The following is a 52,375-nucleotide window of genomic DNA, read 5'->3' as shown; positions in this document are numbered from 1 at the left end:
GCATTGACCCGGGCATTGGCGGACCGGGATTGCCCAGCGGCACGGGATGCGGTGGAGGGACTGGCCCGCCATGGTCAGGCCGGTGGGGTGACCGCCCAGGCCCGCCTGGAAACGGCATTCCTGTGCCTGGTGTCCGATGCGCCGGTTCCGGCCTTCGAGCAAAGTCATCGCTTCATTCAGGACTTTCCGTCCCACCCTGATCTGGACTACGGTTTTTACCTGCGAGCCATGGCGCGGTACGGTAGCTGGAAGGCGCTGCACGCGGAGGGTGCGCCGGCGCCGGATGCTCGGCAGGATACCGCGCTGGCGCGGGAGGCCTTCATCCTGTTCCGGGAACTGGTACAGCGTTTTCCCGATTCCCGTTACCGGGATGAAGTCGCCGGTTATCTGATGGATCTGCGTGAAGGCATGGCGGCGGCCGAGGTCCGGCAGGCCCGGCTGCAGCTGGCCCAGGGGAACGCCCGTCAGGCTCTGGCGCGGGCCGAGTATGTACATGAGCATTTTGCTACCACGCAGGCCCTGGCCGATGCCCTGTCCCTGATGGTGGAAGCCCATCGGATACTGGGTCACGACGATGCGGCAGACCGTGCCCGACGCCGGCTGGAGATCCGCTTTCCCGATCGGGCGATCCCTTAGCGGTGGCTCCGTTTCCCGGCAGATCGATTCTTCCTGTTCAACTCGAAGAGATGCCCATGACAACGTCTTCTCGCTTTCTGCCTCACGCCGAACGCCTGGTTTGGCTCGGTTTCATGCTGTTCCTGCTCATCACCACCATGATCTATATCTATCGGGGTTTTGGTCTGGAGCGGGATGTGTCGGCCGCCAACCAGGAGGTGCTGGCGCTGCAGATGCGGCTGGCCTCCCTGACTGCCGAGCAGGTGCTGGAACCTGCCCGCCTGGGGCTGACTCAGGGGCAGATCCGGCATCTGCAGCGGCTGGGGTTGAATGACCCCCGGGTACGGCTGGTGGAAGATCTGGCCGGTCAGCCCGAGTTGATCCGTCATGCGGCCGTCCACGGGGGGCGCATGCACTTCGTCCCGGATGAGACCCATGTACTCAGTGATCGCTGGGTGCTGGCCGTCTTTGAAGACGGCCACATTCGGGGGCGCATGCTGCTGGAGTACGAAGTGGCCTTCGGCAACATCACCTGGCAGGTGCTGGCTTCCAGCCTGGACTGAGGGAGTCAGTGCCCCGCGGCCTGCTCCGCTTGGCGGGCGTCGTGGCCGTTGACGCCTGCGATCTCCCGCAGGCCTTCCGCATCAAGGATGGTGATGAACTTGCGCTGCACCTGGATCAGCCCCTGTTCCTGGAAGCGGCTGAGCATGCGGCTGACGGTTTCCACCGCCAGGCCCAGGTAGTTGCCGATCTCGCAGCGGGACATGGTGAGGTTGAACTCGTGGCGGGAGAACCCCCGCATGCCGAAGCGCCGGGACAGGTTCAGCAGGAAGGCTGCCAGACGGGCATCGGAGGTACGGTGCCCCAGCAGGGTCACCAGATGCTCGTCGGTCTGGATTTCCCGGCTCATGATGCGCAACAGTTGATGCTGCAGGCCGGGGGTGCGTCCGGCCAGTTCTTCCAGCCGGTCGAAGGGGATTTCGCAGACGCTGGCCGTCTCCAGGGCCAGGGCGGTGCAGGGGTGAACCCCGTCGTTGATGGCATCCAGGCCCAGCAGTTCCCCGGGTAGATGGAAGCCGGTGACCTGCTCCTCGCCGTCGTTGGTCAGGACAAAGGTCTTGACCGAGCCGGTGCGCACGGCATAGAGACAGTTCAGTGGATCCCCGGCTTGATAGATCGTGTCTCGGCGCTGCACGGGACGCTTGCGACTGATGATCCCCTCCAGCATGGAGAGGTCCTCCACGGAGACACCCAGAGGTAGGCACAGGTCGCGCAGGCTGCAGGCCTTGCACGCCTGCTTGAGTTCCTTGATGTTCATCACGTTGGTCGAGGACATGGATTCACCTTCGGACGGCCGCGGGATCTACAGGGATGGCCCCTGCAGTATGGGAACACGGCCCTAACATACTTGAGCGTCGCTGTCAGGTACAAGCCTTCCTGACGCCGCCGCCGCGCCCGCCGGACCAGACCTTGCCCTGTAAGGTCTGCAAGGGTACGCAGGCCGCGGGGTGGCACATGATAGCCTGCCGAGCGGCTCCGGTCTTGCTTCGGAGGGTGAATTTTAAGATCAAATTCGGGAGTCGGGGCCGTTTTGGCCCCGTAATTTCGGGGCGGGGAGATTCAGGGTGTGCGGCGGCGGGCGGCTTCGGCGCTGAAGTGGGTCTGGGCGAAGGCGGCTCTTTCCGCCGCCGGGGCGGTGGGTGTGTTGGCGCCCCCGGTTCCGGCATCGATCATGGCAATGCGATGGCCCAGACCGATGCTGTTGGCCAGCTGCACCGCCAGCCCGGGCCGGGCGTTGAGTTCCAGCATCAGCGGGCCGCGATCCCGATCCAGGACCAAGTCCACGCCCAGATAGCCCAGCCCGGTCAGTTCGTAGCACCCGGCAGCCAGTGCCAGCAGCCGGTCCCAGCCGGGGATCTCCAGCCCGCTGATGGGGGCGCCGGTGTCCGGATGCAGATCAATGATCTGGTTATGCCAGACCCCGTGTTCGGTGCGCCCGCTACCCATGTCGATACCGGCGCCCACGGCGCCCTGATGCAGGTTGGCCTTGCCGTCCGAGTCCCGCGTGGGCAGGCGCACCATGGCCATCACCGGGTAGCCCTTGTACACCACGGTGCGGATGTCGGGCACGCCCTGAAAGCTCACTTCCTCGAACATCGGGTGAAAGTGTACCCGATACTCGATCATGGCCTTGTCAGGCTGTCCCCCCAGGCTGTGCATGCCGCTGAGGATGTTCGAGACATGATGGGCCATGCTGGCCTGATCCACGATCTGGCCGCTGGCCTTGCGGAAATGCCCGCGCATGCGGCCGACAATCACCATGATGCCGTTGCCGCCGGAGCCGTGGGCCGGTTTGATGACGAAATCATCATGCTTGCCGACGATTCTGGCCAGGTTGCGGATGTCGTGGTTGGTCTCGATCACCCCGTAGAGTTCGGGCACCGCGATACCCGCATCCAGTGCCAGCTTTTTGGTGATGAGCTTGTCATCCACCAGGGGGTAGTTGCGACGGGGGTTGAGCTCGGCAATGAACCAGGCGTTGCGCTGGTTCATGCCGACGACGCCCCGCCGTCGCAATTCCTTCGGGCTGATGAACCACTTCATGGGTTCCCCCGGCCGGACAGGGCCCGAAAGCGCAGCAGCTCGGAAAGCCGGTAACCGGTGTAGCGGCCCAGCAGCAGGGTCACGGCCAGCACGATCAGCAGCAGTTCCGGGAACACGAAGAACATGTGATCGATGTAGGGGTTGATCATCAGCAGGTAGCCGGCCACCGCCACTGCCAGGCTGCCGATACCCTGGCGGATGGCGTCCGAGGGGCCGTGCTCTTCCCAGACCAGAGACATGCGTTCGATGGTCATGGCGAGGATCACCATGGGGAACAGAGCGATGGACAGGCCATGCTCGATGCCCAGTTTATGGCTGAGGATGCTGAGGGTGAGCATGAGCATGATGACCACGATCACCACCGCCGCCAGCCGTGGTACCAGGAGCAGCTTGAGCCGCTCCAGGTAGAAGCGGATGGCCAGGCCCAGGGAGACGATGAGGGTGAACAGGATCACGCCCCCCAACAGCTGGGTCTCCCGGAAGGAGAGGGCGATGAGGATGGGCATGAAGGTGCCGAACGTCTGAACGCCGACGATGTTGCGTAGCAGGACGATGAGCATGGCGCCGACGGGGACCAGCAGCAGTACCCGGTACATGTTCTGGGTCTGAATGGGCAGGCCGAACAGGGAAAAGTCCACCGCCCGGGAGTCCATCAGCTGGGCCCGCTGCTGGGCGACGTCGACGGCATCCTGGAAGTTCTGCGTCACCGCAAAACTGATATGGGGGTTGCGGGCCCGCTGCAGGCGTACCGGGTCCTGATCCCCATACCACCAGACCAGGAAGTTGGAGGGATAGCCCACGGCTCCGGTATTGGGGTTGATGGCTATCCACTGTCGGGTGTTGTGAACCTCCAGCCAGACCTGGGGCTGGAGGTCGCGGGCGCGGTCGCTGAGGGGGATGCCGTGCACCATGCGGGCGGGAATGCGGGCGCCGGCCAGCAGTTGAATGGCGGTTCGGACCTTGTCCCGATCCGTATCGGTGCGGGAGACGAACAGGGTCATGTTTTCATCCGGGGTGTTGTTCATGTCCCGGATCAGCACCGTGGCAAAGCTGGTGATGTCGGCGGAACGCTCTCGCACCCGTTGGACCACGGCATCGGCAGCGGAGCGATAGGGCTCTTCGAGATTGGGCAGGCTGACCGGGCCGGGGTAGGGTGCCTCGGTACGGCGTTCCCGTTCCAGTTGGGATACCGTGGTGCGGTAGTAAAGGCTTTGGCGACCGCTGGGCTGGCGGGTGGTCCAGATGGCTTCCCGGTTCTCGCCGGAGAGATCCGTGGTGAGGCCGTAGCCCCGGGAGATGAAATTCTCGTCCAGCAGGGCGAAACGCCCGGGGTCGTTGGGGATGAAGACCCGCGCCGTCACGGCGCCGCCGGTGGGTTCGAAGCTCACGCGCGCTTCCACGATCCAGTTGTCGGTGGTCTGTGCCGGCAGCAGGGGGAAACCGAGGTTGTAGACCTTGTGGAAAAACATGCCCAGGCTGGCACTGCAGAGTACCAGTATCACCAGGGGGAGGTGGAAACGCTTCAACATGGGTGGTCCTTGTTGTGATCAGCGGTCTTCAGGGTCTTCTTCGTCCTGCTCGATGTCCAGGTCCGTGGTGTCCGTATCCGGTGGCGCATCTTCCGGCGGAAGACCCTGTGGGGTACAGGCCGGTGTCTGAGTGCGGGTCCTTGACGAGTCCACCAGGATCACCTCCTTCATGTGGTTGCGTCCCACCAGGGCCTGATAGGTAAGTTGGGTGCGATCAATCAGGCTCATTTCCGCTTCACGGTAGACCTCGCCCATGCACAGGCCGATGCGGACCACGGGGCGGCGTTGATGGTTGCCGTCGTGGCGGATGATGCGCACATAGCGGGCGATTTCACGTTCGATGCGTACGGTGTTTTGTTCGTCTTCCGGATCTATGATATCGAAGGCGATCCATTCCCGGCCGTCCCGCTCAAAGATCTTCTTGTTGAGGGCGTTGAGCGAGGACGTGGTGGCGCCCGTGTCCATCTTGGCCTTGAGCTGGATGCCTTCGGGGAGGATCTCCACGCGTTCCACCCAGCCCATGATCCGCTGTTGCTCCGGGGGCGCCTGTTCTGCGTCACCCAGAACCTGTATCGGAAACAGGAGCAGACACAGGGCAGCGACAAGCGTGGGGAGCCGAGGGTGATGCATGGGTATCTCCAGGAATCGGTAATAGTTCACAATTTTAAACGTCCTCTTCCCGTCGGGACGGTGATGAGGACCCCATTTTCGGACCGGCATGGGCGGCTTCCATCATGGTAATGAAACGTTTGGCCTGGGGTGAAAGATGCCGGCCTATGCGCTGCACGATCCCGTAGCTGCGGGCGGGGAAGAAACGATCCAGCGGCATGGCCGCCAGCTGTTCCTTGCCCGTGAGGCAGACATCGGTGACGATGGAAATGCCCAGTCCCAGTTCCACGTACTTCTTGATCACTTCCCAGCCGCCGGCCTCCAGGGAGACGTGGTAGTCCACATTATGCTGCCGGAACACCAGGTCCACGATGCGCCAGGTGGATAGATGGCGAGGGGGCAGGATGAGGCCATAGGGGCTGATATCCTCCAGCTCGATCCTGTCACCCAGTGCGGCCAGAGGATGGTTCTTCGGGGTGATGAGCTTGGGGTGGTAAGTCACGATGGGTTGATAGGTGATGTCCTCCGGGACCTCCAGCATGGAGCCCACGGCGAAGTCCACCTCATCCCGGTGCAGCATGGCCAGACCGTCGCGACCCGTCACATTATGCAGCTTGATGCGGATGTGCGGATAGACCTCCGCGAAGCGGCGCAGGGGTTCGGGCAGCACGTACAGGATGGTGGATTCCCCCGCCGCCACGTTCAGTTCCCCTGATTCCAGTCGGCCAAAGCTGGCGGCAAAGGTCTCTTGCAGCTTGTCGATACCTTCCACCAGGGGATCTGCGAGTTTGTAGAGGGTTTCTCCTTCCGGTGTGAGCTTGATCTGGGGACCTCGACGTTCGAAGAAGATGGTCTCGAACTCCCGCTCCAGGGCCTGAATCTGCAGGGAAACGGCGGGCTGGCTCAGAAACAGGGACTCCGCCGCCATGGAGATACTGCCCAGTCGGGCAGCCCGGCAGAAGGCTCGAAGCTGTTTGAGGCGATTCTGCTTGTAATAGAGATTCGGGACGGACCCCATGAATCTTCCCCGGTCGATTGTTTAGTATTAAAGGATAAAAGTCTTTTTTTGGGGCCAATAGCTTTGCTGAATACTCGTCTTGAGGCTATGGTCCCGGCTACAATTACCGTTTCACGTATGCACAGGGCAGGAGTATGGATAAGTACGTTATCTGGTTTCAGGACCTGGGAATGAACGATGTCCCCCGCGTGGGTGGCAAGAATGCCTCACTGGGCGAGATGATTCATGGCCTGTCCGAAGCCGGGGTTCGCGTCCCGGGTGGTTTCGCCACCACTGCCGCCGCCTTCCGCGAGTTTCTCCAGCACGAAGGCCTGGCGGACCGCATCAACGGCCTGTTGGGTGATCTGGACGTGGACAACATCAGCGCCTTGCGTGAAGCCGGTGCCCGGATCCGCCGCTGGGTGGTGGAAACCCCGTTCCCGCCGGCCCTGAACGAAGCCATCACCGAAGCCTGGAACAAGATGGTGGCCGAGACCGAGGGCGAGTTCACCGTGGCCGTGCGTTCCTCCGCCACCGCGGAAGACCTGCCCGATGCCTCCTTTGCGGGCCAGCAGGAAACCTTCCTCAACGTCAGTGGCCTGGACGGCGTCTTGAAGGCCATCCATGAGGTCTTTGCCTCCCTGTACAACGATCGCGCCATCTCCTATCGGGTACACCAGGGCTTTGACCACGCTGAAGTGGCCTTGTCGGCCGGTATCCAGCGCATGGTCCGTTCCGATATCGGCGCCAGCGGCGTGATGTTTACCCTGGATACTGAATCCGGTTTCCGTGATGTGGTCTTCGTCACCGCTTCCTGGGGGCTGGGCGAGACCGTGGTGCAGGGCTCCGTCAACCCCGATGAATTCCATCTCTACAAGCCGGCCCTGGACGGTGCTCGTCCCGCCGTGCTGCGCCGTCATCTGGGCAGTAAAGCCATCAAGATGGTCTTTGGCGAGAACGGCCAGTCCACCCGGACCGTACCGGTCGGCGAGGATGATCGCCTGCGCTTCTGCATCACCGACGAGCAGCTCGAAGAGCTGGGTCGTCAGGCCATGATCATCGAGAAGCACTACGGCCGTCCCATGGATATCGAATGGGCCCTGGACGGCGTGGATGGTCAGCTCTACATCGTGCAGGCACGTCCCGAGACTGTGGAGAGCCGGGCTGATGGCCAGGTGATCGAGCGCTATCGCATCCGTTCCCCCCGCACCGAAGTGCTGGTTCGTGGCCGTGCCATCGGCCAGAAGATCGGTGCGGGCAAGGTGCGCGTGGTCATGCACCTGGACGAGATGGATCGGGTACAGCCCGGCGACGTGCTGGTGACCGACATGACCGATCCGGACTGGGAGCCGGTGATGAAGCGCGCTGCCGCCATCGTCACCGACCGCGGTGGTCGCACCTGTCATGCGGCCATCATCGCCCGTGAGCTGGGCATCCCGGCGGTGGTGGGCTGTGGTGATGGTTCGGCCCGCCTGAAGGAAGGCGATGCCGTGACCGTGTGCTGTGCCGAAGGCGACGAAGGCCGTATCTACAAGGGCGAGCTGGAGTTCGAGGTGCTGCGTACCCGCACCGACTCCATGCCCGAGGTACCGGTGAAGGTGATGATGAACGTGGGTAATCCCGGTCGCGCCTTCCACTTCCGCAACATCCCCAATGCCGGGGTGGGTCTGGCCCGCCTGGAGTTCATCATCAACAGCATGATCGGCGTGCACCCCAAGGCGCTGCTCAACTTCGACACCCTGCCGCCGGACTTGAAGGACGAAGTGGCTCGGCGCTTTGCCGGCTACCCGGATCCGGTCAGCTTCTACGTGGACAAGCTGGCGGAGGGCATCGCCACCCTGGCGGCCGCCTTCCATCCCGAGCCGGTGATCGTGCGCCTGTCCGATTTCAAGTCCAACGAGTACGCCAACCTGCTGGCCGGTGAGCGCTACGAGCCGGACGAGGAGAACCCCATGATCGGCTACCGGGGCACCTCCCGTTACCTGTCCGAGGATTTCCGCGACTGCTTCGAGCTGGAGTGCCGCGCCGTGCGGCGGGTGCGCGACGAGATGGGCCTGACCAACGTGGTCGTCATGGTGCCGTTCGTGCGGACCCTGGGTGAGGCCGAGGGCGTGATCAACCTGCTGGCAGAGATGGGCCTGAAGCGGGGTGAGAATGGCCTGAAGATCTACATGATGTGCGAGATCCCCTCCAATGCGGTGATGGCCGACGAGTTCCTGCAGTTCTTCGACGGCTTTTCCATCGGTTCCAACGATCTGACCCAGCTGACCCTGGGTCTGGACCGGGATTCCGGTCTGGTGGCGGCCACCTTCGACGAGCGGGATCCGGCGGTGAAGAAGCTGCTGGCCCTGGCCATCCAGGCGGCCCGCAAGGCCGGCAAGTATGTGGGCATCTGCGGTCAGGGACCGTCCGACTACCCGGATCTGGCTGAGTGGTTGATGGCGCAGGGGATCGAGTCCATCTCCCTGAACCCGGACACCGTGGTGGAGACCTGGCTGCGTCTGGCCGGGGATGCCAAAGGTCGTCAGGACGCCTAGGGGCGTCCCTGCGGGAATCCGCCCCCGGGCAACCGGGGGCTGCTGGTCATTCCGGCGTCTCCCTTGGGCCACATTGCCGGAGGGAAACGCCGGTTTTTGTCCGTGTGGACATGATCCCGTCAAGAGGTCCCGTTTCGTTCCATGACCCGTTCCGTCTTCTACGTCTCCGATGGGACCGGCATTACCGCCGAGACCCTGGGACACACCCTGCTGACCCAGTTCGAGCAGGTTCATTTCAATACCATCAGCCTGCCTTTCATCAACTCGAAGGAGAAGATGGACGGGGCGGTGCAGCGCATCAACCGGGCCGCCCAGAGCGATGGTGAGCTGCCGCTGGTGTTCTCGACCCTGGTGGATGCCCGGCGCCGGGAAGAACTGGCCCACTGCCGGGGTCTGATCTTCGATTTCTTTGATGCCTTCACGCCGCGGCTGGAACAGGTGCTGGGGGTGGCTGCTCAGCATGTGGCGGGCCGCTCCCATGGCATGGGCAACATGCGCACCTATGCCGAGCGCATGGATGCCCTGCATTTCGCCATCCAGAACGACGATGGCGCGACAACCCGGGACTATCCCAACGCCGATGTGGTGGTGATGGGTGTCTCCCGTACCGGCAAGACCCCGACCTGCATGTATCTGGCGCTCAATTACGGCATCCGGGCGGCCAATTATCCCCTGGCGGACGATGATTTCGACCGGGGCACGCTACCGGCCTCCTTGGAGCCCTATCGCAAGAAGCTGTTCGGGCTGACTGTGGATGCGGAGCGGCTGCATCAGATCCGCACCGAGCGTCGTCCCAACAGCCAGTATGCCAGTGTGGAACAGTGCAACCGGGAACTGAAGGCGGTGGAGCGGATGCTCAAGCGGGAGGGGATTCCCTGCATGAACATCACCCAGATGTCCGTGGAGGAGATCGCCGCCCAGCTGATGCAGCAGGCGGCGCTGATGCGGCGCATCTGAGGCGCGGCTCCCACAGGAGCCTCCCGTTCATGCCGGTAGATACCCCTCCCAGCCCCGGGCCGGGTCGGCGATGACCAGGAATTCCGGATTCAGTATCCCGTCATGGGTGTTGTAGCGCAGCGGACTCAGACTGAGGTCCGTGACCACCCCGCCGGCCTCGCAGACCACGCACTGGGCCGCGGCGGTATCCCACTCGCTGGTGGGGCCCAGCCTTGGATAGAGATCGGCCTTGCCTTCCGCCACCAGGCAGAACTTGAGCGAACTGCCCATGCTGATGAGTTCATGCTCGCCCACCCGTTCCAGAAACTGCTGCATGCGCTCGGTGCCATGGGAGCGGCTGCCGGCGATGACCGGTTGCGTACGCCGATCCCGGTTCACCTGGATCCGCTCTCCCGCCGCGGCGGCCGGCTCATGGCGATGGGCACCCAGACCGCGGGCGGCGCTGTAGAGGCGGTCAAGGGCCGGGGCGGCCACCACGCCCAAGACCGGCTCATGGTCATGGATCAGGGCGATGTTCACCGTGAATTCGCCGTTGCGCTTGATGAACTCCCGGGTGCCATCCAGCGGATCCACCAGCCAGTAGGTCTGCCAGCGGCTGCGCTCACTGAAGGGGATCTGGTCCGACTCCTCCGACAGGATGGGCAGGCTGGGGCTCAGATCCCGCAGACCGGCGACGATGTGTCGATGGGCGGCCATGTCCGCTGCGGTCAGGGGGCTGCGGTCGGACTTGTGCTCCACCTGAAAGCCTTCCCCGTAGATCTCCATGATGCGGTCCCCCGCTTCACGGGCGATACGGCAGGCATTGTTGAGCAGGTACTCCAGATTCAGGTCGTCCAGGGACATGGCTTATCTCTTGAGTCGGTCGCGCACCAGATACAGGGCGGCGATGGAGCGGGCTTCGGTGCAGTCTTCCCGGCTGATGAGCCTGTCCAGCTCGCTCAGACGCCAGGGGACGACCTCGATATCCTCGGGTTCATCTCCCGGTCGGCGCTCCGGATAGAGGTCCTGGGCCAGGATGATGTGGGTGGTGTGGCTCAGGTAGCCGGGGGCCACGGTGAAGGCGGTCAGGCGAGTGAGGGTGTGGGCGCCGTAGCCCACTTCCTCCATGATCTCCCGGTTGGCGGCGTCGAGCAGGTCCTCTCCGGGCTCCACCCGTCCCTTGGGCAGGGCCAGTTCATAGCATTGGGTGCCGGCAGCATATTCCCGGATCATCAGTACCGTATCCGGATCCAGCATGGGCACGATCAGCACCGCCCCGTGACCGGAACCCACCAGGCGTTCAAAGCAGCGTCGGGCGCCATTGGCGAACAGCAATTCCATCTCTTCCACATGAAAGAGCCGGCTGCGGGCGATGGTACGGCGATTGAGGATGCTGGGCTTTTCAGGCATCGCGGCGCAACGGGCTGGGCGGACTCGAGGTCGAGACGAGTCGCGGCTGGCGGGGGTGGATCGGCATGCTGTCGCCCTCCGTCGGGAACGGGATATCCTGGGGATTGTACTATCTAAGTCCGGCTTGGGGAGAATCACCCAAGGTCAGGTTGTTTCAAGCACGATGGACATCGAGGCATCATGAGTACATTACCATCAGCCGCCCCCCTGGCGTGGGAGTCGGTGGACAGCGTTTTCCTGGACATGGACGGGACCCTGCTGGATCTTCATTTCGACAATCATTTCTGGCTGGAGTACCTGCCCAGGCGCTATGGAGACATCCGGGGCCTGGACCCCGCCCAGGCGCGGGCACAGATGATGAAACGCTATGCCGGTGTCCGCGGCACCCTTGACTGGTATTGTCTGGATTACTGGCAGCAGGAACTGGGCATGGACATCATCGCCCTGAAGCGGGAGATGGCTCACCTGATTGCCGTCCACGAGCATGTGCCGGATTTTCTGGCCGCCGTCCAGCGTCTGGGCCGCCGGCTGGTGCTGGTGACCAACGCCCATCGGCGCGGGCTGGATCTGAAGTTGACCCTGACCGCCCTCGGCGGGCATTTCCACCGGGTGATCTGTGCCCATGAACTGGGGCGCCCCAAGGAAGACCTCCGTTTCTGGGATTGTCTGCAGGGACGTGAGCCCTTCGATCCCCGTCGTACCCTGTTCGTGGACGACAACCTGGACGTGCTCCGATCCGCGGACCGTTACGGGATTGCCCACCTGCGGGCAGTCCGCCGCCCGGACTCACGGGCCGCTGACGTGGACACCGGAGAATTTGCCGCCATCCGGGATTTTCGCGACCTGATGCCGGATTAGGGCGTCATGGAACCGGGGACACTCATCGCCGCCTTCGTCATCGGCTTGCTGGGCGGGGTGCATTGCATCGGGATGTGCGGTGGCATCGTGGGCGCACTCACCCTGGGGATTCGTGGCCCGGGACCCGGGGCGCGGCTCCGGCCTGCGCCCTTTCTGCTGGCCTACAACCTGGGGCGGGTCATGAGTTACACCCTGGCCGGTGCCCTGGCCGGGGGCCTTGGGTGGTTTGCCGCTCACCTTGCGGATGTGAATCAGGCCCAGCAGGGACTGCAGATCCTGGCGGGGCTGTTCATGATCGCCCTGGGGTTGTATCTGGCCGGCTGGTGGCGCGGGCTGGTGTATCTGGAACGGGCCGGCGGCATGCTGTGGCGACGGCTCGAACCCTTGGGTCGGCGGGTGATGCCGGTACGCTCCCCGCCCCAGGCCCTCGCGCTGGGGCTGGTCTGGGGCTGGCTGCCCTGTGGCCTGGTCTACAGCGTGCTGTTCTGGTCTCTGACCGCCGGTGGTGCCGTCCAGGGAGCGGCGCTGATGCTGGCCTTTGGCTTGGGCACTCTGCCCAATCTGTTGCTCATGGGGGTGTTTGCGGCCCGTCTGGCGACGGTGGTGCGAAAGGCTTGGGTGCGGGGGCTGGCGGGGGCCGCCGTGGCCGGTTACGGGGTCTACATGTTGTTTGCTACCTGGTAGCCGGGGGCTTGCAGACATCCAATGGCGGCAGGAGGCGAGCGGGGGCAACCACGGCGACGGTCTTTTCCCGGTTCGTGGCCCCCGCCTCCAATGTAACCCGTGAACGGGCCACGCCGCACTGGCGGGCGACCATCTTCAGTAGCCGCTCATTGGCGGCCCCTTCCACCGGCGGCGCGGTCACGTAGGCCTTCAGTCGATCTCCCAGGGGGTCCCCCAGCTTTTCCCTGGAGGCCCGGGGCTGCAGTCTCAGCCGCAGCACCAGGGTGTTGTCCCGCCACTGCCACCAGCGGCCGTCGTCCTCATCCTCAGAGTGCATTGATGAAGATCAGCAGCACATTCAGGCCGAGGATGGCCACCAGGGGGGAAAGATCCACCATGCCGGTCTGCGGCATCACCTTGCGGATGGGATTGAGCAGGGGGCGGTTGAGGCTGTAGACAAGGCCGGCCACCGGGTTCTGGCTCGTACCGCCGGCCTGGAACCAGCTCATCACCGCCTGGATGATGATGCTGATGATGTAGATCCAGATGACCAGTCGCACGATGGCGAGGATGCCGGCGATGAGCAAGGTGAAGGGGGGGATCACGGCCCCGTAGAGGGCCGCGATGATGACCAGTTCCAGCATCTTCAGGACCAGGATCAGGACCAGGGCGGCGCTGTCCACCGGCCCGATGGGTGGGATGACCCGGCGCAGGATACGCAGCGGCGGGGTGGTGATCGTGACCAGGAACTGGGAGATGGGATTGTAGAAATCCGCCCGCGACAGTGCCAGCAGGGTGCGCAGCATCAGGGCCAGGATGTACAGGCTGAACAGGGTGCCGATCAGGAATGCGGCAGCGTTTTGAAAGGCGTGTGACATGGATGATCCTCAGTCCCGACCCAGCTGGTCGGCCAGTTCATGGGAGCGGTCCCGGGCGGCGGTGAGGGCGCGCTGCATGAGTTCACGAAATTCACCGGCCTCCAGCACCGCCAGGGCTTGTTCGGTGGTGCCCCCCCTGGAGGTCACCCGGGTACGCAGGGTGGCGGCATCCTCATCGGATTCCAGCGCCAGCTTGGCGGCCCCGAAAGCGGTCTGCAGGGCCAGCAGGCGGGCCGTCTCCCGAGGCAGGCCCAGTGCGGCGCCGGCGTCTTCCAGGGCTTCGATGAAGAGGAAGCAATAGGCCGGACCGCTGCCGGACAGCGCGGTGACGGCGTCCAACTGGGCTTCATCATCCAGCCACACGGTCATGCCCACGGCGCGCAGGAGGGATTCCGCCAGATCCCTCTGCCGGGCATCCACCCGGGGATTGGCCGCCAGCCCGGTGGCGCCGCTGCCCACCAGGGCCGGGGTGTTGGGCATGCAACGGACCACGGCCAGGTCGCCGCCCAGCCAGCGTTCGATGTCCTCGCTGCGCACCCCGGCGGCGATGGAGACCACCAGCGGCTTGCGGGCCTGCACCTGGGGGGCGATGGCCCGGGTCACCTCGGCCATGACCTGGGGCTTGACCGCCAGCACCAGCACCTCGCAGTGGGCGATGGCCTCGGCATTGGCGGCGGTGACGTGGACGTCGGACCAGCGCCGGCTGATGAGGGCGCGCTGATCCTCGCCGGGATCTGCGGCCCACAGGGCACTGGGCTTCCAGCCGTCCGCCACCAGTCCGCCGATCAGGCTGCGGGCCATGTTGCCGGCTCCGATAAAGGCGATGTTCTCGTTCATCTGTGTCCTTGGACTGCGGGATGGGTGTGGGGCAATGTTAACCCGAACGGCTGCCGAAGATCGCCGTTCCCACCCGCACCAGGGTGGCGCCTTCGGCAATGGCCGCTTCCAGATCGTCGCTCATCCCCATGGACAGGGTATCCAGTCCATGGCCGCGCCGGATCAGGTCTTCCCGGGCCTGTCGCAGACGGGCAAATGCCCGGCGCTGGGTGTCGAAGTCTTCGCTGGGGGCGGGGATGGCCATCAGGCCGCGCAGCTGCAGGTGGGGCAGGGTCGCCACCGTCTCCGCCAGGGCCGGGAGGGCCGCCGCGGTGATGCCGGACTTGCTGGCTTCGCCGCTGACGTTCACCTGAATGCAGACCTGCAGTGGCGGGAGTGCTTCGGGACGCTGATCGCTGAGGCGCCGGGCGATCCGCTCCCGATCCACGGCGTGGACCCAGTGGGCGATTTCCGCGACGGCCCGGGTCTTGTTGCCCTGGATCGGGCCGATGAAATGCCAGGTCACATCCCGGCCCTCAAGGGCATGCGCCTTTTCCGTCAGCTCCGAGGCATAGTTTTCCCCGAAGGCTTGCTGGCCGCAGGCCAGGGCCGCGGCGACGGTGGCGGCCGGGTGGGTCTTGCTCACCGCCAGCAGCCGGATGTCCTCGGGGCGCCGTCCGAACCGTTCGGCGGCTGTCTGGATACGGCCATGCATGGCCCGGATTCGTTCGCATATCTGGTTCATGGGGCTATGCTATATTCGCTTGAAACCTGCGTCACCTGTTGCGCTGTGCCCGTTTGTACTCCGCGGGTCCCTGTGGCCGGATCCCCGGGGCAAGGTGCAGGACAGGACGTCGAATTCAACATAGGGGGCTGGATGGATATCACCCAATTGCTGGCGTTCAGTGTCAAGAACGGTGCCTCCGACCTGCATCTGTCCGCGGGCCTGCCGCCCATGATCCGCGTGGATGGCGACGTTCGCCGGATCAATGTACCCGCCATGGAACACAAGGAAGTCCACGGCATGGTGTACGACATCATGAACGACAAGCAGCGCAAGGATTTCGAGGAGCATCTGGAAACCGACTTCTCCTTCGAGATCCCGGGGCTGGCCCGCTTTCGTGTCAACGCCTTCAATCATAACCGGGGTGCCGGCGCCGTCTTCCGTACCATTCCCACCAAGATCCTGACCCTGGAAGAGCTGGGCTGTCCCAAGATCTTCGAGAAGATCTCCGAATATCCCCGCGGCATCGTGCTGGTGACCGGACCCACCGGATCGGGCAAGTCGACCACCCTGGCGGCCATGGTCAATCACAAGAATGAGACCGAGTACGGCCATATCCTCACGGTGGAAGACCCCATCGAATTCGTCCACGAGTCCAAGAAATGCCTGTTGAACCAGCGCGAGGTGCACCGGGATACCCTGGGGTTCAACGAGGCGCTGCGTTCCGCCCTGCGCGAAGACCCGGACACCATTCTGGTGGGGGAAATGCGTGACCTGGAAACCATCCGCCTGGCACTGACCGCAGCCGAGACCGGCCATCTGGTCTTCGGCACCTTGCATACCAGCTCCGCCGCCAAGACCATCGACCGTATCGTCGACGTCTTTCCCGCCGCGGAAAAGGATATGGTGCGGGCCATGCTTTCGGAATCCTTGCGGGCGGTCATCTCGCAGACGTTGATGAAGAAGATTGGTGGCGGCCGCTGTGCCGCCCACGAGATCATGCTGGGCACCCCGGCGGTGCGCAATCTCATCCGCGAGAACAAGATCGCGCAGATGTATTCCGCCATCCAGACCAGCCAGGGCGTCGGCATGCAGACCCTGGACCAGAGCCTCAAGGAGCTCCTGCAGCGGGGTCTGATCAGCAAGGAAGAGGCTCGCCGAAAGGCCGCCAACCCGGACCATCTGTAGCCTGCGTCACTCGCCACCGACCGCACGAGGTGCTGTTCCATGGATCGCGACAAGGCCATACGTTTCATGCACGATCTGCTCAGGACTCTCCTGAGCAAGAAGGGGTCGGACTTGTTCATCACCGTGGGTGCGCCGCCGTCCATGAAGATTGATGGCAAGATGACGCCCATCACCAATCAGCCGCTGTCACCGGCCCATACCCAGGTGCTGGTGCGCTCCATCATGAATGATCGCCAGGCGGCGGAGTTCGAGCGCACCCAGGAGTGCAATTTCGCCATCAGCCTGCCCGGGATCTCCCGGTTCCGTGTGAATGCCTTCACCCAGCGGGGCTCTTCGGGCATGGTGCTGCGGGTGATCACCTCGGATATCCCCTCCCTGGATGATCTGGGTCTGCCCATACAGCTCAAGGATGTCTCCATGACCCGCCGCGGTCTGGTGATCTTCGTGGGGGGCACCGGCTCCGGCAAGTCCACCTCCCTGGCCGCCATGGTGGGTTATCGCAATCAGAACAGCTACGGGCATATCGTCACCATCGAGGATCCCATCGAGTTCGTTCACTCCCACGTTAACTGCCTGGTGACTCAGCGTGAGGTCGGGGTGGATACGGAAAACTACGAGATTGCCCTCAAGAACACCCTGCGCCAGGCCCCGGACGTGATCCTCATCGGCGAGATCCGCGACCGCGAGACCATGGACTATGCCATTGCCTTCGCCGAGACCGGTCATCTGTGCCTGACAACGCTGCATGCCAACAGCACCAACCAGGCCCTGGATCGCATCATCAACTTCTTTCCCGAGGAGCGCCGCCAGCAGTTGCTGATGGATCTGTCACTGAACCTCAAATCGGTGGTGTCCCAGCGCCTGATTCCCCTGGCCACCGGCAAGGGACGGGTGCCGGCGGTGGAGGTCATGATCAACACCCCGCTGATGTCGGACCTGATCTTCAAGGGCGAGATCCATGAGATGAAGTCGCTCATGGCCAAGTCCACCGAAGCGGGCATGCAGACCTTCGATCAGGCCCTGTTCCAGCTTTTCGAGATCGGCAGGATCACCTACGAGGACGCCCTGCGTAACGCCGACTCCGTCAATGACCTGCGTCTGCGCATCAAGCTGGACAGTAAGCGTGCCCGTGGACAGAACCTGCTGGATGACACGGGTGGACTGGAGGTGGAGGCCACCCCGGAGGAATCCGGGCTGCTCAAATAACCGGCGCCTGAACGACCATGCTCATTGAACCCTATCTCAAGTTGATGGCCCAGAAGAACGCCTCCGACCTGTTCTTCACGACAGGGGCTTCCGCCTGCGTCAAGATTGAGGGGGATATCCGTCCCATCAGTCGGCAGCCGTTGCAGCCGGGGGCCGTCAAGGAGATGGCCTATGACATCATGGATGAGCGTCAGATCAAGACCTTCGAGCAGGACAAGGAGATGAACCTGGGGATCTCGCTGGAGGGCTTGGGGCGTTTCCGGGTGAACATCTACGTGCAACGGGGCGAGGTCTCCATGGTGATCCGCTTCATCAAAAGCGAGATCCCCACCATCGAGCAGCTCAAACTGCCGCCGGTGCTCAAGGAACTGGTCATGCATGACAACGGCCTGATCCTGGTGGTGGGGGCCACCGGATCGGGTAAGTCCACCACCCTGGCCTCGATGATCGACCATCGCAACAGCACGACCACCGGCCATATCCTGACCATCGAAGACCCCATCGAGTACAGCTTTACTCACAAGAAGTCCATCATCGGTCAGAGAGAGGTGGGGCTGGACACCCTGTCCTATGACAATGCCCTGCGCGAAGCCATGCGTGAGGCGCCGGACATGATCATGATCGGCGAGGTGCGGGATCTCAATACCATGAAGGCCGCCATCGCCTATGCGGATACCGGCCATCTGGCCCTGTCCACCCTGCACGCGGTGAACGCCAATCAGGCCCTGGACCGCATCATCAACTTCTTTCCCCCCGAGTCCAAGCAGCAGATTCTCATGGACCTGTCGCTGAACCTGCGGGGCATCGTTTCCCAGCGCCTGTTGCTGGGTAAGGAGGGCAATCGGTTGCCGGCGGTGGAAGTGATGGTGAACACCCCCTATATCTCCGAACTGATCCGCAAGGGCGAGATCAATGCCATCAAGCAAGTCATGGAAAAGGGCGGGTCAGTGGGCATGCAGACCTTCGATCAGTCCCTGTTCGAACTCTACAAGGCCGGACTGGTGACCTTGCCGGAGGCCCTGGCCAAGGCCGACTCCCGAGGCGATCTGGAATGGCGCATCCACTTCGGTGGCGGAGTGAAGAGCCTCAAGAAGGACGATGACGACCTGGCCATGCCTGGAGACAGCGATCCTGCCATCCGCGGCAAGAACGACGGCCGCAAGGGCTTCGACGAAACCCTGCGGCCATTGTCCGAAACCAAAATCAAGGAATAGCGGAAAGCGGCTGTCTCTTGCTCAGCCGAACACCGACTTCGCCTCAAACACCGGCCCGTCCACGCAGACCCGCTTCATGCTGCTGCCTTGGTCCGTCTGCACCTTGACCACGCAGCCGGCACAGCCGCCCACGGCACAGGCCATGTATTCCTCCAGGGAAACCTGGCAGGGCAGGTGGTATTCCCGGGCCAGGGCGGCACAGGCCTCCAGCATGGCATGGGGCCCGCAGGCATAGACCTGGACTTGTCGACGCTGTTCCGGTGACAGGGCGTCCAGCCAGTGGCGGGCCAGATCCGTCACATAACCTTCATGGCAACCGGGGAAGCCTGCCAGGCTGGTGAGCCGGGAGGGCACACCCCAGTCTTCCAGCAGGGGCATGGCGGCAATCACCCCCTCCGGCATGCCCGGGACCAGGATGCGGGAGGGAGACGCCTTGAAAGGAAAGGGGACTTCGGAGCCCATGATCACGAACGGCTCGCTCACCGGGTCCTTGCGCATGGCGTCGGCCAGGAACACCATGGGCGGGATACCCACACCGCCGCCCAGCAACAGGGCGCGGGGGCGATCCCCATGGGGCAGGGTGAAGGGCTTGCCGATGGGTCCCATCAGGTTGATCTTCTCACCTACCTGACGTCGGGAAAGTAGCTGTGTCCCCTGGCCTACGGCCTTGTAGAGAAATTCCACCCAGCCCTCATGGGCATCCACCCGCATGATGGACAGCGGGCGGCGCATGGGTAACTGGGGATCGCACTGCAGATGGGCAAAGCAGCCGGCCCGCGCATGGGCGGCACACTGGGGCGCCTTTACCCGCAGGACGTGCTGATCACCCGCATGGGCGGTATGGGACAGGATCGGGGCATCTTCCACGAAGATGGTCCCGCGATGGGGTTTGTTCATCAGAGAGTCTCCACAAAAGGCCCCGCTTATACCTGTCGGGCCTGCAATTCAAAGATCACCCGTCCCGCCACCAGGGTGTGCGTTACCCGAGGCCGGAAGTCCCAGCCGAAGAAGGCGCTGTTGCGTCCGGCGCTGAGCCAGTTGTCCGGCCCCGGCGCATGGCCCCGCTCCGGGTCGACGATGGCGATGTCCGCCCGGGCGCCCACGCCCAGGGTGCCCACCTTCAGTCCCAGGATGCGGGCCGGCCCCGCCGTGATCCGCCTTATCGCTTCGGGTAGCGGCAGCACTCCCTCTTCCGCCAGCCGCAGTGCCAGAGGCAGCAGGGTCTCCAGGGTGGACATGCCCGGCAAGGTGGCCGGGAAGGGCGCCAGCTTGGCGTCCGCCTCCTGGGGCTGGTGGTCCGAACAGATGGCTGCGATGGCGCCCTCTGCCACGGCCTTGCGCAGGCCGTCCCGGTCCCGCAGGGTGCGCAGCGGCGGTATCACGTGACACAGGCTGTTGAAATCCGCCACATCCATCTCGGTCAGGAACAGCTGATGGGCGCAGACATCGGCGGTGACCGGCAGGCCGTCTTCGATGGCTCGGGCCACCATGGCGGCCCCGCGCGCTGTGGAGAGTCGGCAGACATGGATGCGCGCCTCGGTCTGGGCCGCCAGGGCCAGCAGCACGCCCAGGGCAGCGGTTTCCGCTGCTTCCGGGATGCCCGGCAGGCCCAGACGGGTGGCTACCGCCCCTTCATGGGCACAGCCCTGGCCCGCCAGGGACCAGTCGATGGGATGCAGGTACACGGTGATGTCATGGCTGGCGGCGTATTCCAGGGCTCGGCGCAGTAGCAGGTGACTGCCCATGGGCCGCAGGGCCTGGCTCATGCCCAGGGCACCGGCCCGTCTCAGGGCCGCCATGTCGGACAGCTGCTGCCCCTTGAGGCCCGCCGTCAGGGCACCCAGGGCATGGACCCGGACACCGCAGGCCTGGCGGGCACGGCGGTTGATCAGTTCGATCTGGGCCGGAGAATCCACCACCGGACTGGTGTCCGGCGGACACACCAGGGTCGTGATGCCCGCACTGGCCGCGGCGCGGGTTTCGGAGGCGATGGTGGCCTTTTGCTCATGTCCCGGTTCACCCAGTCGGGCGGACAGGTCCACCAGGCCGGGCAGTACCCAGCGGCCATGGGCATTGATGCGCCGGTCCGGGCTGTAATCCTCGGTCGGGGGGGCTCCCAGGGCAACGATCTCCTCTCCTTGGATGTATAGATCCGTGACCTGGTCCACACCGTTGTCCGGATCGATTACCCGGCCCTGTTCGATCAGCAGTTTCATGCCGAGCCCCCCTGATTCACGCTGCCGCCCATGATGGTGGACATCACCGCCATGCGCACGGCGATGCCGTTGCTGACCTGTTCCAGGATGACCGACTGAGGGCCATCCGCCACCCGGGAGTCGATCTCCACGCCGCGGTTGGCAGGTCCCGGATGCATGACGATGCAGTTCGGCGCAGCCAGGGCCAGGCGTTCTTCGGTCAGACCCCAGAGCTGGAAGAATTCGTGCTCGGAGGGCAGCAGGCCGCTTTCCATCCGTTCCTTCTGCAGGCGCAGCATGATGATCACGTCCACGTCCTTGAGGCCGGCGCGGATATCGTGAAACACATGCACCCCCAGATCCTCCACATAGGCAGGCAGCAGGGTCTTGGGGCCGATCACCCGGACTTCGCCGGTATTGAGCAGGTTGAGGGCGTGGATCTGGGAACGGGCCACCCGGGAATGCAGGATGTCACCCACGATGGCCACCTTCAGGCGGGTGAAATCCCCCTTGTGTCGGCGAATGGTGAACATGTCCAGCAGGGCCTGGGTGGGGTGGGCGTGGCGGCCGTCGCCGGCATTGAGCACGCTCACATGGGGCGCCACATGGCGGGCGATGAAGTGGGCCGCGCCGCTGTCCGCGTGGCGCACCACGAACATGTCCACGTACATGGCCTGGAGGTTTCTGAGGGTGTCCAGCAGGCTTTCGCCCTTCACCGTGGCCGAGGTGCTGATGTTGATGTTCAGCACATCCGCCGACAGGCGCTTGGCCGCCAGTTCGAAAGTGGTCCGGGTCCGGGTGCTGGCCTCAAAGAACAGGTTCATCACCGTCTTGCCCCGCAGCAGGGGCACTTTCTTCACCGACTGGGCATTCATTCCGGCAAAGGACTCGGCGGTGTCCAGGATCTCGGTGATCAGGGCCCCCGAGAGTCCCTCGATGGTGAGCAGGTGCCGCAGCCGCCCCTGGGCATTGAACTGCAGGGACGGTGGCAGGGGACCGGCGGCGGGTCGGGATTTGGCCGGGCTATCCTGATCGATCATGACGCAGGCTCCAGTTTGACGATGTCCAGACGCAGGGGGTCGGGTCCCCGCAGCTTCACCTGCTCGTCGGCACGCAGCTTGAGGTGCCGGCCCACCACCTGGGCCTGGACGGGCAGTTCCCGTCCGTCCCGTTCCACCAGCACGGCCAGCATCACGGAGGCCGGGCGACCATAGTCGAACAATTCGTTCATGGCGGCGCGGATGGTGCGGCCGGTGAACAGGACATCGTCCACCAACAGGATATGGCGCTCATCCACGGCGAAGGGCAGGGAGGACGGCCGCACCTGGGGGTGCATGCCCATGCGGCTGAAGTCGTCCCGATAAAAGGAGATGTCCAGTTTGCCCAGGGGTTCGTTCAGACCCAGGCGCCGGTGCAGCTGTTCGGCTACCCAGACCCCGCCGGTATGGATGCCCACCAGGGCGGGGTCCTTGATGTGCTGCTCCGACAGGTGGCGGCGCAGGGCCTCCGCCATGCGGTCCAGAAGGGTGCTGACAGGTTCGGTCATGAAACGATCTCTTGGGCAAGCCAGTGTTCCAGGAAGACGGCCGCTGCGACGGCATCGACGTCTTCCTTGCGAATGCGCCCCCGCCGGCCTTCCCGGCGCTGGGACTTGAGATGGGACTCCGCCTCGGCAGAACTGAACTGTTCGTCCACCTGCCGCACCGGCAGGGCGTAGCGGGCCCGCAGGCGGTCACAGAAGGCCTGGATACGGCGGGCCAGTGGGTGTTCACTGCCGTCCGGGGTGCCGGGCAGGCCCACCACCAGCAGGGTCGGCTGCCATTCCCGGATCAGGGTGTCCAGGCGCTGCCAGTCGGGGATGCCGTTGCGGGCAGGCAGGGTCTCCAGGGGGGTGCCGGTGCGGGTGACCCCATTGCCTACGGCCACGCCGATCCGTTTTTCCCCGTAGTCCAGGCCGAAGACCGTGCCGGGTGTGCCGATGTCCTGGTCCCTCTTGCGGCGCAGGGTGCGGGTATCAGGCATGACCTGCCTGGCCGCTCATGAGGGATAGGTCCACTCCGAGCTGACCGGCGGCAGCCTGCCAACGTTTTTCCGCCGGCTGCCGGAACAGGATGTCCACGTCCGCTTGGCAGGTGAGCCAGGCGTTTTCTCCGATTTCCTGCTCCAGTTGCCCCGGCCCCCAGCCGGCATAGCCCAGGGCGATCAGGTAGGTGTCGGGACCGCCCCCTTCGGCCATGGCCTCCAGGATATCCCGGGAGGTGGTGACGGCGATGCCGTCGCTCACCTGCATGGTGGAGGTCCAGCGACGATCGGCCGGGTGCAGGATGAAACCACGGTCCGGCTGCACCGGGCCGCCGTTATAGACCCGGACCTGACCGGTGGGCACCTTGGCACTGATGCCCATGTGGTCCAGCACCATCTCCAGGGTGAGATCCGTGGGATGGTTGATGACGATGCCCATGGCCCCCTCATCCGTGTGCTCGCACAGGTAGGTGACGGCATGATGGAAGTTGGGGTCCGCCAGGGTGGGCATGGCGATCAGGAACTGGTCTGTGAAGTTCGCGCTACGCATAGGTCTGGGTGTCGCGGCTGAATCCGGCGTCTAGTGTACACTGTCCCCATGTCCGGTCGTAGCGTCACCGATGATTGTCGGCCTTGTCCGGTCCGGCCCTGGGCTGAGTGCCGTTGCCCACCATGTGTCCTGCCGCTTCGGAATCGGCTGAACCCGAAATGCGATGGGTATTGCCTGAATCTCAAGATTCCGGCCGGGGGGCCGCCACCTTGAGAAGAATGTTTCGATAGCAAACTGCGGTCTTCGTGCCGCAATGTGTTGAGCGGCGCTTTTTTCAGGATGGTGAGATGCTTAACCGACTCCGGCTTCTGCCCAAAATGCTGGTCCTTTTCGGTGTGCCGATGGCGCTGGCTTTTGGATTGGTGGCCGTCATCGTCATTTCCCAGGTCAATCACCGGGTGGTGGCGATCATAGAGGACTCCGCCGCAACCATGGCGTCGGGAGGTGCCGAAAGCGTGGGCTGGTGGGTGGAATCCCACATGGCGGTGGTGCGCACCCTGGCTCAGACGCATGTCCTGAGTTCGGGAGATACCGATGCCATCTCGCAACTGCTGGAGCATTTCGGCGCACACATGAGCGATGAGTACGAGGTGCTGTTCTTCCTGAACACGGAAGGGGAAGCCTTTTACCACAATCGCCACCGTTCCAATCTGGCTGATCGGGCCTATTTTCAGCAGATTGTGCGCAGCAAGACCCGTGAAGCACTGGTGACCGACCCGGTCTATTCCCGCAGTACAGGGAATGCGATCACGGTATTCGCCCACGCCGTCAAGGACGCCCGGGGTGAAGTCATCGGTCTGGTGGCGGTGACGGTGACGCTGGATACCTTGACGGATATCGTCGGCGACGCCGTGGATCAGTCAGGCGCCATTGCCTGGGCGCTGGGTTCCCAGGGCGTTTACATCGCCCATCCTGATGCCGACCTGCGCATGACTTCCAATGCCCTGGAGTCCCGCGGGCAGGACTATGCGGGGCTGGCGCGGCGCATGGTGGACGGCGGGCAGGGACTGGCAGACTTGGCGCTGCATGACGGGCGTGCCTATAAGGTGGCGTATCACTCCATTCCCCATACGCCGGGTTGGTCCATGGCCGTGGCCATTCCTGCCGACTACCTGATGGCCACGGCTCGGGAGCTGACCCTGACCCTGGTACTGGTGTTCGTGATCACGTTGCTGTTGCTGGTGGGCATTATCCTTCTGGTAGCGCGGATGATCGTCAGCCCGGTGACGGAAACCCGCCTGGCTTTGGACCGGATTGCCGCGGGGGATGGGGACCTTACCCAGAGGCTGAGGGACAACCGCCACGATGAATTCGGCGATCTGGCGCGCAGCTTCAACACCTTCGTGAGCGGGGTGCACACCCTGGTGAGACAGGTCTCCGTGGCCACCGGCCAGTTGGGTGCGGCGGCGGAGCAGTTGGCGGTGTCCAGTCGCCAGGCCAGCGAACAGGTCCTGCAACAGCAGTCGGAGACCGAACAGGTGGCCACCGCCATGACTCAGATGGCCGCCACCGTCACCCAGGTGGCGGGCAACGCCTCCCTGGCCGCGGATGCGGCTTCGTCTTCGGATCGGGCTGCCCAGGATGGTGCTCGGGTGGTGCAGCAAACCTCCCGGGAGGTGGGTGAACTGGCCCGGGAGGTCCAGGAGGCGGTGGCGGTGATCCACCGCCTTCAGGACGATGCCGAGTCCATCGGCACTGTGCTGGAGGTGATCCGCGGCATTGCCGAACAGACCAACCTGCTGGCCCTGAACGCCGCCATTGAGGCGGCCCGGGCCGGGGAGCAGGGAAGGGGCTTTGCCGTGGTGGCGGACGAGGTACGCAGCCTGGCCACCCGGACCCAGTCTTCCACCCAGGAGATCAACGGGATCATCGAGAAGCTCCAGTCCGCGGCCCGGGCTGCCGCCCGGGTGATGGATGCCGGACATGCCAAGGCCACCGACGGTGTGGCCTCGGCCGAGCGAGCCGCCGAGGCCCTGCGGACCATCACTCAGACCATCAGCACCATCAACGACATGAACACCCAGATCGCCAGTGCGGCCGAGGAGCAGTCGGCGGTGGCCGAGGACGTCAACCGCTCCCTGGTCCGCATCAGCAGTGGGGTGGAGCAGGCAGCGGACGGTTCCACCCAGATCGCCGCCGCCAGCGACGAGCTGGCCCGGCTTGCCGCAGAACTGCAGGACCGGGTGGGACGGTTCCGGATTTAGCCCGCTGCGCCGGTCGCTTCAGCGGGTTCTGACGCCCTGGTTGCCCTGGAATACCCAAGTGCGGGTGATCATGAGCTGGTCATAGGTGCGGCGCATCTCGGCGGGGAAGGGCGCGTAGGGGCCGGCCAGTTCCACGATGCGCCGGGCGGCATCATCCAGCACCCGTTCACCGGAACTGGCGCCGACCTCGATGCTGAGGACCCGGCCCTCCCGATCGATGAGAACGCTCAGGACCAGAGAGCCGTTGAGCCGCTGACGGCGGGCCTCGTCCGGGTAGTTGAGATTGCCCACCTGTTCCACCTTGCGCACCCAGGCATCCACATAGGCCGCTTCCACCGCGGACTTGGCGCTTAGTGCATCCACGTAATGGGTGCGTGTGCGCGGGGCCTGGTAGCTATCCTGCTCGCTCAGTTCCGAGCTGAGCCGGGCCATCTCCAGGCTGCGTTCCATCAGCTCCCGAGCGCTCAGGGGGTGCTCGGGGGTGGGGGCTTCCGTGACCTTTTCGGGCACCGGCGGGGTCCGGGGCGCGAGCGCCGTGATCACCTCCATCTGTTCCATGGGCACCGGTTCGGGCGCGGCCGCCCGGCTCTGCTCCCGGGCCAGGCCGTCGGTGGGCAGGGGGATGGGCGCGGTGACGGGGCTGCCGGGGCGGCCTTCGGGATCTTCCCGGCCGCTGGCCGTCTGGTCTGCCTGGGCCAGCAGCTCCGCTGCTTCCGGAGGTGTCTCCGACTGCGTCCGGACCAGGACCACATCCACGGTCGGGTTCTGTGCCTTGGGCCGGCTGAAGGAAAATTCGAATCCCAGGCCGAAGATCACGATGCCGTGCACGGCGACGGCCACGAACAGGGCCAGACCCATTCGGTCGGTGGCGGTGATGGGGGCGGCGTCGGCCGTCATGGCGTTCACGAGGGTCGGGACACCTGCTGGTACATCATGGCGGCTATTGTACCGCTCACCAGCCCGAACACCAGGGAAAAGCTCAGCAGGACCGGCAGCAGCTTGAGCAGGGCCGGGTGGGGAATGAACAGCCACCAGGCCAGCAGGAATTGGCCCGTCATGTGGGCCAGGGCCGCCAGGACGCACAGGCCCAGGGGGCTCAGCCGGGTGCCTGCCAGTCGGTGGGCCAAGCCCAGCACGGCCAGACTGCAGCCGGCACCGGCGGCACTGAGCAGGAAGGTGGGGCTGAGGAAGGTGCCGATGACCAAGCTGCCCGCCAGCACCCGCAGCAGGGTGACCCACACCGCCATGCGCCAGCCGAACAGCATCAGCACCAGTACCGTGATGACGTTGGCCAGCCCCGGCTTGACGCCGGGCAGGGGGCTTGGAATCGCGGCCTCCAGGATATGCACGGCGATGGCCAGGGCGGCCAACCAGGCAATGCGATGGTCTTCGCGGGTGGTCGGCAGCTGCATCAATAATTCACGCTGTCGAACGCCCACTCGTCTCCCAGCACCTCGATGATGACCCGGTTGGGCAGGCTCACAGCCATGTCGCCCGCCCGGCGCAGCCAGCCGGCCTGCTGGCAGATACCTTGGGAGCCGGGTGAAGCGGCGCAGCGGGCTGCGCCATCGCGGATCTCCACTACGGTGATGCCGGCAGGTCCGGAGACTTCCAGTTGCCGGGGCTGATCCAGGGGCAGGCGGGCGATCTCACGGTCACCGGCCACGACCCGCACCTGGGTGGCAGGGGTGGACGGTGTCCACAGCCAGGCATAGCTGCCCACCACCAGCAGGGTGGCGAGCAGGATCACGAAGGCGTCGGCACGGGTCATCATGGCAGGGGGGTGATGCGTATCTCCGGCGGTGTGCCTTCGAATTTCACCCGTTTTTCCATGGCGGGGGTCAGGTGGGCAATGCCGTCGTCATCGATCAGCATCACCTTGTCGACCCCCAGTCGAGCCGCGATCCCGGGCCAGTCCCCGGGGCCGGCGATGAACAGGGCGGTGCTGGCCACATCGGCCTCGGCGGCATTGTGATGGATGACGGTCACGGAATGGGTGCCGCGGGCAGGCTGTCCGCTGCGGGGGTCCAGGATATGGTGATAGCGCTTCCCTTCATGAAGGTAATAGCGTTCGTAATCCCCTGAGGTGAAGATCGCCTCATCGCCGCGGGTCTCGATGGCGGCCTGGACGCCCTGTCCGTCCGGGGCGCGAACACCGATGCGCCAGGGGCGGTTGCCCGGGCGGCCGATGGCCCGCAGGTCGCCGCCGGCATTGAGGATGGCGTTTTCCACGCCCATCTCACGCAGGTGCTCCATGGCCTGATGAATACCGTAGCCCTTGGCGTAGGCGCCCAGGTCCAGCCGTACCGCCGGGTTACGGCTGCGCATGCGGATGCCGTCGATCTCGATATCGGCCATGCTCGGGGCCTGCTCCAGGATGGTCCGGATCTGTTCCGGGTCCGGGGGCGGCCCCCGGGGTTCGTCCGACTGAAAGCCCCAGAGGGCGAACAGGGCGCCCATGGCTGGATTGAACAGGCCCTCGCTGGCCTCGGACAGGCGCCGGGCATCCAGGATCAGGGGCAGCACGGAGGGGTTGGCGGAGAAGGGCAGACCGGTAGCCAGCAGTTCATTGGTCCGACCCATGGGGCCGGGTTCCCAGGCGTGCCAGGCCCGATGCATGTACTCCAGGTCGGTCCGCACCGACTCGGAGGCCCGGGCGGCCAGTTCCCGGTCCGCAGTGTAGACATTGAGTTCCACCAGGGTGCCGAAGGCGATGAAACGATCCCGGTGGATCTCCGGTCGCTCGCAGGCACCGAGCAGCAGGACCAGGCTCAAGGCTGCCAGTGCCTGGGCGAAGCGCATGCCCGGCGACATCTTGCTTTGGTAGCGGGTCATGGACGGGCTCCCAGGTAGCGGGCGATGGCATCCATCAGCTGTCCACCGATATCCAGCCCGAACCGGGCATCCAGTTCCCGGATGCAGGTGGGGCTGGTGACATTGATTTCGGTGAGGTAGTCACCGATCACGTCCAGACCGACGAAGATCAATCCCTTTTCCTTGAGGGTCGGCCCCACCTGACTGCAGATCCAGCGGTCCCGTTCAGTGAGCGGGACCCCTTCGCCACGGCCGCCGGCGGCCAGGTTGGCACGCCCCTCGCCTTCCGCCGGGATGCGGGCCAGGGCATAGGGGACGGGCTCGCCGTCCACCAGCAGGATGCGCTTGTCGCCCTGGCGGTACTCGGGCAGGAAGCGTTGCGCCATGACGCTGCGACGCCCGTGATCGGTGACGGTTTCCAGGATCACGCCGGTGTTGGTGTCGCCCGGGACCAGACGGAATACCGATGCTCCTCCCATGCCGTCCAGGGGTTTGACCACGATCTCCCCCTGTTGGGCCATGAACTGGCGGATGCGGGTCGGACTGCGGGTCACCAGACTGGGCGGGCAGCACCGGGGAAACCAGGCGGTATAGAGCTTTTCGTTGGCATCCCTCAGACTGTCGGGGCGATTCACCACCAGGCAGCCCTCGGCGGCTGCCAGTTCCAGCAGGTAGGTGCTGTAGACGTATTCCATGTCGAACGGGGGGTCCTTGCGCATCAGCACCACATCCAGCGCCGCCAGGGGATGTTCTTCCGGCCGGCCCAGTTCGAACCAGTGATCGGGGTCGTCCCGTACCGTCAGGCGACGGGAGGCGGCATGGACCCGGCCGGCCGTCATCCACAGGTCCTGCTGCTCCATGTAGTGAAGCTGCCAGCCGCGTCCCTGGGCAGCCAGCAGCATGGCCAGGGTGGAGTCCTTCTTGACCTGGATGGTCTGGATGGGGTCCATGACCACACCCAGGCGGGTCGGAGCGCCGTTCATCGGGCAACCTCGTACGATCTGGGGAAGAGTGGATGCAATTTGTTCGACATGCGCACAAGATAAATGACTGACAAAGATTTCTCACCACCCCGTGTTGTGAAACCATGCCGGCAGTTTTGTTTGATACCCTCCAGACCATGGAGTAAATTCAAGGCCCTGTCTGCAAACAATGATGTATCGGGGGCGGTGTGAACGAATACACCCAGGATGACAATGTCGGCCAAGAGGATCTCTCCGGTCTCAAGGTCATGGTGATCGACGACAGCAAGACCATCCGTCGCACTGCCGAGACACTGCTGAAGAAACACGGCTGTGAGGTGGTGACCGCCACGGACGGTTTTGAGGCCCTGGCCAAGATTGCCGAGCATAAGCCGGACATCATTTTCGTGGATATCATGATGCCTCGCCTGGATGGCTATCAGACCTGCGCGCTGATCAAGCACAACCGGGTATTTCGGCAGACTCCCGTGATCATGCTGTCCAGCAAGGACAGCATCTTCGACAAGGCCCGGGGCAGGATCGTGGGTTCGGAGCAGTATCTGACCAAGCCCTTCACCCGGGATGATCTGCTGGGGGCCATTCGCCAGCACGTCCGGAAACAGTAACGGTTCATGGTGTCGCGCCTGTGGCGGCCGGGAAGGCGCCCGGTGGACACCTGTCATGCATGCACAGGCCCCTCAGGATTCGATCCGGGGCAGGAATCAATTCGGAGACGTTGTCATGGCGCGTATCCTGGTGGTCGATGACTCCCCCACCGAGCTTCATGTGATCAGCTCCATGCTGGAAAAGCATGGCTATACGGTGGTCACGGCCTCATCCGGCGAGGAAGGCATGTCCCGGGCCCGTGAGGTCAAGCCCGATCTGATACTGATGGATGTGGTCATGCCGGGGCTGAATGGATTTCAGGCGACCCGCCAGCTTTCCCAGGACCCGCTCACCGCCGGCATTCCCGTCATCATGGTGACCACCAAGGACCAGGAAACCGACAAGGTCTGGGCCATGCGGCAGGGCGCCCGCGACTACATCGTGAAGCCGGTGCGCGAAAAGGATCTGATCAGGATTCTCAAGGAGATCCTGTCCTGAGGGGGGCTGTCGTGACCACGAACGCAATGGAAGACCCGTTTTCCTACCTGCTGGAAGTGGAGCGCAAGGGGCGTTCCCTGGGCGGGCAGTTTCCGATCCAGGATGAGCTTCGCGGGGCATGGAAAGGGGTCCTGTTCCAATTACATGGCCGGTCATTGCTGGCCCCGATGGATCAGGTGGCGGAAATCGTGACCCCGCCCCCGTTTACCCGTGTGCCGGGGGTCAAGCACTGGGCCCTGGGCATCGCCAACATGCGCGGCAATCTGCTACCCATGATGGACTTGCATGGTTTCCTGTTCGGCGGGAATCTCGCCGGCGAGGCGCGGCGGCACCGCCTGCTGGTGATGAGTCACCAGGGGGTCTACGCCGGTCTCATGGTGGAGGCCGTGATGGGGATGAAACACTACTGGAAGCAGGAGCGTACGGAAGAGCTACCGCCGGTGGACGAACCGTTCAGGCCGTATCTGGCGGGGGCCTGCCGACGAGGTGCCGAGCATCTGGCCGTATTCAGTCCCTGGAAGCTGGTGGATGATCCGGATTTCATGAATATCTCCGCGTGAGCCGCGGGTACATGCAGGGTGTTGAGCCGTCTTCAAGGGCGCAATGGGTCGAGGAATCAAGCTGATGAGATCGTCTTCAAGTGACGCAACAGGCCGGCTGGGCATCAGTCGGGGGATGCTGTTGCTTGCCGGCCTGCTGGTCGTCCTGATGCTGCTGACCGTGATGGCTTTCGTGCTCCATGCGGGGCAGGTGGGTAACAGCCGCGAGCATGCCGCCCTGGCTTCCGAGCAGCGACTGATGTCTCAGCGACTGGCGGCCCTGTCGCGGGATGCCGTGGCGGGTCAGTCGGCAGTCTTTGCGGAACTGCGCCGGTTGCGGGATCGCCTGGATCTGGGCATGAATCACCTGCGTGAAGGTGATGCCGGCCGAGGGTTGCCGCCCATACCGGCCGCCGTTGCCGATTCGTTGCACGGCGCCGAATCCATCTGGAGCGCTTATCGACGCCACATCACCGTCCTAGTGGATAACGAGACCGTCATTGCCACCGTCGCCACCCATGCCGCCGGCCTGGAGCAGGCGCTGCCCCGGCTGCAGCTACGGGCCGATACCCTGGCTGATCGGCTGGCGGAATCCGGGGTTGATTCCCGTCTGGTCTATCTGGCTTCTCGCCAGGCCATGCTGACGCAGCGCATGGAGCGGGATCTGGCGCGGATACTTGCCGGGGACGACCTGGCTGGGGCTGCCGGCCGCCTGGAGCGGGATGCCGCCGATTTCCAGACGGGGCTTGGCCGGTTGCAGGCCGGGGCCGGTCTTTCGGCCGACGTGTCGGCGTTGCTGCAGGAGATCGCCACCGTCTTCAGCGGGGCGCGGCCCGATATAGAGGCCCTGCTGGCCCAGACTGCCCGGCTGGCGCAGGTGGCCGAGGCCTCCCGGCGCATCCAGGACCAGTCCGCCGGTCTGCTCAGTGCGGCTGCAACGCTGCAGCAGGATCTGGATCAGCGGGCCAGGAGCGGTAGCCTCTGGATCTATGCCGGCTACCTGTTCGCCTTGGCCAGCGTGATGGTGTTGGGCCTGTTGGCCTACCTGTTCTACCAGGATGCCCAGCGTCGTCTGGCGGTAACCACGGAACAGAACCGGCGTAACCAGCGGGCCATCCTGCGTCTGCTGGATGAGATGACCAACCTGGCGGAAGGGGATCTCACAGTCCATGCCACCGTGACCGAGGACATTACCGGTGCCATTGCCGATTCGGTCAACTATGCCATCGATGCCTTGCGCAGCCTGGTAACCACGATCAATCAGACCGCCATGCAGGTTTCCACTTCCGCCATCAAGACCCAGGCCACCGCCCTGCGCCTGGCGGACGCCTCCAACCTCCAGGCCCGTGAGATCGCCTCCGCCTCCAGTGCGGTTACCGATATGGCCGATTCCATCGAACAGGTTTCCCGTTCCGCGGAATCCTCCGCCGATGTCGCTAAGAAGTCGGTGGACATCGCCTCCAAGGGCGCCCTGACCGTGCGCAAGACCATCGACGGCATGGATACCATTCGCGAGCAGATCCAGGAGACTTCCAAGCGAATCAAACGCCTGGGCGAGTCCTCCCAGGAGATCGGGGATATCGTGAGTCTGATCACGGATATTGCCGACCAGACCAATATCCTGGCCCTCAATGCCGCCATCCAGGCCTCTTCCGCCGGCGAAGCGGGGCGCGGTTTTGCGGTGGTGGCGGACGAGGTCCAGCGACTCGCCGAGCGATCCTCCAACGCCTCCAGACAGATCGAAGCCCTGGTCAAGACCATCCAGGCTGATACCAACGAGGCGGTCATCTCCATGGAGCATTCCACCGCCAACGTCGTCAGCGGCGCCAAGCTGGCCTTTGATGCCGGCGATGCCCTGGCCGAAATCGAAGGGGTGTCCCATCAGCTCGCAGAGCTGATCGCCACCATCTCCAAGGCCGCCCGCCAACAGGCCGAGGCAGCACAGAACATCTCCAATACCATGACGGTCATCCAGGAGATCACCATGCAGACCTCCGACGGCACCAACGAGACGGCGGTGTCCATCGGTAATCTGGCCAATCTGGCCTCGGAGCTGCGTAAATCGGTCTCCGGTTTCAAGCTGCCGCAGTCGGAACAGCTGGAAACGGTGGTGCTTGAGCCGACGGATACCGCCGCGTCCAGACAGTCTTAAAGTGGGGTCTGGAGCGGCATAGGCCCATGATCATGGGCACAGGGTGGACCATGACTGTAGACAGCCAACAATTTACTGCACTGCGCTGGGTCAAGAAGGAGCTGGACGCCCTGCTGACGGAAGCCCGGGCTGCCCTTGAGGCATTCATTGAAGATACCGGCCGGACGGAAAAGCTGGAAGAGGCCCGCAGGTTGCTCGATCAGGGGGAGGGCACCCTGCAGATGCTGGATCTCCACGGCGCCGCCATGCTGGCGCGGGAGATGTCCGCGCTCACCGGGGCGTTGCTGTCCGGTGAGGTGACCGGGCGGGAAGAGGCCCTTGAAACCCTGATACGGGCCTTCCTGCAGCTGCCGGACTATCTGGAGCATCTGCGTGCCGGCCATCGGGATGTCCCGCTGGTCCTGCTGCCTTTGCTCAATGATCTTCGCACCGTTCGCAAGGCATCGCTGCTGAGCGACACCGTCTTCTTTTTCCCTGATCTGGCCACGATCAGCGCCAGGCCTCTGGAAGATCCTCTCCTGCCTTCCGAGGAGGGTGTGGACATCCAGACCCTGGCCCGTGTCTACCGGCATCAGTATCAGCTGGGTCTGGTCAGCCTGCTCAGGGGGGCACAGGTCGAAGCCGGGGCGCAGCGTATCGACAAGGCGGTGGGCGGGTTGCGTCGTTGCGCTCGCCGGGCCGAGGTGCAGCGCTTTTTCTGGGTGGTGGGTGCGGTCAGTGAGGCGCTCCGCGCCGGCGGACTGGAGCCGGGGGCCACCATCAAGCAGTTGCTGGGCCAGGTGGATCGTCAGATACGTTTTCTGATCGAGAACGACGAATCCACCATGGCGGCACAGATTCCCGACGAGCTGTTGCGCAACCTCCTCTATTACGCAGGACGGGCCACTTCCCCGGGACCCTTGGTCACTGCAGTGCAGGAGGCCTACCGTCTCAGGGAACTGTTGCCTGACGAGGCGGAGCTGCGCGCTGCCCAGGAAGGCCTCAGCGGACCCAATCAGGAACTCATGCTGACGGTATCCAGCGCCATCCGCGAAGATCTGGCGGACGTCAAGGACAGCCTCGACGTGTTCATGCATACCGGTGGCCGGCGACCGGAGGCATTGCAGCCCCTGGTGGGCAGGCTGCGCAACATGGCGGACACCCTGGCCATGGTGGGCATGACGGCCCCCCGCGAGATCGCACTGCGTGAGGCGGACATCCTTGAATCCATCATGACCGGGGATATTGCTCCGGATGAGGCGGTCCTGATGCAGGTCGCCGCCGACATGCTGAACATGGAAGCGGCGATCCGTTCTTCGGTGGAAGGTCCGGGAGACGATGGCGCGAATGATGGTCTGCCCGGCACACTGGGGGCTCTGTCGCCGACGGAGTCCCGTGCCCTCATGTCCTCCCTCATGGGCGAGGCATTGGCCGATCTTGCCCGCGTCAAGGATGCCGTCGATACCTTCGTGCATGAGCCCGGAAACACCGCTGCCATGGAGGAGGCGCCCGGCATTCTGGATGGTCTGTCAGGGGCCCTGGCCTGGTTGTCCCTGGATGGCGAGGTGGCCCTTTTGCAGGGTTTGCGGGACGTTATCCTGTCTCGTTGTATTGATGATTCCCGCCCCCTGCAGGCGGCTGAGGAAACCTTGCTCGCCGATGTCCTGACCGCCCTGGAATGCGCCCTGGAGGCGCGTGACAGCGGCCATGGCAGTGTCGATGACCTGCTGGCGCGCGGCCGTGCCGCGCTGGCAAGGCTCGGGGGCGTGGATGATGTTGAAGCGCGGTTGTCCCTGGATGCGTTGCCGCTGGATGATCCGCCCGAGCTGGAACCGTTGCCGGAACTGCCCGAGGATATTCAGTGGGAGCCGTTGTCCGGACTCGATTCGGCGGCGGAGTTTGTCGAGGGCGATCAGGATCGGACCTTGCAGCTGGAACTGCCGGAGGATTTCGTCCGGCCGGCGCCGGAAACGGCTGACGAAGAGACGCCGGCGGCCATGCCCGAATCCGGGGAGGATGTCCCGGAAGGGGATCGCACCTTGGTGATCCCGCAGCGAGTCCCGGAATTCGACGACCTTGAGGCACCGGGGGAGGAACCCCTTGCCGCGCCGCTGACCGAGAGCGATCAGCTCGTTTCCGGGCCGGCCGTGCTGGCCGATGATGCGGACCCGGATATCCTCGAGGTGTTTCTGGAGGAGGCCGACGAGGAGGTGGCCCGGATCGGTGAGTATCTGCCGCGCTGGCGGGCCGACCCGGGCAATGAGGAAGCCCTGCTCACGATCCGCCGATCGTTCCATACCATCAAGGGCAGTGGTCGCCTGGTCGGGGCGCACTTGCTGGGTGAATTTGCCTGGGCCAACGAAAACCTGCTCAATCGACTGATTGATGGGCAGATTGTTCCGGGTCAGGACGTGCCGGCCCTGCTGGAGGCCGCCAGTGAAATGTTGCCTCATCTGGTGGCCCAGATACGGGGTGAGCCCTTCCCCATGTCCCGGGTGCAGTCCCTGATACAGCGACTGCAGGCTCAGGGCAATCCCGCCGTCGACATGCCCCCGGTGGCGCCTGAGCCGGAAGTGCCGGCTGTCGAACCGTCGATGCCTGAGCCGCCTGAACCCGTGCCGCGCATGGATCCGGTCCTGCTGTCCATTTTCGCTGCGGAAACCCGCCAGCATCTTCAGACCCTGGAAACCTTACTCAATGAAGTACCGCCGGGGGCTGTGGGCCTTGTCATCAACCCCGAACTGCTGCGGGCGATGCATACCCTCAATGGCAGTGCCCGCACTGCGGAGGTCCCCGAGATCTCCTCGGTCTGCGGCATCTGCGAGCGCTATCTGAGTCTGCGTGCGGAAGCGGATACCCCGGTTCCCGTGGAGGTGTTGCCGGATTTGCGTGCGGTGACGGTGCATGTGTCCGCGGTTCTGGATGCCCTGGAGGGGGGGGATGCCTCACTGCCCGTTGCAGAGGCGCTGGAGGCACGTTTCCGGCAGCTCCATGAGCAGGAACAGACGCATCAGGATGCCTTGCGTCGGGCACGGGAAATCGAAGCCGCCGAAGTGGCGCAGGCCCCGTCGTCGGATGAGAGCGAATACGCCGAAGTACCGGAGTCGGGGCTGTCCGCGGATGAGCCGGATCCGGAGTTGGTGGAGCTGTTCCTGGAAGAGGCCGTGGATATCCTTCATGCCGCCGATGCCTCACTGGATCTCTGGTCGGAGTCCCTGGGTGATCCGGAGCCGGTTCAGGCCTTTCAGCGTCAACTCCATACCCTCAAGGGAGGGGCGCGCATGGCGGGCATGACCCCTATCGGGGATCTGAGTCACGCCCTGGAAAGTCTCATGATCGCCCTGACCGAGGGGGGGCGGGCACCGGAAGCGCCCATGATCGAGGTGGCCCGGCAAGCCCTGGACCAGCTCAATACCATGGTGGAACAGGCCCGGCAGGGTGGCCCGGTGGAGGCCGTGCCCCGGTTGGTGGCGCGTTTGCAAGCCTTCATCGAGGGGGGGGAGAGCACCGCGGTGGGCGAACAGGTCGCATCGCCGGAGGCGGTGGTGCCCGAAGCCGACACGGAGATTCGCCGCAGGCCGGTGCTGGAACGCCCCGCCGAGCCGGTGATTCCTCTGCGCGTGGAAGCCGAGCCGCCTCGGCCTGTGCCCCAGCCGACCCGCGGCGGCACCGCCGGACACGAAGTGGTCCGTGTCCGTGCCGATGTGCTGGACAACCTGGTGAACTACGCGGGCGAGGTCAACATCTACCATGCCCGCATGGAGCAGCAGATCACAAGCTTCGGTTTCAACCTGAGTGAGCTGGAACAGACCATCCAGCGTCTGCGTGAGCAGTTGCGCAAACTGGAAATGGAAACCGAGGCCCAGATCCTGTTCCGGCATGAGCAGGAACAGGGGGAGGCCAGGTGGCAGCAGGATTTCGATCCCCTGGAACTGGATCGCTATTCCAATATTCAGCAGCTGTCCCGGGCCCTGGCTGAAAGCGTCAGCGACCTGTCCAGTATCCAGGGTCTGCTAACGGACCAGGTGAGGGATACGGAGACCCTGCTGTTGCAGCAGACCCGGGTGTCCACTGATCTTCAGGAAGGGCTCATGCACACCCGCATGGTGCAGTTCGCCACCATCGTGCCCCGGTTGCGACGGATCGTCCGGCAGACCGCCGCGGAGCTGGGCAAGCGGGTCGAGCTGGAGGTGGAGGGCGAGGGCAGCGAGCTGGACCGCTCGGTACTGGAACGCATGATGGCCCCCATGGAGCACATGCTTCGCAATGCCATCTCCCATGGGATCGAGGCGCCTCCCGGGCGCCGTGCCCAGGGTAAGGACGAGACCGGCCAGGTACGCCTGCGCATGCGTCGCGAAGGTTCGGAAGTGGTGCTGGAAGTCTCCGACGATGGTGCCGGTGTGGACCTGGAGGCCGTGCGTGCGAAGGTGGCACGGCAGGGGCTGTCCGGTGACCCGGCCCTGCTCACCGAGCAGGGCCTGATGCAGTTCATCCTGGAGTCGGGGTTCTCCACCGCCACCCATGTGAGCCAGATCTCCGGGCGCGGTGTCGGCATGGACGTGGTCAACAGCGAGATCAAGCAGCTCGGTGGCGTACTGGCCATTGACAGTACCCGGGGCAGGGGAACCTGCTTCACCATCCGTCTGCCTTTTACCCTGGCCATCAGTCAGGCCCTGCTGGTACAGACCGGCGATGAGGTCTTTGCCGTTCCCCTGTCCAGTATTGAGGGCATCCTGCGTATGCAGGGCCGTGATCTGGCGGATTTCCACGCCTCTGCTGATCCCACCTACGAGTATGCGGGCAACACCTACGAGGTGAAGTACCTGGGTAGTCTGCTGAAGGTGTCCCGTCCTCTCCTGCAGTCCCCGGATGCCATGTTTCCGGTCCTGCTGGTGCGTTCGGGCGATCATCGCATCGCGCTGCATGTGGATGCCCTGATGGGCAGCCGCGAGGTGGTGATCAAGCCGGTGGGGCCTCAGGTTTCCCGGGTGAAGGGGATTGCCGGCGCCACCATCCTGGGGGATGGGCGGGTGGTGATGATCCTGGATATCCCGGCCCTGGTACGTGCCGGCGCCGGTGTGCGCCTGGCTTATCACGGTGCTCAGGCTGAACCGGCGCCCGAGCGGCAGCGGGTCACCGTCATGGTGGTGGATGATTCCATTACCATCCGTAAGGTCACCGCCCGTGCCCTGGAGCGCCAGGGCTACCAGGTCCTGACCGCAAGGGATGGCGTGGATGCGGTGGCCCAGCTGCAGGAGCAGGTGCCGGACCTGATGTTGCTGGATATCGAGATGCCGCGCATGGATGGCTTTGAACTGGCCACCCATATCCGCAATGACGCCCGCCTGCGCCGCATGCCCATCATCATGATCACCTCCCGTACCGGCGACAAGCATCGGCAGCGGGCCATGGAGATCGGTGTCAACCGTTATCTGGGCAAGCCTTATCAGGAGATGGATTTGCTGATGCAGATTCGCGAGGTCCTGGGTGGGCGCCACGGCGCCGGGGGGGAGGCATGACCGACATGGTCAATAACGATAGCGTCCATGCCTTCATCATTTCCCTTCAGGAGCAGAATTTGGTGCTGCCTCAGTCCGCCGTGGTGGAGGTGGTGACCCAGCAGGTGGTGCGTGAAGTGGCCGGGGCGCCTTCGTGGCTGCGCGGGGTGTTTGAATGGCGTCAATCTCAGGTGCCCATCGTTTCCCTGGATACCCTGCTGGGTGTACCCAGGGAGCGTCAGACCCGTATCAACCGCTTTGTGGTCATGCACGGGGTGGAACGCCTGCCCGGGCTGGATTACTACGCATTGCAGGTGCGGGGCATTCCCCACCCGGTGAAGCTGACCCCGGCGGACATCCAGAGTCTGCCCCGGCGCGAGGATGACCCGACGGCGGTGGCGGCCCGGGTCAGGGCCAGCGGGGTGCTGTGCATGATTCCCGCCTTTGAGGGTATCGAGCACATGCTCCAGGACGTGCTTCAGGTGCTCTGAAGATCAGTGTCCCAGGTCGCCCCAAAGGGCCTGGATCACCGCCAGTGCCGCCACGCCGGCGGTCTCGGTGCGCAGTACTCGCGGACCCAACCGGACCGGTGTCATGCCCTCATGGATGGCTTGGCCGATCTCGTTCTCGTCCAGGCCGCCTTCGGGACCGATCAGCAGGATGACCGACGCCGGTTCGTCGCCGATGTCGGTGAGGCCGTGGGTGGCCCGTGGGTCCAGCACCAGGCCCAGGCCGCCGTGCCTGTTTGCATCCAGGCCGGCCCGGTAGCCCCCCAGCCACCCCGCCAGGGGGGCAGGCGGCAGCAGCTCGGGAATGTCGTTGCGTCCGCACTGTTCACAGGCGCTGATGATCACCCCCCGCCAGTGGGCCATGCGCTTGTCCAGGCGTCGATCGTCATCGCCGCCCACGGTGCGGCGGGTGATCACCGGCTGGATCCGTGATACCCCCAGTTCCGTGGCTTTTTGCAGGCTGTAATCCATCCGATCCCCCTTGGCGATGCCCTGTGCCAGGGTGATGGGTAGGACGGGGCGGGTCTCCCGGGAGGCATGGGTCTCAATGCGCACCGCCGAGGTCCGCCGCTCGGCCTGGGTCAGCGTGGCCGTGTATTCACCACCTTCACCGTTGAAAAGGATCAGCGGCGCGCCGGTACGCAGGCGCAGGACCTGAACCACATGGCGATGCGCCCGTTCATCCAGGGAAATTTCCCGGCCGACGGCCAGGGGCTGATCCAGGTAGCAGCGGGGGATTCTCATGGTCGGATGATAGCAGTCTTGCCCCTCTTCCCCGAAGGGGAGGGGCAGGTCCGCCGACGGCTTCAGCTCACTCGGGCTGAGGCGTCAGGCCCAGGTTCTTCCAGATGGCCGAGACGGGGCCGGCCTGGTTCATGGTGTAGAAATGCAGTCCCGGCGAGCCTTCATGCAGGAGTTGGTCGCACATGCGGCTCACCACCTCTTCACCAAAGGCCCGGATGGCGTCCAGGTCGTCTCCGTAGGCCTCCAGGCGCTTGCGGACCCAGCGGGGGATCTCGGCGCCGCAGGCGTCGGAGAAGCGGGCCAGCTGCTTGTAGTTGGTGATGGGCATGATGCCCGGCACGATGGGGATGTTGATGCCCATGCGCTCGCAATCATCGACGAAGCGGAAATAGGCATCCGCCGAGTAGAAGTACTGTGTGATTGCCGAGTCGGCACCGGCTTCCACCTTGCGCTTGAAGTTCTCCAGGTCTTTGAAGGCGCTGGGGGCCTGGGGATGGAATTCGGGGTAGGCGGCCACTTCCAGGGTGAAGTGATCGCCGGTCTCCCGGCGGATGAACGCCACCAGTTCGTTGGCATAGCGGAACTCACCGGGTTCGCGCATGCCGGAGGGCAGGTCCCCGCGTAGGGCGACGATATGGCGCAGGCCGTTGTCCATGTAGGTCTTGAGGATGGCCCGCATCTGTTCCGCGGTGGAATCGATGCAGGACAGGTGGGGGGCGGCGGCGATGCCCGAGTGTTTATGAATGTCCAGCACCGTATCCAGGGTGCGTGCCTGGGTGGAGCCGCCGGCGCCGTAGGTGACGGAGAAAAAGCGCGGCTCCAGCTTGGCCAGCCGGGTCCAGGTCTTGCGCAGTTTTTCCGCGCCCTCCTCGTTCTTGGGTGGAAAGAACTCGAAGCTGAACGTGCGTTCGTGTCGAAGTTGGGATTTCATGCACACTCCTCGCAAGGACTGCGGGAAGAAGGGTCGGATGGACGGTGAAAGCCCCTCTCCCCGTGGGGAGAGGGGTCGGGGCGGGGAACCCCGTCCGATCAGTACCGGTAATGTTCCGGCTTGAACGGCCCGTCCACCGACAGGCCCAGATACTTGGCCTGCTGTTCGGTGAGGCGGGTCAGCTGGGCGCCGATCTTCTGCAGATGCAGGGAGGCCACCTTCTCGTCCAGGTGCTTGGGTAACACGTAGACGTCGTTCTGGTACTTGTCGCCGTGCTGCCACAGCTCGATCTGGGCCATCACCTGGTTGGTGAAGGAGTTGGACATGACGAAGCTGGGGTGGCCGGTGCCGCACCCCAGGTTCACCAGGCGGCCTTCGGCCAGCAGGATGATGCGATGGCCGTCGGGGAAGATCACGTGATCCACCTGCGGCTTGATGTTTTCCCACTGATACTTGCGCAGGCCGGCCACGTCGATCTCGGAATCGAAATGGCCGATGTTGCAGACGATGGCCTGGTTGCGCATGCGGGACATGTGCTCGGCGGTGATGACGTTCAGGTTGCCGGTGGCGGTGACGAAGATGTCGGCCTTGTCGCAGGCCTCATCCATGGTGACCACCCGGTAGCCTTCCATTGCCGCCTGCAGGGCGCAGATGGGATCGATCTCGGTGATCCACACCTCGGCGGACAGGGCGCGCAGGGACTGGGCGGAACCCTTGCCCACGTCACCGTAGCCGCAGACCACGGCGGTCTTGCCGGCGATCATCACGTCGGTGGCGCGCTTGATGGCGTCCACCAGGGATTCGCGGCAACCGTAGAGGTTGTCGAACTTGGACTTGGTGACCGAGTCGTTGACGTTGATGGCGGGGAAGGGCAGGGCGCCTTCTTTGGCCATCTGGTAGAGGCGATGCACGCCGGTAGTGGTCTCCTCGGTCACGCCCTTGATGTTCTTCAGGATGTTGGAGTACCAGCCGGGCTGCTGCTTGACCCGTTCCTTGATCTGGGCGAACAGCACCTGCTCCTCCTCGTTGGTGGGGTTGTCCACCACGGACAGGTCCTGTTCGGCGCGGGCACCCAGGTGGATCAGCAGGGTGGCGTCACCGCCGTCATCCAGGATCATGTTGGGGGTGCCGCCGTCGGACCATTCGAAGATCCGGTGGCAGAAGTCCCAGTATTCTTCCAGGTTCTCGCCCTTGAAGGCGAACACGGGGGTGCCGGTGGCGGCGATGGCGGCGGCGGCGTGATCCTGGGTGGAGAAGATGTTGCAGGAGGCCCAGCGCACATCGGCGCCCAGGGCCTTGAGGGTCTCGATCAGCACCGCCGTCTGGATGGTCATGTGCAGGCTGCCGGCAATGCGGGCGCCCTTGAGCGGCTGGGACTTGGCGAATTCCTCCCGGGTAGCCATCAGGCCGGGCATTTCGGTTTCGGCGATGGCGATTTCCTTACGACCGAAGTCGGCCAGGGACATGTCCTTGACGAAGAAATCCTGATTCTTGGTGTTTACGACAGCATTCATTCAACACACTCCTCAAAAAGCGTTGGGGCGAGGGTGCGAAGCGGTCGGGGGAAATCACGTCACTCGCCGACCGCTATCGCGGATACAGCGAGCGCCGTTTTAGGAGGTGTCTGAGCCTGGCGAACCGGATGGTCCGTTGCAGCGCTCCTCAGACTGGACGGATCATTATAGGGGAAGCCGCCGTGCTTTTCATCGCTGACAGCAGTCTGCCCCTCGATTCGGCCTTTTCCCTCGACGTGGAAGAATCCCGGGAATGAGGAAGTATCGCCGGTTGCTGCGCCGGTGTCGGTTCATCGGTAACGCCGAGTCCCTTGTAGTGCGATCAATCACTGACGTGCCTGTGTTGATGCGGGTGATGTGGGTGAGATTCTCCTGTCTCATGAGGCGTCTCCGGCCTCATGTCCTGATGGGGATGGCGTGCGGATTAAACCCGGTGTTACCGGTTCTGATCGGGCTGATTGACTTGCATCTAAATCATAAGGCTTTGTCGGTATTGGGTGTGTTGCGAATGTTTTGGTGAGTGCTCATTCAGGCTTTTCGGGTCGGTCGTCTTCGGTGTCTTGGCTGAATTGCCCGTGCCGCAGAGCAGTCCTGCGCTGGTTGAGCCGTAGTCCAGCAGAGTCGGCAATGCTCAAGTGGCCGTTGCCTGTCTCTTCGCTGATGCGGGGCGTGTCATCGCAGTCCTGGCCGGGGGGGGGGGCTGCAACGGACAGGGTTTTGGCAAGTCTTTGCCTTTAAAGTATTTTGACGATTCTTCCGCCAGAGGGCGTGGCGTTGTCTGATCCGGGAGGACATGGGGAAGTGTGCCGGCCTGTTGCCTGCAGGCGCGGCGTTTTTGTTTGAAGCTTATAAGTGTGTGTCGGACCCGGAGTTATTAGTCCGGTAAGCACATGCCGTTTGGGCCGAGTCCGTCGAGGTCCGCTCATAAGCAGATCCCTTCGACAAGCTGCCTGTATGGTTGCCGGATTAATAATTAAGCATGTTGCTCTAGTGCGCGTGGGGTCTCGGTGCTATGAAAGATTTCACCGTGTGATGTGAAAATCTTGTCTATCTTATGTCATAATCGCGGCGTGATATGAGCGGTGTGATTTTTCTTGTGTCCGGACTATGGGCGGCTGGTTGAGCTTGCTCTGTCCCCGGTTCGGCAATGCTGCTGTGCGGCATTGCTCTGATACGGCAATGACTCTTGGCATGTTCCGAACAAGTCATTCCCGTGAAGGTGGGAATCCAGTGGCGGACAGACTGACAATCCTGGGCACGCGTCTCCGCGGGGGTGACGGCAAGGGGGGCGGAAATTCCCTTGCAAGTAATCATCCATGGCGGAATGTTTTGTTTGCTAATTAAGTAAAAATGAGCCAGGCACCTTTGCTGAGAGCTCGCTGTGCAAGTCTTCGGGAGATATGAATGACTGAAATAATCAAGAACCCTCTGGAAATGTCGGCCCAGGAACTCTACGCCCTGGCAAAGAAGCGGGAAGAGCAGGAGGTCGCAGCCAAGGAAGAGGCGGTGCGTGAACAGCGTCAGGCCCTGCGCGAACAGCGTCGGGAACTGGTGCGCCGGCATCGCAAGGAGCTGGCGGCCCTGGATCGAGAGATCGGCAAGCTGGGCGGCAAGGTTTCCAAGACCCGTGCTTCCCGTGGCGGGGATGATGCTGGTCCCAGCCAGGTGATTTGTGAGATTGTGGCCTCGGAGCCCGAGATGTCCATCGGAGAGATTCGGGAGCGGGCTGCTGCGGCAGGCCTGAATGTGAAGAACATCAGCCAGACGCTCGGTTACCTCAAGAAGCAGGGGCGCCTGGATTCGCCTCGGCGGGGCGTTTACCGGGTCGACTGAGCCGTTTCTCCGGGCGCTGCAATTCCACGTCCGCGGCTCTGTGATCACCCGTGCCCGCGATGTCTTTCGCGGGCGCTTGACATTTGGGTGCAGCATTTGTTCCCCAACTCATGTAGAATGCGCGCCCAAAATCTCTACCCCTCCAATCTGAAATTTCCGTGCAGGAGTTATATGTGAATCAAGCTGAAGCAGAACTGCAGTTGAAGGTCTGGAAAGAACTTGCCGTCAGCAAGCAGATGTTGATGAAGGGCGCCACAGATGCCCTGGGTCTGGACCCTGAGTGCAGTACCGAAGAACTCAAGTCCGCTCTTGACGTTGCCATCCAGAGAGGCAACGAAGCGGATGTAAAGATCAAACAGGCCAACGAGCAGGCCAGGCAAGCCATTGATGCCATGGAAAAGAAGGTCAAGGCCAGCGAGAAGGCCCAGATCCTGGCGGATGCCGCCCGCAACGAGGCCCTTGCCCGGCTGCAGAGCGGTGAGCAGGACATGGCGGCCGAGCGTGTGGCTCACACCAAGGAAATGAAGTCCATCAAGGAGCTGCTGGCCGAAAAGGACAAGGCCCTCAAGACCATCAACAAGGCCTTGGCCGATACCCCTGAAAACGTCATGAAGAAGCTGCGGCAGCTCAAGAAGCAGAAGCATGACGAGGCCACGGCCCGCAAGCAGCTGGAAACCCAGCTCTCCGCTTTGCGCAAGGAAAAGCGTGAACTGGATGAAAAGCTTGGCGTCCTGCAGGCCTCCCTGGAGAGTGGTGCCAAGCTGGTGGAACAGTATCGGGAGTTGCGCAAGGTCTCCGAGCAGTTGCTGGAGCAGGCCAAGGGCGCTGTCGGCGAAGAAGCGCCTGCATTGCCCGAGCTGGATGCTCAACTGCTCGAGGGTATCGAGCAGGCCGCCGCCGCCAAATAACCTGCTGCCACGGCCGCTGTTGCGGCCGTCACCACGGGCATCCGGGCTGCACGAAATGCGGCTGCGGCATGATCCCCGCAAGGATCACGGGCAGCCTTTTGCCGAGGCTGCCCCTGGTCGGCATCGGTATTCCGTGTGTGCGCCGTTTTTGGCCCTCGCCGCGACCTGATTCATGGCCCGCCGCAATACGCCTCAGAGAAAATCCGCCGTTTCCCGTCCTGTCCTGCGCCGTTCCCGGTTATGGTTGCTGGGGGCGGTCATGGCCTGTGTCTCCGTGCTGGGTGTATTCCAGATGCCCCATTGGGCGCTGAATCTTCTGCCGCCCGAGCTTCGTCAGGGTATCCAGCAGACCCGCAATAGTGTGGAGCCCCTGCTGCCGGAAGCCTGGCGTTACCGCTATGAGCCGTTGCCGGCGGAAGTGCTGCCCGTGACGGCCGCGAACTGGAGTCTGGCCCGCAGGACGCTCTACGAGCGCGTGTATCAGGATCAGGCTTATACGTTTTACTGCGGGTGTCGCTATGACAGCGATCTGAGGACGGACCTGAATAGCTGCGGTCTGGAGTCCCTGGTGACCGAGTCTCGCGCCCTCAGGATCGAGGCCGAGCATGTCTTTCCCGCCTCTTGGTTCGGTCAGTTCCGACGCTGCTGGCAGGAGCCGGAGCGTTATGAGGCTTGCCGCTCTGCTTCGGGACGGACCCTGTCGGGGCGTGAATGCTGTCAGCGGGTCGATCCTGCTTTTGTGGCGGCTCACAACGATCTGCACAATCTTTACCCCAGCGTCGGCTACATCAACGGACGCCGGTCCAACTATGGCTGGGGGCGGGTGTTCTGGTTCGGGGATCGCTACGGCGATTGCGAGATTCGCATCAGCCGCTGGCTGCGTCTCGCCGAGCCCCCTGACGCGACCAAGGGCAGTATCGCCCGCACCATGCTCTATATGCGGGACACCTACGGTTTTCGCTTGAGTCGCTGGGATGAGCGTCGTTATTACGCCTGGAACAACCAGTATCCCCCCGATGCCTGGGAACTGGAGCGAAATCGTCGTATTAGGGCAATTCAGGGTCTGGGAAATGCCTACGTGGAATCCTGGGGGCCGCTGCCTTGAGTTCCCTTCCCCCCCCGACCCTGTTGCGAGGTCGAGGTTTTTAATTGATTCGGCTCAACTTAGAGAGGCTTTTCCGTTTCTTGGGTGCATCGCCGGGGTCATAGTCCATTCTGTGAAGATGATGAGATGATGAAGTTGCGACTTGGGGGCATATCAATCGGGGCGGTTATGGAAAATCCCTTGCCAGGAGAACAGCTTGATGTTGATGAGCTCTGCATTCTGAGCGGGCTGCTGTCACCTCCGACCATGGATACACTGGAGGCCATGGAGGAAATGGCAGACAGCTGGGGCTGGCTCAAGCCGGCCCTGCCGGAACTTCGGATGTTGGGACTGCCGGTGCTCCGTCATGAATATCAGCGACTGTTTTCCGATGGGGAGTGCCCGGCCCGGGAGTCGGCTTGGTCTGCGCAGGTGCTGGCGGGCGGGGCTCACAACCTGCTGGTTCTGTACCGACAGGCTGGCATCGCGCTGCAGGGACGGGCGCCGGATTCTCTGGCCATGCAGCTTATCTATGCGGCCTGGTATCTGGAGCAGGATTTGCCCAACTCTCCCTATGGCTGGCAGGACCTGTGGGGGCATCTGTGCGGCTGGGTGCCTCGGTTCGCCCGCTGTCTGCAGGAAAAGGCCTCTCTGGAGATCTACCGGGTGCTGGGGCGGCGTCTGGAGGTGCTGTTCAGTCCCTGTGAATCCCGGGGCTGATGTGTTGCACGATCTGGTCGGCGACCGTTTCGGACCATGGATCCGATTCCTGCGGAAACCGCATGACGGGAATCGGCAGACGTCCGGCGATGTCGGCCCCATTGTCCATGCCGTCGGGTGCGGGTGCTTCGCAGTGATTGAGAACCACCGCCGCCAGTGACAGGTTCCGATGCCGGATGGCCTCGGCGATCAAAAGCACATGATTGATGACCCCGACCCGATCCGGGGCCACCAGCACGATGGGCAGCCCCAAGGCTTGCGCCAGGTCGGCATTGAGCCCGTCTTCGGCCAGAGGGGAGTAAAAGCCCCCGGCACCTTCTACCACCACAAAACCCCTCTCCGTGTCCGGGGCGTGACAGGCCCCGATCAGATCCGCCAGGTACAGAGGGCGGTCTGCCAGCCGGGCCGCCCGGTCCGGTGCCAGGGCGTGTTCGAACCTGTGTGGCGTGATTCGTGCCAGTCCCCGGCTCCCCGCTGCTTCCATCAGGCGTGCGCCGTCCGCGGGCCACAGCCCCCCCTCGTGCCGCTCACAGCCGGATTCAACCGGCTTGCGGACGACCACTTGCCGGCCCTGTCGCACCAGGGCGCGAACCAGGGCGCATCCCACCACGGTCTTGCCGATGCCGGTGTCGGTACCCGTGATGAACAGGCCCGGGCAGGCAGATGCGGGCATCAGTCCAGGGTGCTGCCGGTGAGCCGTTCCAGGGCCTCCCGGTATCTGCCCGCCACCTGGGCCGCCACGTCTTCGGGCAGTTCGGGGCCGGGGTCGGTCTTGTCCCAGTCCAGGGTTTCCAGATAGTCCCGCAGATATTGCTTGTCGAAGGAGGGTGGGCTCATCCCGGGGGCATAGGTGTCCGCCGGCCAGAAGCGGGAGGAATCGGGGGTCAGCGCCTCGTCGATCAGGTGCAGCACCCCGTGCTCATCCAGACCGAACTCGAACTTGGTGTCGGCGATGATGATGCCCCGCTCCAGGGCATAGACTGCCGCCTCATTGTACAGACGCAGCGCGGTGTCCCTGACCTGGGCCGCCACCGCCGGACCCAGCGTGCGCTCGGTGTGGGTAAAGTCCACGTTCTCGTCGTGTTCGCCCACGGCGGCCTTGGTGGAGGGGGTGTAGATGGGTTCCGGCAGACGATCGGCCATGCGCAGGCCCGGGGGCAGGGCGATGCCGCAGACGTTGCCGTCCACCTGGTAGCTCTTCCAGCCGGAGCCGATCAGATAGCCCCGCACCACGGCTTCCACCGGCAGGGCCTTGAGGCGCTTGACCACGATGCTGCGACCTTCCAGCGGTGCCCGCTCCACCGGATCGGGGATCACGTCGGCCAGGGTCAGGTCGCAGAGCTGGTTGGGCACCACATGGGCCAGACGCTCGAACCAGAACTGGGAGATCTGCGTCAGCACCCGGCCCTTGCCCGGGATGGGGGTGGGCAGGATCACATCGAACGCGGAGAGCCGGTCAGTGGTGACGATGAGCATGTGCCGCTCATCCACGGCGTAGATATCCCGCACCTTGCCCCGGTGGATCAGGGGCAGGCTCTTGATCTGGCTTTCGAAGAGGGCGGCGGTCATGGCAGGCTACCGAAAAATGGCTGAACAATCGGTCATTCTACTATAGACAGGGGCTTTCACACCCTGTGAACTTGTCCCCCATGGCCGCTTCACTTAAGCTTCGCCGATGAAAAATCAATCCCCTCTCGTAGGCGTGGTCATGGGCAGTCAGAGCGACTGGCCCGTGATGCAGCACGCCGCCGCACAACTGGAAGACTTCGGCGTGCCTTTCGAGGCTCGCGTGGTTTCGGCCCACCGCACTCCGGACCTTTTGTTCGAGTATGCCGAGCAGGCTGTCGAACGGGGTATCCGCTGCATCATCGCCGGTGCCGGCGGTGCCGCCCATCTGCCGGGCATGCTGGCGGCGAAGACCATCGTGCCGGTGCTGGGTGTCCCTGTCCCGTCCCGGTATCTCAAGGGTCAGGATTCGCTGCTGTCCATCGTGCAGATGCCCAAGGGCATCCCCGTTGCCACCTTCGCCATCGGTGAGGCCGGTGCCGCCAACGCGGGCCTGTTTGCCGTGGCCATGCTGGCCAATCAGGATCCTGCACTTGCCGATCAACTGGACCAGTTCCGCCGTCGCCAGCGCGACGCAGTGCTGGCCATGAGCCTGTCTGAACCATCATGATCCTGCCGGGTAACACACTGGGAATGCTGGGGGGCGGCCAGTTGGGCCGCATGTTCACCGTGGCCGCCCGCACCCTGGGCTACCGGGTGCTGGTGCTGGATCCGGATACAGGCAGTCCCGCCGGGCGCATGGCCGACGAGCATCTGCACGCCGCCTATGGGGATGCCTGGGCCCTGGAACAAATGGCCACCCGCTGTGCCGTCGTCACCACCGAGTTCGAGAACATCCCGGCGGACACCTTGCGCACTCTGGCCCAGTTCATCCCGGTCCGTCCCAGCGCCGAGGCCCTGGAGAGTACCCAGGACCGAGCGCGGGAAAAAGGCATGATCCGGTCCTGTGGTCTGGAGACGGCCCGATTCCGGGTGGTGACGGATCCGGATGAGGTCGAGCCGGCCTTCACGGCCGTGGGCGGGCCTGCCATCCTCAAGCGTGCCGCCTTGGGCTATGACGGCAAAGGCCAGATCGGTGTGGATTCGGTAGAGACGGCCAGGGCCGCGTTCGAGCAACTGGGGCAGGTGCCCTGCGTGCTGGAGCAGCGTCTGGCGCTGGAGCGCGAGATCTCCGTGGTGCTCGCCCGCAGTGCCGAGGGGGAAACCCTGTGCTATCCCGTGGCCGAGAACATCCACCGGCACGGCATTTTGCACATGAGCATCGTTCCGGCGCGAATCTCCGACGACATGGCTCAGGCAGCCCGCCGTGCTGCCACCCAGTTGGCCGAAGCCCTGGATTACTGCGGCGTGATGGCGGTGGAATTCTTCATCACCACGGCCGGTGAGCTACGGGTGAACGAGATCGCGCCCCGGCCCCATAACAGCGGCCATTACACCCTGGACGCCTGCGTCACCTCCCAGTTCGAGCAGCAGGTGAGGGCGGTCTGTGAGCTGCCCTTCGGCGATACCCGCTTGTTGTCGCCGGTGGTGATGGTGAATCTGCTGGGGGATTTGTGGGCCGAGGGCGAGCCCCGCTGGGCGGAGTTATTGGATCATCCCGGTACCAAATTGCATCTGTACGGCAAGAGTGAGGCCCGGCCTGGTCGCAAGATGGGGCATTTCTGCGTGCTGGGTGATGATCTGGAAGAGGTCATCACCGATGCCGAAGCCCTGTTTGCCGCGCTGGAGCCGGGATACTGAATCATGGAACGTGACACCTACATCCAGTCCCTGCGTGAAGACATCGTCTTCGCCGATACCCTGCGGGGCCAGTCCCTGAATTTCCACACCACCTGGGGGCTGTTTTCGCCCCGGGGCATCGATGCCGGTACCCGCCTGCTGTTGGATTTCATCGAGGTGAACGAGACCGATGACTGTCTGGACCTGGGCTGCGGCTACGGCCCCATCGGGCTGACCCTGGCCCGTCTGGCACCCCGGGGGCGTACCTGCCTGGTGGACAAGGACTTCGTGGCGGTTAAATACGCGGAAAAGAATGCTCGCCTGAACGGGATCGCCAACACCGAGGCCTTCCTGAGCAACGGTTTTTCCGCCGTCGGGGACCGCCGCTTCCATCTGGTGACCTCCAACCTGCCGGCCAAGGTGGGCAAGGAGATGCTGTACCTGTATCTGTACGATGCTCTGGCCCACATGCACCCCGGCGGCCGGATCTACGTGGTGACCATCACCGGGTTGCGGCGATTCATCGAGCGGGCCTTCAAGGAAGTCTTCGGTAACTACGACAAGGTCAAGCAGGGGCGGGAATACACTGTGGGCATGGCCGTCAAGCCCGAATAAAAGGAAACCACGGTCTCCAGGGCGGAAACCGGCCGGACAGCCGATGCTCGCTCCCCCCCACGCTGCAAACAACGCACGACAGGGGGGCTGCCGAGACTGTTTCCCGAGGTTCACGCGGCCACAGGGACTACTTTCTACGCCCCGATGGGGTTTGGCGCGTCGGGAGGTATCGAGTCGTCGTCGTGGGCCACCATGTCACGGTATCCATGCCACATGGCGAAACCGATCCAGGGAAAGACCACGATCAGCGCGACGAGGGCGGTCAGCACGGACAAGCCGAACAGCGCGGTGATCAGTGCCGCCCAAATCAGCATCGGGCCGGGGTTACGGCTAAATGCCTTCAAGCTGATCGCCATGGCATCCACAGTCCCCGCGCGGCGATCCAGCATGGCGGGTACGGTGACCACACCAAGCGCGAAGGCGGCGACGGCCAAAGCGGCACCGGCCACCACGACCCCGATCAGGGAAATGATGCCCCGGAAACTGGCCAGCATCGTGCCGAGCAATTCTCCCAGGCTCTCCGGTCGGCCAAGGGCACCGACATTCATCACGCCGATCCAGAGGGCCATGTAGCCGGTCCAGAACAGAAACATGACAGCCAGCAGTGCCGCGAACAACCATAGGGAAGAACCCAGTGCCGGTACGGCTCCGAGGCTTTGTCCGATGCCCAGGTCATCCCGATCCCCGTGTTCGAGTCGGCGAGCGAGTTCGTTAACCCCCACCGCCAATGCGGGACCCACCAGCAGAAACCCGGATAGCAGCGCCATGGTGAGCCATGGGTGGCCCCAAGTGAGCCAGAGAATCCCCAGCCCGAAGGCGGTGACCAGGAACCCGTGAACCAATCCCACCGGTGCCCGCCAAAGATCTTTCCATCCCTCCGAAAGCCATCGCAGGGGAGCCCTGCCGGATATTCGTCGGATGGACGGAGTCCCGCTGTCCAACGTCTGCCGCGGCTGAATTTCATCGGGATCTTCTGGATAACGGCGCTTGATCAGGTTGTCCACGATGACATCTCCTTGGGCTCAGCTCGGATCAATGTTGACCCTCAACTTAACCTAGCAGATGGATTTGAAGATTTCCTTGACTGTTTTCTTTCAGAAATCACCAAGCTGCAGCGGCATCTGCGCGAATCACCGGCTAAAGTGTAAGATTTTCCGGCAGGGTTTGTCGGCACGGTGGCCGTCCGGAAGACGGCTGCGCGATGGCGAACCCGGCGGAGGCCCCTCTGCGACCTTTGCGAGAAGCTGCGGGCTACTACCCGTACGAGCTTCGGGCGCTGGATGGTTCTGAGCAGCACTTGTGCAGAAACCCAGGCACTTGTTCTGCCGGCAGCGGTCGGCTGATCAGGAAGCCTTGCAACTCGTCGCAGTGGTAACGCCTCAAGGAAGCCGCCTGATCCTCGGTCTCCACGCCCTCGGCGATGACCTTC

52 protein-coding genes and 1 riboswitch are annotated in these 52,375 nt (G+C 63.8%); of the genes, 23 read left to right on the top strand and 29 right to left on the bottom strand.

What is annotated here, in order from left to right:
- On the top strand, positions 1-636 hold a 636-nt coding region (locus LQ952_RS04895), incomplete at its 5' end, for an outer membrane protein assembly factor BamD (protein WP_238621540.1).
- 56 nt (positions 637-692) lie between these two features.
- A complete protein-coding gene (locus LQ952_RS04890) occupies positions 693-1,178 on the top strand; it encodes a hypothetical protein (RefSeq protein WP_238621539.1) in 486 nt (161 codons plus the stop codon).
- Between the two features lie 5 nt (positions 1,179-1,183).
- Here LQ952_RS04890 and fnr read toward each other — a convergent pair whose 3' ends face one another.
- The 5 genes from fnr to LQ952_RS04865 all read right to left on the bottom strand — a co-directional run bounded on the left by fnr (position 1,184) and on the right by LQ952_RS04865 (position 6,375).
- On the bottom strand, positions 1,184-1,951 hold the full coding sequence (gene fnr, locus LQ952_RS04885) for a fumarate/nitrate reduction transcriptional regulator Fnr (protein ID WP_238621538.1): 768 nt from the start codon (positions 1,949-1,951) through the stop codon (positions 1,184-1,186).
- Positions 1,952-2,235: 284 nt separating this feature from the next.
- Positions 2,236-3,219, bottom strand: a complete 984-nt coding sequence (locus LQ952_RS04880) for an alpha-L-glutamate ligase-like protein (RefSeq protein WP_238621537.1) — start codon at positions 3,217-3,219, stop codon at positions 2,236-2,238.
- The gene (locus LQ952_RS04875) at positions 3,216-4,745 is read right to left on the bottom strand and encodes an inactive transglutaminase family protein (RefSeq protein WP_238621544.1); all 1,530 of its coding nucleotides are present in this window, start codon (positions 4,743-4,745) and stop codon (positions 3,216-3,218) included. The genes LQ952_RS04880 and LQ952_RS04875 overlap by 4 nt, the downstream gene beginning before the upstream one ends.
- Positions 4,746-4,766: 21 nt before the next feature.
- The gene (locus LQ952_RS04870; RefSeq protein WP_238621536.1) at positions 4,767-5,378 is read right to left on the bottom strand and encodes an ATP-dependent zinc protease family protein; all 612 of its coding nucleotides are present in this window, start codon (positions 5,376-5,378) and stop codon (positions 4,767-4,769) included.
- Positions 5,379-5,412: 34 nt separating this feature from the next.
- Positions 5,413-6,375 (bottom strand): LysR family transcriptional regulator, encoded by a 963-nt coding sequence (locus LQ952_RS04865; protein WP_238621535.1) that lies wholly within the window; start codon positions 6,373-6,375, stop codon positions 5,413-5,415.
- Between the two features lie 134 nt (positions 6,376-6,509).
- Between LQ952_RS04865 and ppsA the strand changes: the two genes are divergently transcribed.
- The gene (gene ppsA, locus LQ952_RS04860; protein ID WP_238621534.1) at positions 6,510-8,891 is read left to right on the top strand and encodes a phosphoenolpyruvate synthase; all 2,382 of its coding nucleotides are present in this window, start codon (positions 6,510-6,512) and stop codon (positions 8,889-8,891) included.
- A gap of 141 nt (positions 8,892-9,032) precedes the next feature.
- A complete protein-coding gene (ppsR, locus tag LQ952_RS04855) occupies positions 9,033-9,848 on the top strand; it encodes a posphoenolpyruvate synthetase regulatory kinase/phosphorylase PpsR (protein WP_238621533.1) in 816 nt (271 codons plus the stop codon).
- Positions 9,849-9,875: 27 nt separating this feature from the next.
- On the opposite strand, the gene cysQ is transcribed toward ppsR, so the two are convergent.
- Entirely contained in the window at positions 9,876-10,691 is an 816-nt protein-coding gene (gene cysQ / locus LQ952_RS04850; protein WP_238621532.1) for a 3'(2'),5'-bisphosphate nucleotidase CysQ, read from the bottom strand.
- Positions 10,692-10,694: 3 nt separating this feature from the next.
- Positions 10,695-11,237 (bottom strand): ADP compounds hydrolase NudE, encoded by a 543-nt coding sequence (nudE, locus tag LQ952_RS04845; RefSeq protein ID WP_238621531.1) that lies wholly within the window; start codon positions 11,235-11,237, stop codon positions 10,695-10,697.
- A gap of 180 nt (positions 11,238-11,417) precedes the next feature.
- On the opposite strand from nudE, the gene yrfG reads away from it, so the two are divergent.
- Together yrfG and LQ952_RS04835 are read left to right on the top strand one after the other, a co-directional pair.
- Positions 11,418-12,095: a GMP/IMP nucleotidase gene (gene yrfG, locus LQ952_RS04840; protein ID WP_238621530.1), complete on the top strand. Its 678-nt coding sequence runs from the start codon at positions 11,418-11,420 to the stop codon at positions 12,093-12,095.
- A 6-nt stretch (positions 12,096-12,101) separates the two neighbouring features.
- Entirely contained in the window at positions 12,102-12,779 is a 678-nt protein-coding gene (locus tag LQ952_RS04835; protein WP_238621529.1) for a sulfite exporter TauE/SafE family protein, read from the top strand.
- On the opposite strand, the gene LQ952_RS04830 is transcribed toward LQ952_RS04835, so the two are convergent.
- The 4 genes from LQ952_RS04830 to LQ952_RS04815 are packed head-to-tail and all read right to left on the bottom strand — an operon-like array spanning position 12,769 to position 15,197.
- Positions 12,769-13,095 carry a DUF167 domain-containing protein gene (locus LQ952_RS04830; protein ID WP_238621528.1) on the bottom strand — a complete coding sequence of 109 codons (327 nt, stop codon included), beginning with the start codon at positions 13,093-13,095 and terminating at the stop codon, positions 12,769-12,771. The genes LQ952_RS04835 and LQ952_RS04830 overlap by 11 nt on opposite strands.
- On the bottom strand, positions 13,085-13,636 hold the full coding sequence (locus tag LQ952_RS04825) for a YggT family protein (protein WP_238621527.1): 552 nt from the start codon (positions 13,634-13,636) through the stop codon (positions 13,085-13,087). The genes LQ952_RS04830 and LQ952_RS04825 overlap by 11 nt, the downstream gene beginning before the upstream one ends.
- A gap of 9 nt (positions 13,637-13,645) precedes the next feature.
- The gene (gene proC, locus LQ952_RS04820; protein ID WP_238621526.1) at positions 13,646-14,473 is read right to left on the bottom strand and encodes a pyrroline-5-carboxylate reductase; all 828 of its coding nucleotides are present in this window, start codon (positions 14,471-14,473) and stop codon (positions 13,646-13,648) included.
- A gap of 37 nt (positions 14,474-14,510) precedes the next feature.
- Positions 14,511-15,197 (bottom strand): YggS family pyridoxal phosphate-dependent enzyme, encoded by a 687-nt coding sequence (locus LQ952_RS04815; RefSeq protein WP_238621525.1) that lies wholly within the window; start codon positions 15,195-15,197, stop codon positions 14,511-14,513.
- Between the two features lie 132 nt (positions 15,198-15,329).
- Here LQ952_RS04815 and LQ952_RS04810 point away from each other — a divergent pair, with 132 nt between their 5' ends.
- From LQ952_RS04810 to LQ952_RS04800, 3 genes are read left to right on the top strand one after another with little or no spacing between them, the layout of a single operon-like run.
- A complete protein-coding gene (locus LQ952_RS04810) occupies positions 15,330-16,364 on the top strand; it encodes a type IV pilus twitching motility protein PilT (protein WP_238621524.1) in 1,035 nt (344 codons plus the stop codon).
- A gap of 39 nt (positions 16,365-16,403) precedes the next feature.
- Positions 16,404-17,570: a PilT/PilU family type 4a pilus ATPase gene (locus tag LQ952_RS04805; RefSeq protein WP_238621523.1), complete on the top strand. Its 1,167-nt coding sequence runs from the start codon at positions 16,404-16,406 to the stop codon at positions 17,568-17,570.
- A 17-nt stretch (positions 17,571-17,587) separates the two neighbouring features.
- Positions 17,588-18,784 (top strand): PilT/PilU family type 4a pilus ATPase, encoded by a 1,197-nt coding sequence (locus LQ952_RS04800; RefSeq protein WP_238621522.1) that lies wholly within the window; start codon positions 17,588-17,590, stop codon positions 18,782-18,784.
- Positions 18,785-18,805: 21 nt separating this feature from the next.
- Here LQ952_RS04800 and LQ952_RS04795 read toward each other — a convergent pair whose 3' ends face one another.
- The 6 genes from LQ952_RS04795 to LQ952_RS04770 are packed head-to-tail and all read right to left on the bottom strand — an operon-like array spanning position 18,806 to position 23,551.
- The gene (locus tag LQ952_RS04795; protein ID WP_238621521.1) at positions 18,806-19,681 is read right to left on the bottom strand and encodes a dihydroorotate dehydrogenase electron transfer subunit; all 876 of its coding nucleotides are present in this window, start codon (positions 19,679-19,681) and stop codon (positions 18,806-18,808) included.
- 26 nt (positions 19,682-19,707) lie between these two features.
- Complete coding sequence (locus LQ952_RS04790; RefSeq protein WP_238621520.1) at positions 19,708-21,000, bottom strand: dihydroorotase; 1,293 nt, start codon at positions 20,998-21,000, stop codon at positions 19,708-19,710.
- Positions 20,997-22,019, bottom strand: a complete 1,023-nt coding sequence (locus LQ952_RS04785; protein ID WP_238621519.1) for an aspartate carbamoyltransferase catalytic subunit — start codon at positions 22,017-22,019, stop codon at positions 20,997-20,999. Before LQ952_RS04785 ends, LQ952_RS04790 begins: the two co-directional genes overlap by 4 nt.
- Positions 22,016-22,525 (bottom strand): bifunctional pyr operon transcriptional regulator/uracil phosphoribosyltransferase PyrR, encoded by a 510-nt coding sequence (pyrR, locus tag LQ952_RS04780; protein WP_238621518.1) that lies wholly within the window; start codon positions 22,523-22,525, stop codon positions 22,016-22,018. Before pyrR ends, LQ952_RS04785 begins: the two co-directional genes overlap by 4 nt.
- Entirely contained in the window at positions 22,522-23,001 is a 480-nt protein-coding gene (gene ruvX, locus LQ952_RS04775) for a Holliday junction resolvase RuvX (RefSeq protein WP_238621517.1), read from the bottom strand. The genes pyrR and ruvX overlap by 4 nt, the downstream gene beginning before the upstream one ends.
- Positions 22,994-23,551, bottom strand: coding sequence for a YqgE/AlgH family protein (locus tag LQ952_RS04770; protein ID WP_238621516.1), 558 nt, complete (start codon positions 23,549-23,551; stop codon positions 22,994-22,996). Before LQ952_RS04770 ends, ruvX begins: the two co-directional genes overlap by 8 nt.
- A gap of 287 nt (positions 23,552-23,838) precedes the next feature.
- On the opposite strand from LQ952_RS04770, the gene LQ952_RS04765 reads away from it, so the two are divergent.
- Entirely contained in the window at positions 23,839-25,755 is a 1,917-nt protein-coding gene (locus LQ952_RS04765; RefSeq protein WP_238621515.1) for a methyl-accepting chemotaxis protein, read from the top strand.
- A gap of 18 nt (positions 25,756-25,773) precedes the next feature.
- Here LQ952_RS04765 and LQ952_RS04760 read toward each other — a convergent pair whose 3' ends face one another.
- Genes LQ952_RS04760 through gshB form a run of 5 tightly spaced genes read right to left on the bottom strand, consistent with a single transcriptional unit; the run spans position 25,774 to position 29,552 of the window.
- A complete protein-coding gene (locus LQ952_RS04760) occupies positions 25,774-26,652 on the bottom strand; it encodes an energy transducer TonB (RefSeq protein ID WP_238621543.1) in 879 nt (292 codons plus the stop codon).
- A gap of 5 nt (positions 26,653-26,657) precedes the next feature.
- Positions 26,658-27,167: a Gx transporter family protein gene (locus LQ952_RS04755; protein WP_238621514.1), complete on the bottom strand. Its 510-nt coding sequence runs from the start codon at positions 27,165-27,167 to the stop codon at positions 26,658-26,660.
- Positions 27,167-27,529, bottom strand: a complete 363-nt coding sequence (locus LQ952_RS04750; protein WP_238621513.1) for a NusG domain II-containing protein — start codon at positions 27,527-27,529, stop codon at positions 27,167-27,169. Before LQ952_RS04750 ends, LQ952_RS04755 begins: the two co-directional genes overlap by 1 nt.
- Positions 27,526-28,590 (bottom strand): FAD:protein FMN transferase, encoded by a 1,065-nt coding sequence (locus LQ952_RS04745; protein WP_430733419.1) that lies wholly within the window; start codon positions 28,588-28,590, stop codon positions 27,526-27,528. The genes LQ952_RS04750 and LQ952_RS04745 overlap by 4 nt, the downstream gene beginning before the upstream one ends.
- Positions 28,587-29,552 (bottom strand): glutathione synthase, encoded by a 966-nt coding sequence (gshB, locus tag LQ952_RS04740; RefSeq protein ID WP_238621512.1) that lies wholly within the window; start codon positions 29,550-29,552, stop codon positions 28,587-28,589. Before gshB ends, LQ952_RS04745 begins: the two co-directional genes overlap by 4 nt.
- Positions 29,553-29,800: 248 nt before the next feature.
- Here gshB and LQ952_RS04735 point away from each other — a divergent pair, with 248 nt between their 5' ends.
- The 6 genes from LQ952_RS04735 to LQ952_RS04710 all read left to right on the top strand — a co-directional run bounded on the left by LQ952_RS04735 (position 29,801) and on the right by LQ952_RS04710 (position 39,294).
- Positions 29,801-30,157: a response regulator gene (locus LQ952_RS04735; protein ID WP_050814207.1), complete on the top strand. Its 357-nt coding sequence runs from the start codon at positions 29,801-29,803 to the stop codon at positions 30,155-30,157.
- 115 nt (positions 30,158-30,272) lie between these two features.
- Positions 30,273-30,635 carry a response regulator gene (locus tag LQ952_RS04730; RefSeq protein ID WP_238621511.1) on the top strand — a complete coding sequence of 121 codons (363 nt, stop codon included), beginning with the start codon at positions 30,273-30,275 and terminating at the stop codon, positions 30,633-30,635.
- 11 nt (positions 30,636-30,646) lie between these two features.
- Positions 30,647-31,195, top strand: coding sequence for a chemotaxis protein CheW (locus tag LQ952_RS04725; RefSeq protein WP_238621510.1), 549 nt, complete (start codon positions 30,647-30,649; stop codon positions 31,193-31,195).
- Between the two features lie 64 nt (positions 31,196-31,259).
- Positions 31,260-33,326, top strand: a complete 2,067-nt coding sequence (locus tag LQ952_RS04720) for a methyl-accepting chemotaxis protein (protein ID WP_238621509.1) — start codon at positions 31,260-31,262, stop codon at positions 33,324-33,326.
- A 50-nt stretch (positions 33,327-33,376) separates the two neighbouring features.
- Entirely contained in the window at positions 33,377-38,824 is a 5,448-nt protein-coding gene (locus LQ952_RS04715) for a hybrid sensor histidine kinase/response regulator (protein ID WP_238621508.1), read from the top strand.
- Complete coding sequence (locus LQ952_RS04710; protein WP_238621507.1) at positions 38,821-39,294, top strand: chemotaxis protein CheW; 474 nt, start codon at positions 38,821-38,823, stop codon at positions 39,292-39,294. The genes LQ952_RS04715 and LQ952_RS04710 overlap by 4 nt, the downstream gene beginning before the upstream one ends.
- A 3-nt stretch (positions 39,295-39,297) precedes the next feature.
- Here LQ952_RS04710 and LQ952_RS04705 read toward each other — a convergent pair whose 3' ends face one another.
- The 3 genes from LQ952_RS04705 to ahcY form a co-directional block, all read right to left on the bottom strand.
- Positions 39,298-40,056 carry a 16S rRNA (uracil(1498)-N(3))-methyltransferase gene (locus LQ952_RS04705; RefSeq protein WP_238621506.1) on the bottom strand — a complete coding sequence of 253 codons (759 nt, stop codon included), beginning with the start codon at positions 40,054-40,056 and terminating at the stop codon, positions 39,298-39,300.
- A 67-nt stretch (positions 40,057-40,123) separates the two neighbouring features.
- Positions 40,124-40,987: a methylenetetrahydrofolate reductase [NAD(P)H] gene (gene metF, locus LQ952_RS04700; protein ID WP_238621505.1), complete on the bottom strand. Its 864-nt coding sequence runs from the start codon at positions 40,985-40,987 to the stop codon at positions 40,124-40,126.
- Positions 40,988-41,085: 98 nt separating this feature from the next.
- Entirely contained in the window at positions 41,086-42,501 is a 1,416-nt protein-coding gene (ahcY, locus tag LQ952_RS04695; RefSeq protein ID WP_238621504.1) for an adenosylhomocysteinase, read from the bottom strand.
- 82 nt (positions 42,502-42,583) lie between these two features.
- Positions 42,584-42,657, bottom strand: a riboswitch (S-adenosyl-L-homocysteine riboswitch).
- Positions 42,658-43,905: 1,248 nt separating this feature from the next.
- Here ahcY and LQ952_RS04690 point away from each other — a divergent pair.
- From LQ952_RS04690 to LQ952_RS04675, 4 genes are all read left to right on the top strand, one after another.
- Entirely contained in the window at positions 43,906-44,334 is a 429-nt protein-coding gene (locus LQ952_RS04690; protein WP_238621503.1) for a hypothetical protein, read from the top strand.
- A 173-nt stretch (positions 44,335-44,507) separates the two neighbouring features.
- Complete coding sequence (locus LQ952_RS04685) at positions 44,508-45,242, top strand: hypothetical protein (protein ID WP_238621502.1); 735 nt, start codon at positions 44,508-44,510, stop codon at positions 45,240-45,242.
- 172 nt (positions 45,243-45,414) lie between these two features.
- Complete coding sequence (locus LQ952_RS04680) at positions 45,415-46,347, top strand: endonuclease (protein WP_238621501.1); 933 nt, start codon at positions 45,415-45,417, stop codon at positions 46,345-46,347.
- Between the two features lie 180 nt (positions 46,348-46,527).
- Positions 46,528-47,046 (top strand): molecular chaperone TorD family protein, encoded by a 519-nt coding sequence (locus LQ952_RS04675; protein WP_238621500.1) that lies wholly within the window; start codon positions 46,528-46,530, stop codon positions 47,044-47,046.
- On the opposite strand, the gene bioD is transcribed toward LQ952_RS04675, so the two are convergent.
- Together bioD and LQ952_RS04665 are read right to left on the bottom strand one after the other, a co-directional pair.
- Positions 47,021-47,719 carry a dethiobiotin synthase gene (gene bioD, locus LQ952_RS04670; protein ID WP_238621499.1) on the bottom strand — a complete coding sequence of 233 codons (699 nt, stop codon included), beginning with the start codon at positions 47,717-47,719 and terminating at the stop codon, positions 47,021-47,023. The two genes, LQ952_RS04675 and bioD, sit on opposite strands and share 26 nt — an antisense overlap.
- On the bottom strand, positions 47,719-48,615 hold the full coding sequence (locus LQ952_RS04665) for a phosphoribosylaminoimidazolesuccinocarboxamide synthase (protein ID WP_238621498.1): 897 nt from the start codon (positions 48,613-48,615) through the stop codon (positions 47,719-47,721). The genes bioD and LQ952_RS04665 overlap by 1 nt, the downstream gene beginning before the upstream one ends.
- Positions 48,616-48,721: 106 nt before the next feature.
- Here LQ952_RS04665 and purE point away from each other — a divergent pair, with 106 nt between their 5' ends.
- From purE to LQ952_RS04650, 3 genes are read left to right on the top strand one after another with little or no spacing between them, the layout of a single operon-like run.
- A complete protein-coding gene (gene purE, locus LQ952_RS04660; RefSeq protein WP_238621497.1) occupies positions 48,722-49,222 on the top strand; it encodes a 5-(carboxyamino)imidazole ribonucleotide mutase in 501 nt (166 codons plus the stop codon).
- The gene (locus tag LQ952_RS04655; RefSeq protein WP_238621496.1) at positions 49,219-50,352 is read left to right on the top strand and encodes a 5-(carboxyamino)imidazole ribonucleotide synthase; all 1,134 of its coding nucleotides are present in this window, start codon (positions 49,219-49,221) and stop codon (positions 50,350-50,352) included. Before purE ends, LQ952_RS04655 begins: the two co-directional genes overlap by 4 nt.
- Before the next feature lie 3 nt (positions 50,353-50,355).
- Positions 50,356-50,946, top strand: a complete 591-nt coding sequence (locus tag LQ952_RS04650) for a class I SAM-dependent methyltransferase (protein WP_238621495.1) — start codon at positions 50,356-50,358, stop codon at positions 50,944-50,946.
- A gap of 134 nt (positions 50,947-51,080) precedes the next feature.
- On the opposite strand, the gene LQ952_RS04645 is transcribed toward LQ952_RS04650, so the two are convergent.
- Together LQ952_RS04645 and LQ952_RS04640 are read right to left on the bottom strand one after the other, a co-directional pair.
- On the bottom strand, positions 51,081-51,950 hold the full coding sequence (locus LQ952_RS04645) for a DUF2189 domain-containing protein (protein ID WP_238621494.1): 870 nt from the start codon (positions 51,948-51,950) through the stop codon (positions 51,081-51,083).
- A 250-nt stretch (positions 51,951-52,200) separates the two neighbouring features.
- Positions 52,201-52,368, bottom strand: coding sequence for a hypothetical protein (locus LQ952_RS04640; protein WP_347402048.1), 168 nt, complete (start codon positions 52,366-52,368; stop codon positions 52,201-52,203).
- Between the last annotated feature and the right edge of the window lie 7 nt (positions 52,369-52,375).

Source organism: Ectothiorhodospira lacustris (assembly GCF_022227785.1).
GTDB classification, from domain to species: Bacteria; Pseudomonadota; Gammaproteobacteria; order Ectothiorhodospirales; family Ectothiorhodospiraceae; genus Ectothiorhodospira; species Ectothiorhodospira lacustris.
This window is presented reverse-complemented; position numbering and strand designations above follow the sequence as displayed.

Excerpts from the sequence above, each read along its gene's own strand:
- LQ952_RS04790 (WP_238621520.1), bottom strand. The coding sequence starts at position 21,000 with ATGAAACTGCTGATCGAACAGGGCCGGGTAATCGATCCGGACAACGGT.
- LQ952_RS04760 (WP_238621543.1), bottom strand. The coding sequence starts at position 26,652 with ATGACGGCCGACGCCGCCCCCATCACCGCCACCGACCGAATGGGTCTG.
- LQ952_RS04680 (WP_238621501.1), top strand. The coding sequence starts at position 45,415 with ATGGCCCGCCGCAATACGCCTCAGAGAAAATCCGCCGTTTCCCGTCCT.
- pyrR (WP_238621518.1), bottom strand. The coding sequence starts at position 22,525 with ATGACCGAACCTGTCAGCACCCTTCTGGACCGCATGGCGGAGGCCCTG.
- proC (WP_238621526.1), bottom strand. The coding sequence starts at position 14,473 with ATGAACGAGAACATCGCCTTTATCGGAGCCGGCAACATGGCCCGCAGC.
- LQ952_RS04715 (WP_238621508.1), top strand. The coding sequence starts at position 33,377 with ATGACTGTAGACAGCCAACAATTTACTGCACTGCGCTGGGTCAAGAAG.
- LQ952_RS04785 (WP_238621519.1), bottom strand. The coding sequence starts at position 22,019 with ATGATCGATCAGGATAGCCCGGCCAAATCCCGACCCGCCGCCGGTCCC.
- LQ952_RS04720 (WP_238621509.1), top strand. The coding sequence starts at position 31,260 with ATGAGATCGTCTTCAAGTGACGCAACAGGCCGGCTGGGCATCAGTCGG.
- LQ952_RS04835 (WP_238621529.1), top strand. The coding sequence starts at position 12,102 with ATGGAACCGGGGACACTCATCGCCGCCTTCGTCATCGGCTTGCTGGGC.
- cysQ (WP_238621532.1), bottom strand. The coding sequence starts at position 10,691 with ATGTCCCTGGACGACCTGAATCTGGAGTACCTGCTCAACAATGCCTGC.
- LQ952_RS04810 (WP_238621524.1), top strand. The coding sequence starts at position 15,330 with ATGGATATCACCCAATTGCTGGCGTTCAGTGTCAAGAACGGTGCCTCC.
- LQ952_RS04825 (WP_238621527.1), bottom strand. The coding sequence starts at position 13,636 with ATGTCACACGCCTTTCAAAACGCTGCCGCATTCCTGATCGGCACCCTG.
- LQ952_RS04665 (WP_238621498.1), bottom strand. The coding sequence starts at position 48,615 with ATGACCGCCGCCCTCTTCGAAAGCCAGATCAAGAGCCTGCCCCTGATC.
- LQ952_RS04735 (WP_050814207.1), top strand. The coding sequence starts at position 29,801 with ATGGTGATCGACGACAGCAAGACCATCCGTCGCACTGCCGAGACACTG.
- purE (WP_238621497.1), top strand. The coding sequence starts at position 48,722 with ATGAAAAATCAATCCCCTCTCGTAGGCGTGGTCATGGGCAGTCAGAGC.
- LQ952_RS04890 (WP_238621539.1), top strand. The coding sequence starts at position 693 with ATGACAACGTCTTCTCGCTTTCTGCCTCACGCCGAACGCCTGGTTTGG.
- bioD (WP_238621499.1), bottom strand. The coding sequence starts at position 47,719 with ATGCCCGCATCTGCCTGCCCGGGCCTGTTCATCACGGGTACCGACACC.
- LQ952_RS04880 (WP_238621537.1), bottom strand. The coding sequence starts at position 3,219 with ATGAAGTGGTTCATCAGCCCGAAGGAATTGCGACGGCGGGGCGTCGTC.
- ruvX (WP_238621517.1), bottom strand. The coding sequence starts at position 23,001 with ATGCCTGATACCCGCACCCTGCGCCGCAAGAGGGACCAGGACATCGGC.
- LQ952_RS04830 (WP_238621528.1), bottom strand. The coding sequence starts at position 13,095 with ATGCACTCTGAGGATGAGGACGACGGCCGCTGGTGGCAGTGGCGGGAC.
- LQ952_RS04705 (WP_238621506.1), bottom strand. The coding sequence starts at position 40,056 with ATGAGAATCCCCCGCTGCTACCTGGATCAGCCCCTGGCCGTCGGCCGG.
- yrfG (WP_238621530.1), top strand. The coding sequence starts at position 11,418 with ATGAGTACATTACCATCAGCCGCCCCCCTGGCGTGGGAGTCGGTGGAC.
- LQ952_RS04815 (WP_238621525.1), bottom strand. The coding sequence starts at position 15,197 with ATGAACCAGATATGCGAACGAATCCGGGCCATGCATGGCCGTATCCAG.
- ppsA (WP_238621534.1), top strand. The coding sequence starts at position 6,510 with ATGGATAAGTACGTTATCTGGTTTCAGGACCTGGGAATGAACGATGTC.
- LQ952_RS04795 (WP_238621521.1), bottom strand. The coding sequence starts at position 19,681 with ATGAACAAACCCCATCGCGGGACCATCTTCGTGGAAGATGCCCCGATC.
- LQ952_RS04745 (WP_430733419.1), bottom strand. The coding sequence starts at position 28,590 with ATGACCCGCTACCAAAGCAAGATGTCGCCGGGCATGCGCTTCGCCCAG.
- ppsR (WP_238621533.1), top strand. The coding sequence starts at position 9,033 with ATGACCCGTTCCGTCTTCTACGTCTCCGATGGGACCGGCATTACCGCC.
- LQ952_RS04655 (WP_238621496.1), top strand. The coding sequence starts at position 49,219 with ATGATCCTGCCGGGTAACACACTGGGAATGCTGGGGGGCGGCCAGTTG.
- LQ952_RS04870 (WP_238621536.1), bottom strand. The coding sequence starts at position 5,378 with ATGCATCACCCTCGGCTCCCCACGCTTGTCGCTGCCCTGTGTCTGCTC.
- LQ952_RS04755 (WP_238621514.1), bottom strand. The coding sequence starts at position 27,167 with ATGCAGCTGCCGACCACCCGCGAAGACCATCGCATTGCCTGGTTGGCC.
- ahcY (WP_238621504.1), bottom strand. The coding sequence starts at position 42,501 with ATGAATGCTGTCGTAAACACCAAGAATCAGGATTTCTTCGTCAAGGAC.
- metF (WP_238621505.1), bottom strand. The coding sequence starts at position 40,987 with ATGAAATCCCAACTTCGACACGAACGCACGTTCAGCTTCGAGTTCTTT.
- LQ952_RS04765 (WP_238621515.1), top strand. The coding sequence starts at position 23,839 with ATGCTTAACCGACTCCGGCTTCTGCCCAAAATGCTGGTCCTTTTCGGT.
- LQ952_RS04730 (WP_238621511.1), top strand. The coding sequence starts at position 30,273 with ATGGCGCGTATCCTGGTGGTCGATGACTCCCCCACCGAGCTTCATGTG.
- LQ952_RS04690 (WP_238621503.1), top strand. The coding sequence starts at position 43,906 with ATGACTGAAATAATCAAGAACCCTCTGGAAATGTCGGCCCAGGAACTC.
- LQ952_RS04800 (WP_238621522.1), top strand. The coding sequence starts at position 17,588 with ATGCTCATTGAACCCTATCTCAAGTTGATGGCCCAGAAGAACGCCTCC.
- LQ952_RS04865 (WP_238621535.1), bottom strand. The coding sequence starts at position 6,375 with ATGGGGTCCGTCCCGAATCTCTATTACAAGCAGAATCGCCTCAAACAG.
- LQ952_RS04805 (WP_238621523.1), top strand. The coding sequence starts at position 16,404 with ATGGATCGCGACAAGGCCATACGTTTCATGCACGATCTGCTCAGGACT.
- LQ952_RS04770 (WP_238621516.1), bottom strand. The coding sequence starts at position 23,551 with ATGCGTAGCGCGAACTTCACAGACCAGTTCCTGATCGCCATGCCCACC.
- nudE (WP_238621531.1), bottom strand. The coding sequence starts at position 11,237 with ATGCCTGAAAAGCCCAGCATCCTCAATCGCCGTACCATCGCCCGCAGC.
- LQ952_RS04750 (WP_238621513.1), bottom strand. The coding sequence starts at position 27,529 with ATGATGACCCGTGCCGACGCCTTCGTGATCCTGCTCGCCACCCTGCTG.
- fnr (WP_238621538.1), bottom strand. The coding sequence starts at position 1,951 with ATGTCCTCGACCAACGTGATGAACATCAAGGAACTCAAGCAGGCGTGC.
- LQ952_RS04710 (WP_238621507.1), top strand. The coding sequence starts at position 38,821 with ATGACCGACATGGTCAATAACGATAGCGTCCATGCCTTCATCATTTCC.
- LQ952_RS04650 (WP_238621495.1), top strand. The coding sequence starts at position 50,356 with ATGGAACGTGACACCTACATCCAGTCCCTGCGTGAAGACATCGTCTTC.
- gshB (WP_238621512.1), bottom strand. The coding sequence starts at position 29,552 with ATGAACGGCGCTCCGACCCGCCTGGGTGTGGTCATGGACCCCATCCAG.